Annotated in this window: 51 protein-coding genes and 1 pseudogene (2 of these 52 running past the window's edge); 25 read left to right on the forward strand and 27 right to left on the reverse strand. The window is 61.4% G+C overall.

The genetic code is table 11. The annotated features are described in order from the left end of the window. The 16 genes from CW354_RS00985 to hutH all read right to left on the reverse strand — a co-directional run. Positions 1-417, reverse strand: partial view of a nuclear transport factor 2 family protein gene (locus CW354_RS00985; protein ID WP_104828182.1) — the 5' portion only. It extends 96 nt beyond the left edge of the window; the window shows 417 of its 513 coding nt (coding positions 1-417); the start codon lies at positions 415-417; its stop codon lies off the left edge, out of view. A gap of 115 nt (positions 418-532) precedes the next feature. Next, the gene (gene nuoE, locus CW354_RS00990) at positions 533-1216 is read right to left on the reverse strand and encodes an NADH-quinone oxidoreductase subunit NuoE (protein ID WP_104828183.1); all 684 of its coding nucleotides are present in this window, start codon (positions 1214-1216) and stop codon (positions 533-535) included. Positions 1217-1959: 743 nt separating this feature from the next. Next, positions 1960-2226, reverse strand: a complete 267-nt coding sequence (locus CW354_RS00995; protein ID WP_104828184.1) for a hypothetical protein — start codon at positions 2224-2226, stop codon at positions 1960-1962. Between the two features lie 32 nt (positions 2227-2258). Next, positions 2259-2714 carry a hypothetical protein gene (locus CW354_RS01000; protein WP_104828185.1) on the reverse strand — a complete coding sequence of 152 codons (456 nt, stop codon included), beginning with the start codon at positions 2712-2714 and terminating at the stop codon, positions 2259-2261. 55 nt (positions 2715-2769) lie between these two features. Next, positions 2770-2946 (reverse strand): hypothetical protein, encoded by a 177-nt coding sequence (locus CW354_RS23260; RefSeq protein ID WP_165793460.1) that lies wholly within the window; start codon positions 2944-2946, stop codon positions 2770-2772. Positions 2947-3212: 266 nt separating this feature from the next. Then, positions 3213-4436, reverse strand: coding sequence for an NADH-quinone oxidoreductase subunit D (locus tag CW354_RS01005; RefSeq protein WP_104828186.1), 1224 nt, complete (start codon positions 4434-4436; stop codon positions 3213-3215). Between the two features lie 2 nt (positions 4437-4438). Beyond that, entirely contained in the window at positions 4439-4873 is a 435-nt protein-coding gene (locus tag CW354_RS01010; RefSeq protein WP_104828187.1) for a GFA family protein, read from the reverse strand. A gap of 3 nt (positions 4874-4876) precedes the next feature. Further along, on the reverse strand, positions 4877-5485 hold the full coding sequence (locus CW354_RS01015) for an NADH-quinone oxidoreductase subunit C (RefSeq protein ID WP_104828188.1): 609 nt from the start codon (positions 5483-5485) through the stop codon (positions 4877-4879). Continuing rightward, a complete protein-coding gene (locus CW354_RS01020; protein WP_104828189.1) occupies positions 5482-5706 on the reverse strand; it encodes a hypothetical protein in 225 nt (74 codons plus the stop codon). The genes CW354_RS01015 and CW354_RS01020 overlap by 4 nt, the downstream gene beginning before the upstream one ends. Continuing rightward, positions 5703-5954 (reverse strand): hypothetical protein, encoded by a 252-nt coding sequence (locus CW354_RS01025; RefSeq protein WP_104828190.1) that lies wholly within the window; start codon positions 5952-5954, stop codon positions 5703-5705. The genes CW354_RS01020 and CW354_RS01025 overlap by 4 nt, the downstream gene beginning before the upstream one ends. After that, positions 5951-6577, reverse strand: a complete 627-nt coding sequence (locus CW354_RS01030; protein WP_104828191.1) for a NuoB/complex I 20 kDa subunit family protein — start codon at positions 6575-6577, stop codon at positions 5951-5953. The genes CW354_RS01025 and CW354_RS01030 overlap by 4 nt, the downstream gene beginning before the upstream one ends. Next, a complete protein-coding gene (ndhC, locus tag CW354_RS01035) occupies positions 6568-6963 on the reverse strand; it encodes an NADH-quinone oxidoreductase subunit A (RefSeq protein ID WP_104828192.1) in 396 nt (131 codons plus the stop codon). Before ndhC ends, CW354_RS01030 begins: the two co-directional genes overlap by 10 nt. Positions 6964-7306: 343 nt before the next feature. Next, positions 7307-7867, reverse strand: coding sequence for a c-type cytochrome (locus CW354_RS01040; protein ID WP_104828193.1), 561 nt, complete (start codon positions 7865-7867; stop codon positions 7307-7309). Positions 7868-7954: 87 nt separating this feature from the next. Then, a complete protein-coding gene (hutU, locus tag CW354_RS01045) occupies positions 7955-9622 on the reverse strand; it encodes a urocanate hydratase (RefSeq protein ID WP_104828469.1) in 1668 nt (555 codons plus the stop codon). Next, positions 9615-10424 (reverse strand): N-formylglutamate deformylase, encoded by an 810-nt coding sequence (gene hutG, locus CW354_RS01050; protein WP_104828194.1) that lies wholly within the window; start codon positions 10422-10424, stop codon positions 9615-9617. Before hutG ends, hutU begins: the two co-directional genes overlap by 8 nt. Then, the gene (gene hutH, locus CW354_RS01055; protein WP_104828195.1) at positions 10421-11959 is read right to left on the reverse strand and encodes a histidine ammonia-lyase; all 1539 of its coding nucleotides are present in this window, start codon (positions 11957-11959) and stop codon (positions 10421-10423) included. The genes hutG and hutH overlap by 4 nt, the downstream gene beginning before the upstream one ends. Positions 11960-12038: 79 nt before the next feature. Between hutH and CW354_RS01060 the strand changes: the two genes are divergently transcribed. Beyond that, positions 12039-13412: a formimidoylglutamate deiminase gene (locus CW354_RS01060; protein WP_104828196.1), complete on the forward strand. Its 1374-nt coding sequence runs from the start codon at positions 12039-12041 to the stop codon at positions 13410-13412. Beyond that, positions 13409-14101, forward strand: coding sequence for a histidine utilization transcriptional repressor HutC (hutC, locus tag CW354_RS01065; RefSeq protein ID WP_104828197.1), 693 nt, complete (start codon positions 13409-13411; stop codon positions 14099-14101). The genes CW354_RS01060 and hutC overlap by 4 nt, the downstream gene beginning before the upstream one ends. An 88-nt stretch (positions 14102-14189) precedes the next feature. On the opposite strand, the gene metH is transcribed toward hutC, so the two are convergent. The 3 genes from metH to CW354_RS01075 are packed head-to-tail and all read right to left on the reverse strand — an operon-like array spanning position 14190 to position 18766. Continuing rightward, on the reverse strand, positions 14190-16832 hold the full coding sequence (gene metH, locus CW354_RS01070; protein WP_207764600.1) for a methionine synthase: 2643 nt from the start codon (positions 16830-16832) through the stop codon (positions 14190-14192). Between the two features lie 6 nt (positions 16833-16838). Continuing rightward, positions 16839-17906 carry a homocysteine S-methyltransferase family protein gene (locus tag CW354_RS23615; protein WP_207764601.1) on the reverse strand — a complete coding sequence of 356 codons (1068 nt, stop codon included), beginning with the start codon at positions 17904-17906 and terminating at the stop codon, positions 16839-16841. Continuing rightward, the gene (locus CW354_RS01075; RefSeq protein ID WP_104828198.1) at positions 17903-18766 is read right to left on the reverse strand and encodes a methylenetetrahydrofolate reductase; all 864 of its coding nucleotides are present in this window, start codon (positions 18764-18766) and stop codon (positions 17903-17905) included. Before CW354_RS01075 ends, CW354_RS23615 begins: the two co-directional genes overlap by 4 nt. A gap of 428 nt (positions 18767-19194) precedes the next feature. Between CW354_RS01075 and CW354_RS01080 the strand changes: the two genes are divergently transcribed. The 3 genes from CW354_RS01080 (at position 19195) to CW354_RS01090 (ending at position 23010) form a co-directional block, all read left to right on the forward strand. Continuing rightward, on the forward strand, positions 19195-19704 hold the full coding sequence (locus tag CW354_RS01080; protein WP_104828199.1) for a MarR family winged helix-turn-helix transcriptional regulator: 510 nt from the start codon (positions 19195-19197) through the stop codon (positions 19702-19704). Positions 19705-19905: 201 nt separating this feature from the next. Next, positions 19906-21333 carry an MFS transporter gene (locus tag CW354_RS01085; RefSeq protein ID WP_104828200.1) on the forward strand — a complete coding sequence of 476 codons (1428 nt, stop codon included), beginning with the start codon at positions 19906-19908 and terminating at the stop codon, positions 21331-21333. Between the two features lie 12 nt (positions 21334-21345). Continuing rightward, a complete protein-coding gene (locus CW354_RS01090) occupies positions 21346-23010 on the forward strand; it encodes a dihydroxy-acid dehydratase (RefSeq protein WP_104828201.1) in 1665 nt (554 codons plus the stop codon). 3 nt (positions 23011-23013) lie between these two features. Here the strand turns inward: CW354_RS01090 and CW354_RS01095 are convergent, their stop codons facing one another. Together CW354_RS01095 and CW354_RS01100 are read right to left on the reverse strand one after the other, a co-directional pair. Beyond that, positions 23014-24501, reverse strand: coding sequence for an FAD-dependent oxidoreductase (locus tag CW354_RS01095; RefSeq protein WP_207764602.1), 1488 nt, complete (start codon positions 24499-24501; stop codon positions 23014-23016). Positions 24502-24976: 475 nt separating this feature from the next. Continuing rightward, positions 24977-25537: a MarR family winged helix-turn-helix transcriptional regulator gene (locus CW354_RS01100; protein ID WP_104828202.1), complete on the reverse strand. Its 561-nt coding sequence runs from the start codon at positions 25535-25537 to the stop codon at positions 24977-24979. A 333-nt stretch (positions 25538-25870) separates the two neighbouring features. On the opposite strand from CW354_RS01100, the gene CW354_RS01110 reads away from it, so the two are divergent. The 5 genes and pseudogenes from CW354_RS01110 (at position 25871) to CW354_RS01130 (ending at position 32436) form a co-directional block, all read left to right on the forward strand. Further along, positions 25871-26815, forward strand: a complete 945-nt coding sequence (locus CW354_RS01110; RefSeq protein WP_104828204.1) for a TauD/TfdA dioxygenase family protein — start codon at positions 25871-25873, stop codon at positions 26813-26815. A 236-nt stretch (positions 26816-27051) separates the two neighbouring features. Next, positions 27052-27270: pseudogene (locus CW354_RS23995) on the forward strand (PQQ-dependent dehydrogenase, methanol/ethanol family); the annotation flags it as partial. 311 nt (positions 27271-27581) lie between these two features. After that, complete coding sequence (gene uxaC / locus CW354_RS01120; protein ID WP_104828205.1) at positions 27582-28997, forward strand: glucuronate isomerase; 1416 nt, start codon at positions 27582-27584, stop codon at positions 28995-28997. Next, positions 28994-30499, forward strand: coding sequence for a mannitol dehydrogenase family protein (locus CW354_RS01125; protein WP_207764603.1), 1506 nt, complete (start codon positions 28994-28996; stop codon positions 30497-30499). Before uxaC ends, CW354_RS01125 begins: the two co-directional genes overlap by 4 nt. Continuing rightward, positions 30496-32436, forward strand: coding sequence for a sialate O-acetylesterase (locus tag CW354_RS01130; RefSeq protein WP_104828206.1), 1941 nt, complete (start codon positions 30496-30498; stop codon positions 32434-32436). Before CW354_RS01125 ends, CW354_RS01130 begins: the two co-directional genes overlap by 4 nt. Here CW354_RS01130 and CW354_RS01135 read toward each other — a convergent pair. Then, positions 32433-34979 carry a glycoside hydrolase family 3 protein gene (locus tag CW354_RS01135; RefSeq protein WP_207764604.1) on the reverse strand — a complete coding sequence of 849 codons (2547 nt, stop codon included), beginning with the start codon at positions 34977-34979 and terminating at the stop codon, positions 32433-32435. The genes CW354_RS01130 and CW354_RS01135 overlap by 4 nt on opposite strands. Positions 34980-35000: 21 nt before the next feature. Further along, entirely contained in the window at positions 35001-35924 is a 924-nt protein-coding gene (locus CW354_RS01140; protein ID WP_165793463.1) for an aldose 1-epimerase, read from the reverse strand. A 273-nt stretch (positions 35925-36197) separates the two neighbouring features. Here CW354_RS01140 and CW354_RS01145 point away from each other — a divergent pair, with 273 nt between their 5' ends. The 3 genes from CW354_RS01145 to CW354_RS01155 all read left to right on the forward strand — a co-directional run bounded on the left by CW354_RS01145 (position 36198) and on the right by CW354_RS01155 (position 38456). Further along, on the forward strand, positions 36198-36983 hold the full coding sequence (locus tag CW354_RS01145; protein WP_279303111.1) for a glycosyl hydrolase 115 family protein: 786 nt from the start codon (positions 36198-36200) through the stop codon (positions 36981-36983). A 222-nt stretch (positions 36984-37205) separates the two neighbouring features. Next, entirely contained in the window at positions 37206-37778 is a 573-nt protein-coding gene (locus tag CW354_RS01150; RefSeq protein ID WP_104828210.1) for a hypothetical protein, read from the forward strand. Positions 37779-37787: 9 nt separating this feature from the next. Continuing rightward, positions 37788-38456, forward strand: coding sequence for a DUF6445 family protein (locus CW354_RS01155; RefSeq protein WP_104828211.1), 669 nt, complete (start codon positions 37788-37790; stop codon positions 38454-38456). Positions 38457-38504: 48 nt separating this feature from the next. On the opposite strand, the gene CW354_RS01160 is transcribed toward CW354_RS01155, so the two are convergent. Then, positions 38505-40196 (reverse strand): glycoside hydrolase family 43 protein, encoded by a 1692-nt coding sequence (locus CW354_RS01160; protein ID WP_104828212.1) that lies wholly within the window; start codon positions 40194-40196, stop codon positions 38505-38507. 119 nt (positions 40197-40315) lie between these two features. On the opposite strand from CW354_RS01160, the gene CW354_RS01165 reads away from it, so the two are divergent. Further along, positions 40316-41449: an endo-1,4-beta-xylanase gene (locus tag CW354_RS01165; protein WP_104828472.1), complete on the forward strand. Its 1134-nt coding sequence runs from the start codon at positions 40316-40318 to the stop codon at positions 41447-41449. A 124-nt stretch (positions 41450-41573) separates the two neighbouring features. Next, positions 41574-42638 (forward strand): LacI family DNA-binding transcriptional regulator, encoded by a 1065-nt coding sequence (locus CW354_RS01170; RefSeq protein WP_104828213.1) that lies wholly within the window; start codon positions 41574-41576, stop codon positions 42636-42638. A 67-nt stretch (positions 42639-42705) separates the two neighbouring features. Here CW354_RS01170 and CW354_RS01175 read toward each other — a convergent pair whose 3' ends face one another. Further along, complete coding sequence (locus CW354_RS01175) at positions 42706-44127, reverse strand: sugar porter family MFS transporter (protein WP_104828214.1); 1422 nt, start codon at positions 44125-44127, stop codon at positions 42706-42708. 304 nt (positions 44128-44431) lie between these two features. Between CW354_RS01175 and CW354_RS01180 the strand changes: the two genes are divergently transcribed. After that, on the forward strand, positions 44432-45982 hold the full coding sequence (locus CW354_RS01180; protein WP_165793465.1) for a putative bifunctional diguanylate cyclase/phosphodiesterase: 1551 nt from the start codon (positions 44432-44434) through the stop codon (positions 45980-45982). Positions 45983-46035: 53 nt separating this feature from the next. On the opposite strand, the gene manD is transcribed toward CW354_RS01180, so the two are convergent. Next, a complete protein-coding gene (gene manD, locus CW354_RS01185; protein ID WP_104828216.1) occupies positions 46036-47244 on the reverse strand; it encodes a D-mannonate dehydratase ManD in 1209 nt (402 codons plus the stop codon). 204 nt (positions 47245-47448) lie between these two features. On the opposite strand from manD, the gene CW354_RS01190 reads away from it, so the two are divergent. From CW354_RS01190 to fsa, 6 genes are all read left to right on the forward strand, one after another. After that, positions 47449-48462 (forward strand): TRAP transporter substrate-binding protein, encoded by a 1014-nt coding sequence (locus CW354_RS01190; RefSeq protein WP_104828473.1) that lies wholly within the window; start codon positions 47449-47451, stop codon positions 48460-48462. Then, on the forward strand, positions 48455-48952 hold the full coding sequence (locus tag CW354_RS01195; RefSeq protein WP_104828217.1) for a TRAP transporter small permease: 498 nt from the start codon (positions 48455-48457) through the stop codon (positions 48950-48952). Before CW354_RS01190 ends, CW354_RS01195 begins: the two co-directional genes overlap by 8 nt. After that, the gene (locus CW354_RS01200) at positions 48943-50223 is read left to right on the forward strand and encodes a TRAP transporter large permease (protein ID WP_104828218.1); all 1281 of its coding nucleotides are present in this window, start codon (positions 48943-48945) and stop codon (positions 50221-50223) included. The genes CW354_RS01195 and CW354_RS01200 overlap by 10 nt, the downstream gene beginning before the upstream one ends. 486 nt (positions 50224-50709) lie before the next feature. Beyond that, on the forward strand, positions 50710-52167 hold the full coding sequence (gene xylB, locus CW354_RS01210) for a xylulokinase (RefSeq protein ID WP_104828220.1): 1458 nt from the start codon (positions 50710-50712) through the stop codon (positions 52165-52167). Next, positions 52167-53486 (forward strand): xylose isomerase, encoded by a 1320-nt coding sequence (gene xylA / locus CW354_RS01215; RefSeq protein ID WP_104828221.1) that lies wholly within the window; start codon positions 52167-52169, stop codon positions 53484-53486. Before xylB ends, xylA begins: the two co-directional genes overlap by 1 nt. A gap of 15 nt (positions 53487-53501) precedes the next feature. Then, entirely contained in the window at positions 53502-54155 is a 654-nt protein-coding gene (gene fsa, locus CW354_RS01220) for a fructose-6-phosphate aldolase (RefSeq protein WP_104828222.1), read from the forward strand. 47 nt (positions 54156-54202) lie between these two features. Here the strand turns inward: fsa and CW354_RS01225 are convergent, their stop codons facing one another. Further along, complete coding sequence (locus tag CW354_RS01225; protein ID WP_104828223.1) at positions 54203-54499, reverse strand: ArsR/SmtB family transcription factor; 297 nt, start codon at positions 54497-54499, stop codon at positions 54203-54205. Positions 54500-54615: 116 nt separating this feature from the next. On the opposite strand from CW354_RS01225, the gene CW354_RS01230 reads away from it, so the two are divergent. The 3 genes in view from CW354_RS01230 to CW354_RS01240 are tightly spaced (at most 43 nt apart) and all read left to right on the forward strand, a layout consistent with a single transcriptional unit that may run on beyond the window. Further along, the gene (locus tag CW354_RS01230) at positions 54616-54819 is read left to right on the forward strand and encodes a YgaP family membrane protein (protein WP_104828224.1); all 204 of its coding nucleotides are present in this window, start codon (positions 54616-54618) and stop codon (positions 54817-54819) included. Positions 54820-54862: 43 nt separating this feature from the next. Beyond that, entirely contained in the window at positions 54863-57514 is a 2652-nt protein-coding gene (locus CW354_RS01235; RefSeq protein ID WP_104828225.1) for an efflux RND transporter permease subunit, read from the forward strand. Then, on the forward strand, positions 57504-57671 hold the beginning of the coding sequence (locus tag CW354_RS01240; protein WP_104828226.1) for an outer membrane lipoprotein-sorting protein. 624 nt of this gene lie beyond the right edge of the window; the window shows 168 of its 792 coding nt (coding positions 1-168); the start codon lies at positions 57504-57506; its stop codon lies beyond the right edge, outside the window. Before CW354_RS01235 ends, CW354_RS01240 begins: the two co-directional genes overlap by 11 nt.

The raw sequence follows: 57671 nt of genomic DNA on the forward strand, positions 1-57671 counted from the left end.
GTCAAGTTCAATCGCGGCGCCGCCGGACGCGCTGGTGAAGGCCGCATGCCATTGCGCCAGGCAATTATCGCCGTCGCAGGTCAAAACGTCGTAGGTGAAGGTGACGTCGCGCTGATCGGCGGTGACGCCCGACCAGTATTCCTCGATGGCGGCCCGCCCTTCCATCGCGTCCTCGAACGGGTTTTCCCGATAGGTCGCATCGGCGGTGAAGAGCGCGCCGGCTTTCGCCGCATCGCGCGTCTCCCACGCCTCCTTGTAGCCATCGAGCCAGGCGGCGAAATCCTGCGGCGAGACGGCGCCGGTTTGCGCCGCTTCGGTTTCCGCCACGGCCGGCTGCGCGGCAAAGCACATAACCGCCATTGCGGCGGCGAAGGCCGCAAAGCCAGCGCTGCGCGCCGATTTTTTCATGGTCTTCATTATGTCACCTCAAGAATTTCAAACGCTTCTTAGTATGGAGGCCGCACTTTAGGCCTTTTCACCATGACCGGGCAATTCACGAAGCCCGGCGACTCTCATCGCAGTTGAGAAACCATTACTGCCCCGCCGGCTCTTTAGGCGCGGAGTTCGGGATTTCTTTCAGCGGCTGCGCGCGCGATCCGTCATAAAGCGACGGATCGGTAAGCGTCGTGTTGTCGCCTTCGGGGTCCGACGTATGGCGGCCCGGATGCTGGGTGCCGATTTTCACCTCTTCGCCGCGGGCGAGCTTGCCCAGCAGGTCTTCGAGAATCTCCGGCGTCAGGTCTTCGTAATAATGATCGCCGTCCTTGGTCGAAATCTGGATCATCGGCGCGTTGCAGCAGGCGCCGAGGCATTCGACCTCGAGCCATGAGAACTTGCCGTCTTCGGTGACATGGCCTTCCTCGCCGATCACTTTTTTGCAGACTTCGCGCAACTCGTTCGAACCGCGCAGCATGCACGGCGTCGTGCCGCAGAGCTGGACGAAGAACTCGCCTTCGGGGGCGAGATTGAACATCGTATAGAAGGTCGCGACCTCGTAGACGCGGATGTAAGGCATATCGAGCTGGCGCGCTATTCGCTCCATCATCGGGATCGAGACCCAGCCTTCCTGCTTCTGGCCGCGCCACAGGAACGGGATCACGCAGGAGGCCTGGCGGCCTTGCGGATATTTCTTGATCTGCTCCTCGCACCAGGCCTTGTTCTCAGGCGTCCAGTCAAAGGACGCGGGCTGGTCTTTCGCAGGGCGGCGGCTCGCCATGGGCTGGTCTCCTTAAGGCGCGATCGTCAAATTCTGGAGGGGACACATAACTGATTGTTCGCAAAACGAAAGGGCTCCAAAGGCCGCATGGCGCGGATTCCGGGCGCATTCGGGCGTTTGCGGGCCTCGCAGCCCCGCCGTGAAACAATTTGCGTCATCTTCCTTTCTCTTCTTTTCTTTCTGGCGTCTTTCCTGGCTTTCAGCCCGATTTGGCGCCTTTTACGTAAAAATGTTTCACGGAGGACCGCTGCCTTTCACCTCCCCCTGGAAAGGGGGAGGCCGGAATTTGCATCGGCAAATTCCGGATGGGGATCCAACCGCTCCGCCAAACCTCCAATTTCCAGCCTGACCTTCTCGTTTTTGATCCCCTCCCTAACCCTCCCCTTTTCAAGGGGAGGGAATGGCGGCGGATGCGTTTCAGTGATGAGCACTATAACCCCGCCCCGGGTCCCCGTGGATAACTACGCACCAAAGGCCGGTTTTCCGGCCTTTTTCAACGGAAATGATGAAATCCGGGCGGGCCGGTCGCGTTATTGGGGTTTGGATTTCGGCTCATTTCCCCTCCCCCGTTTACGGGGTGATGGAGAGGGTGAACCCCCATCGGCCCTGCGGGCCAATTCCCCCGTAAACGGGGGAAGAGAAGATCGAACGTACGGCATCTTCCCTCTTCCCCCGTTTGCGGGGGAAGTCCCGGCGAAGCCGGGGATGGGGGCGGCGCCTCCTCCGCAAACGGGGGCGAAAAGTTAGTCCAGCTCGACCTCGTTCAACGCCGCGGCGTCCTCGAAACAGCCGAGGCAGAGGACGCCGATATTGTCGGGGCCCAGCGCATCGAAGTCCTCCTGGGAAAGGGCGTTGCACTCATTGCAGACCGCGTCCCAGATCCCGTCGGGCCCCCGCGACCACCAGAAGCCTTTCGGCTCCCCGTCTTTCAGGGACTGGACGATGTGCTGGCAGACATAGGTCTTGGGCTGGCGCCCATGCGTGCCGCAGGTGACGGAAGGGACTTTCATGACGGGTCTTGTCGGCGCTCGGCCTTAAAATTTCAAGACGGGCCGGGGCCAGTATCAGGTCCGGCGTCAGATCCGGTGTTCGGCGTCAGCTTGTCGAGCTGCTTTTGCGCCGCCTCGATCTGGCGGCGGAGCGACGCGCGGCGATAGGCCTTCACCTGGGGCCCGAGAAACGGCAGGCGCGCAATGAGGCCGCGGCGCAGCGCGATGATGAGGACGAGCGCGCCGAGGCCCGAATAACCCGCCATGCCGGTCGGCATGTCGCCATTCATCAGCGCCATGCGCAAGGGCACGATAATGAAGCCGATAATGGCGCCGAAGAGCGCGCCATAGATCGCCGCGCCGAGATAAACGTGCCAGGCGGACCTGTCGCGATGACGGTCGCGCAAGGTCAGCATCGCCGAGACGACAAAGACGCCCGTGATGAACAGCGCCACGAAGGCTTCGATGTAGAGGTTGAGATCAGACGGATAAGGGGCGGCGCTGTTCACGGCCTGAAGACTCTCGGCGGGCGCTTTAGATCACGGATGCCTTTTTCATATCCTGTCATCTATAAGACTGATCAAAGGTCATCGTTGTTTCAAGATCCGTCCAAACACGGTCGGAGACTTCATACCGCCACATGGCTACAGCGATAGCCGCCTCTTTGTCGAAACAATCATTTCTTGCCTGAATAACGCGGATATTTTCCGGCACGCCATCCGCACCTACATCATAACGCAAGTGTACAATCTCTTTATCTCGCGAATTTCCCATACATTGCCGCGGGTATCCCCGTGGCGGACACCGATACAGCAAAATTGGCTCTGTTCCATTCAGAGCCTCAGGCGTTTGCTCTTTCGGCGGAAATCTTCGATCACACGTATAGACGCCGGATAGTTCAACCAGACGCGAAGTCTGAGCCTCGGTAACTGACTGAGGAGATGAGGCGCAACTCACGGCGGCGAACACGGCCACAACCGTTAAGATGGATTTGCACCCAAAAATCCTCACCGATCAATTTCGCCGAACACGATGTCGAGGCTGCCAAGGATCGCCGAAACGTCCGCCAAGAGGTGCCCGCGATTGATCCAGTCCATGGCTTGCAAGTGCGGATAGCCCGGCGCGCGGATCTTGCAGCGATAGGGTTTGTTGGAGCCGTCGGAGACGAGATAGACGCCGAACTCGCCTTTCGGCGCTTCGACGGCGGCGTAGACCTCGCCCGCCGGGACGTGGAAGCCCTCGGTGTAAAGCTTAAAGTGATGAATGAGGGATTCCATGTTCCCTTTCATCTTGTCGCGGCGCGGCGGCGTCACCTTGCCGTCGGTCGCCATCACCGGGCCCGGCGTTTCGCGCAGTTTCGCAATCGCCTGCTTCATGATGTGGACGGACTGATACATCTCCTCCATGCGGCAGAGATAGCGGTCGTAGCAGTCGCCGTTCTTGCCGATGGGAATCTTGAAGTCGTATTCGTCATAGGATTCGTAAGGCTGCGCCCGGCGCAGATCCCACTGAACGCCGGAGCCGCGCACCATGACGCCGGAAAAGCCCCATTGGAACGCCTCTTCCTGCGTCACGACGCCGATATCCACATTGCGCTGTTTGAAGATGCGGTTGTCGGTGATGAGAGTTTCGATGTCGCGCATCTTTTGCGGAAACTGATCGCACCACGCATCGATGTCGTCGATCAGCGCTTCGGGCAAGTCCTGATGCACCCCGCCGACGCGGAAATAGGCCGCGTGCATGCGGCTGCCCGATGCGCGCTCATAGAACACCATGAGTTTTTCGCGCTCTTCAAAACCCCAAAGCGGCGGCGTCAGGGCGCCCACATCCATGGCCTGCGTCGTGACGTTGAGGATATGCGAGAGGATGCGCCCGATCTCGCAGAAGAGGACGCGGATATGCTGCGCGCGTTTGGGGACTTCGAGCCCGAGGAGCTTTTCCGCCGCGAGGCAGAAGGCGTGCTCCTGATTCATCGGCGCGACGTAATCGAGGCGGTCGAAATAGGGGATCGCCTGAAGGTACGTCTTGTATTCGATCAGCTTTTCGGTGCCGCGATGGAGAAGCCCGATATGCGGATCGACCCGCTCGACGACCTCGCCGTCAAGCTCGAGCACCAGGCGCAACACGCCGTGCGCCGCCGGGTGCTGGGGCCCGAAATTGATCGTGAAATTGCGCTCCGACGAGGAATCGGAAGTGGAATCTTCGGGGGCTACGTGTTGTCCGTCGGCCATAACTACTTTCCTTGCGCCTCAGCGAACATTTTAAAGACCTCTTCGCCGGTCAGTTTCCGTGTCGGCTGGGCGAAATCGTAATAATCCGGCTTTTCGTCGATGAAGATTTCCACCGCGAATTTGGCGTCGGACAGATCGTCCAGCGCCCCGGCGTTGACGGTGTGCAAGGAACCGTCCCGTAACCGGTAAAAAAGATTGGAGCCGCAGGTCTTGCAAAAGACGCGCTCCGCCCAATCGGAAGAGTGATGAACGCCGACATGGCTGTCGTCTTCAATCTCCGGCGCGCCTTCGAGATTGACCGCCATCATCGGACCGCCGACCTGCCGCCGGCACATGCCGCAATGACACGCGTCCACATGCACGCCGTCGCTTTCAATTTTCGGCGTCGCCTTGAATTTCACCGCGCCGCAAAGGCAGCGTCCCGTTCTCGCCGTCATGGACTACTCCTTGGCTTCCGCTTTCTCATCCCCGGGCAGCACATATTGCGCGCCTTCCCAAGGGCTGAGGTAATCGAAATTGCGGAATTCCTGGACAAGCTGCACCGGTTCGTAGACGACGCGCTTTTGCTCGTCGTCATAGCGCACTTCCACATGCCCGGTGAGCGGGAAGTCCTTGCGCAGCGGATAGCCCTCGAAATTGTAGTCGGTGAGGATGCGGCGCAAATCCGGATGGCCGGTAAAGACGACGCCGTACATGTCGAAGGCTTCGCGCTCGAACCAGTCGGCGCAGGGGAAGACGTCGATAATGCTCGGGATCGTCTCTTCCTCGCCCACCTGCGCCTTTACGCGGATGCGCGTGTTGTTGTGCATGGAAAGCAAATGATAGACGACGTCGAAGCGCTGCTTGCGCTGCGGGTAATCGACGGCGGTGAGGTCGATCAGCACCAGAAACTTCGCCAGCGGATCGTCGCGCAGGAACTGCATCACCGGCACGATGCGGTCGGCGCGCACCTCGATGGTCAGCTCGCCATACTCCACCCGCCAGGAGCGGATGTCGGCGTCAATCGTCGCGGCGATATGCTCGCCCAGTTCTTTCAGTTCTTCACTCATGAGTCATAACTTGTTTGCTCTCGGCCCGGATGGTGTTTCCAGTATTGGTCAGCCTGGCGCCTCTTATCTTTTAATCCACGGTGCATTTTTCGAGCAGCTATCGAAATGCCAATACAGAACAAGCTCCAGCCTGCAATCTTCACCGTCCACACATCCGGGAAGAAATACGACCCAACAACAAGGATCATTCCTCCCAGAAGCACGATCCCCCAGCCGATCATCCCAGGATCGCCTTCTCGCTGGATTTTCTATGTTCCTCAAACTGCTTCAACCGTGCTTCATGCTTCTTGCGAAGAGTAAGAAAAACCAAAACAGCGGCCACCCATCCAACGCCCGTTCCAAGGTCGGTCAGCCAGTCCGCCTCGGGCGCGAAACGTCCAGCGAAAGCCGCGCCGACAATGGTGAACAGGCACAATGTCGCCAATGACAGCAAGCTAACGCCAACCACATCGAAATAAGGACGCGTCACCGCACGATGCTCCCTTCGCGGCGGATCTTCTTCTGCAATTGCAGGATGCCGTAGACGAGGGCCTCCGCCGTCGGCGGGCAGCCCGGCACGTAAATGTCCACCGGCACGACGCGGTCGCAGCCGCGCACCACCGCATAAGAGTAATGATAATAGCCGCCGCCATTGGCGCAGGAGCCCATGGAGATGACATAGCGCGGGTTCGGCATCTGGTCGTAGACCTTCCTGAGCGCCGGCGCCATCTTGTTGGTCAGCGTGCCGGCGACGATCATCACGTCCGACTGGCGCGGGGATGCGCGCGGCGCAAAGCCGAAACGCTCCACGTCATAGCGCGGCATCGAGGCCTGCATCATTTCGACGGCGCAGCAGGCGAGCCCGAAGGTCATCCACATCAGCGAGCCGGTGCGCGCCCAGTTGATGAGCGCGTCCGCCGGCGCGGTGATGAAGCCGCGGTCGGCGAGCTGGTCGGAGAGGTCTTTAAAGAACGGGTCCTTCGCCGACGGGTTGTAGCCCGGCGCGCCGGCTCGGGCAGCCGTCCCATAGGGAAGCTGCCCGGATAATGATTTGTCCGCATTCGCGGACGGGGCGGCGGTCCCGTAAGGAAGCTTGGTTTCCTCTAGCGCCATTCGAGCGCTCCTTTCTTCCATTCGTATAGGAAGCCGACGGCGAAGACGGCGATGAAGACAAACATCGACCAGAAGGCGAAAATCTGGAAGCCGCGGTCCGCCCCGAGCTCCGGATTGAACAGGGTCACCGCCCAAGGGAACAGGAACGCCACGTCGAGATCGACGATGATGAAGAGGATCGCGACAATATAGAACTGGACGTCGAACTTCATCCGCGCGTCGTCAAAGGCGTTGAAGCCGCATTCATAGGTCGAGACCTTTTCGGGGTCGGGCTCGTTCGGGGCGATCAGCGCCGGGGCGATGAGAAAGCCCAGCGCCAGCGCCAGCGCGATCCCGAAGAAAACAAGGATGGGAAGCCAGTCGAGCAGAAAATCAGCGGTCGCCACCGGGGGCTCCTTTGAGGTCTTGAGATTCGGGCCGGAAACTAGGCAGTAAGGCCCGAAGACGCAACGCGTTTTCGCGCCGCATATTGGATTTTCCGGGGGCTTAGGGCCTTGAGCAAACGGCGCGAAACGGCCCGGGAAAAGCCTGAAATCATGGCCGAGGCGCCCGCGATGGCGAATGCATCATCCCCGGGCATGACGATAGACCGCATGGCGGGCCCCGATTGGCGAGTGCGGCGGCGCCCGCCCCTAACCCAGCCGGTTTTCGGACCGGGCTTGGCTCGCAGGCAGGATAGCCGCCCTGGGAATCAGGAGTTTCTCTTTAATTACAGTAACTTGGCGCCGCTTATTCAGGATCGGTGGGCGCATCTTCGAGCTGTTCGGGAAATTCGCCTTCCTGACCTTCGCGCAGATAGTCGTCCCAGTCCTCCATCTCCCAGAAGCGCTCATCGAGAAGACCGGAGCGGATTGTCTCCGGCAGGTCGTCGGGCGTCAGGCTTTCCTGCACCGCGCGGTCGGCCGCGAAGGCGGAGAGATTGGCGATGTCGTCGGCGGTGAGATAGATCGTATAGCCGAGCTCGATCGACTGCAGCTCGATCATGGCCGGGGCCCCGCGCCACATGCGCGCGGCGAATTCCAGCGGGTCGATCGGCGGCGCGCCGATCTGCGCGTCGAGCGCCGGCGCCGCCTTGCCGCCGACCCCGTTCACGGAATGGCAGATGACGCAGCCTTTTTCCACAAACAGAGTCTTGCCGATCACCGGATCGACCTCGCGGGCGCCGGCGGTTTTCAGGCTGACCGCGGTTTCCGGCGCGCTCTCGGACGCCGCGCCCGAATTTTCCGCGCTGCAGGCGGCGATCAGGGATGCGCCCGCCAGCGCCGCCAGTGTTTTCGTCAAATGCGTCATATTATTACCACCCCGTTTCCTCATGGCGGGATTGTCGCGCCGATTCCGCCGCCCCGCAATGTGGCGAATATGAAACCCCGGAAATCTTTAAAGAATGCCCGGCAGGTCGAGCCCCTTTTCCCTGGCGCAGTCGATGGCGTCCTCATAGCCCGCGTCGGCATGGCGCATGACGCCCGTCGCCGGGTCGTTCCAGAGAACGCGTTTCAAGCGCCGCGCGGCGTCTTCGGTGCCGTCGGCGACGATCACCATGCCCGCATGCTGGGAAAAGCCCATGCCGACGCCGCCGCCATGATGGAGCGAGACCCAGGTGGCGCCGGATGCGGTGTTGAGGAGCGCATTCAACAGCGGCCAGTCGGAGACGGCGTCGGAGCCGTCTTTCATGGCCTCGGTCTCGCGGTTCGGGCTTGCGACCGAGCCTGAGTCGAGATGATCGCGCCCGATCGCGACCGGCGCTTTCAAGTCGCCTTTCGCCACCATTTCGTTGAAGGCGAGCCCCAAGCGATGACGGTCGCCGAGCCCGACCCAGCAGATGCGCGCCGGCAGCCCCTGGAACGAAATCCGCTCCTTCGCCATGTCGAGCCAGTTATGAAGATGCTTGTTGTCGGGCAGCAGCTCCTTCACCTTTTCATCGGTGCGGTAGATGTCTTGCGGGTCACCGGAAAGCGCCGCCCAGCGGAACGGCCCGACGCCGCGGCAGAATTGCGGGCGGATGTAAGCCGGGACGAAGCCCGGAAAGTCGAAAGCGTGTTCAAGGCCTTCTTCGAGCGCGACCTGGCGGATATTGTTGCCGTAATCGAGGGTCGGGATCCCTGCGTTCCAGAAATCGAGCATCGCGGCGACCTGGATTTTCATGGAGGCGCGGGCGGCCTTTTCCACGGCTTTCTGGTCGCTTTCGCGCTTTGCGCGCCAGTCGCCGAGGCTCCAGCCGATGGGAAGATACCCGTTCACCGGATCGTGCGCCGAAGTCTGGTCTGTGACGATGTCGGGACGCACGCCTCGCTTGACGATTTCCGGAAAAATCTCGCCGGCGTTTCCGAGAAGGCCGACGGATTTCGCCTCGCCCGCCTTCGTCCAGCGTTCGATCATCTCCAGCGCTTCGTCGAGGGTTTTCGCTTTTTCGTCGAGATAACGCGTGCGCAGGCGGAAATCGATGTGGTCTTCGTCGCATTCGACCGCGAGACATGAGGCGCCGGCCATCACCGCGGCGAGCGGCTGCGCCCCGCCCATGCCGCCCAGCCCCCCGGTCAGGATCCATTTGCCTTTCAGCTCGCCGTCGTAATGGCGCCGCCCCGCCTCGACGAAAGTTTCATACGTACCCTGAACGATGCCTTGGGTGCCGATATAAATCCACGAGCCCGCCGTCATCTGGCCGTACATCATCAGGCCCTTTTTATCGAGTTCGGAGAAATGATCCCAATTCGCCCAGTGCGGCACGATGTTCGAATTGGCGATGAGAACCCGCGGCGCGTCCTTATGGGTTTCGAACACGCCCACCGGCTTGCCGGACTGCACGAGCAGGGTCTGGTCTTCGCGCAGGGTTTTCAGCGTTTGCGTAATCTTGTCGAAATCGTTCCATGACCGCGCGGCGCGGCCGATGCCGCCATAGACGACAAGCTCGTCCGGATTTTCCGCGACGTCGCGGTCGAGATTGTTCTGGATCATGCGGAACGGCGCCTCGGTCGCCCAGGAAAGGCAGTTGAGCTCCGGCCCCGTCGGGGCTTTCACCTCGCGCTTGTTCGAAAAGCGATCATTCATCATCGGCTCCGTTCAATTTTCCGTCGCGCGCAAGCGCGTTGATGCGTTGTAAAATCTCTTTCAAAACAGCGCGCAGCTTTTCCGCTTTCGCTTCATCATAAGCGAAAGGCGCGGTCTCGCTTTCGAGGTACGCGCTTTGCGCGATTTCCATCTGGATCGCATGCACGCGCGTTTCCGGCTTGCCGTAATGGCGCGTCGTCCAGCCGCCGCGAAAGCGCCCGTTCACGACATGGGAAAAACCCGACGCCGCACAGATGTCAGCGACGGCCTCTTCGAGAACGTTCGCGCAAGTCGCGCCGTTGTTGGTTCCGATATTGAGGTCGGGCAGCGTTCCCTCGAACAGAAACGACAATTGCGAGCGGATGGAATGGCAATCATAAAGAACCGCAACGCCATGGGCCTCGCGCACGCGGTCGATCTCCGCGGCGAGCGCCAGATGATAGGCGGCGTGAAATTCGATACGGCGGCGGTCGATTTCGTCTTCGTCCGGCTCTTCCGTCCAGATTGGCGCGCCCTCGAAATCCACGAGCGGGACGAGCCCCGTCGTGTTCTGGCCGGGATAAAGACTGGCGCCGGAGGGGTCGCGATTGGCGTCGATCGCATAGCGATGAAAATTCGCGCGCACCACGGTCGCATCCGGCAAAAGCCCGTCATAGAGCCGGTCCACATGCCAGTCCGTATCGGCGAGCGCTTTCCCCCGTTCATTCAAGCGCGATACAATCTCCGGCGGCATGAATGTTCCGCTGTGCGGCTGGGCGAGAATGACCGGCCCCTCGCCCTTGACGATCTCGACCGGCGTCATGCGCGCGCCTCCAGCGCAATCGGCGTCACGCCGTCAAAAGACAGAAGCGATGAACCGGAAACGAGCAACTTCAGCGCATCGATGTCGCCGGAAAGAATGCGGTCTTCTTTCACCGGCGGGCTTGCATCCCGGATCAGCACAATCGCGCCCTGCAGGCGCTTGCTGGTTTTCAACGGCGCGCGAAACTCGACCCCTTGCGCGCCCGCCATGGCTTCGACCGCGAGAATGCCGGCGAGATTGTCGTTCATCTCAAGAAGCCGCCTTGCGCCGTGACAGGCCATGGAGACATGGTCTTCCTGATTGGCGGAAGTGGGCGTTGAATCGACCGAGCGCGGATTGGAAAGCGCCTTGTTCTCGCTCATCAGCGCGGCGGAGGTCACTTCGGCGATCATCAGACCGGAATTCAATCCCGGTTTCGGCGTCAAAAACGCCGGCAGGCCGTAGCTCAGCGCCGGATCGACCAGCAAAGAGATGCGCCTTTGCGCAATCGAGCCCAATTCCGACAAGGCAATGGCGATCTGGTCGGCCGCGAAAGCGACCGGCTCGGCATGGAAATTCCCGCCGGAAACGATCTCGCCGTCCGAGAGGACGAGCGGGTTGTCGGTGACGGCGTTGGCCTCGGTTTCGAGCGTTGCAGCGGCTTGGCGCAGAAGGTCTATGCAGGCGCCCGCGACCTGCGGCTGGCATCTGAGGCAATAGGGATCCTGCACGCGCTCGTCGCCATCGACATGGCTCGTGATGATCTGAGATCCCTCGAGCAGTTCGCGCAGGCGCCGCGCGGTTTCGATCTGGCCGCGATGGCCACGCAAAGAATGAATGTCGGAATGAAACGGCGCCGCCGTGCCCATGGCCGCATCGATGGCAAGCGCGCTCGTCGTCATTGCGGACAGCGCCAGCCGCCACGCATCGAACAATGCTGCGAGCGCCAGCGCCGTCGACACCTGCGTGCCGTTGATCATCGCGAGGCCTTCCTTGGCGGAAAGCACAAGCGGGTCGATCCCCGCCGCCGCCATGGCCTCGCCCGCGGGCTTGCGCGCGCCCGCGTGAAAAACCTCGCCCTCGCCGATCAGCGCCGCCGTCATATGCGCAAGCGGCGCCAGATCGCCTGAGGCGCCGACGGAGCCTTGCGCGGGAATGACCGGCAGGATGTCGGCGGCGATGAATTTTTCGATCTGTTCGATCACCGTCCAGCGCACGCCCGAGGCGCCGCGCCCGAGCGACAGGAGTTTCAGCGCCATGACGAGACGCGTCACGTCCGGCGACAAAGGCGCGCCGGTTCCGGCGCTGTGCGAGAGAATGAGATTGCGCTGAAGCTGCGCCAGCTCGTCATGGCCGACCCGCACGGAGGCGAGTTTTCCGAAACCGGTGTTCACGCCATAGATCGGCGCGTCGCCCGCCGCCGCTTTCGAAATCGCATCGGCCGCCCGATCGACCCCCGGCCGCGCCGCCCGGTCGAGCGTGAAGGCCTCGCCTTCGCGATAAAGCATTTCCAGCGCGGCAAGGCTTTCGGCGCCCGGCGTCAGCACTGCGGTCATAAGGCCCTCGATTGGTCGCGCTTGTTATGTGCAGTTTATATGTTAATATGTATGCACATATTAATTGGAGACGCAAGCCGTGGCCGGACAGCGAATCGCCGCCAAGGAAATTCTGACGCCCGAAGGCTGGCGCCGGGACGTGATCGTGGAGATCGGCCCCGACGGCCGAATCACGGGGCTCCATAAGAAAGACAAGGGCGCCGCCGCCGACATGACGGTGGGCGCGCTCCTGCCCGCGCCGGGCAATGTGCACTCCCACGCTTTTCAGCGCGCCATGGCGGGGCTGACCGAATACCGCGCGAACCCGACCGACGATTTCTGGAGCTGGCGCGCGCTCATGTATCATTTCGTCGAACGCCTGACCCCGGACGACATCGAAGCGATCGCCGCCGGCGTGCAAATGGAAATGCTCGAAGCCGGTTTCGCGGCGGTCGGCGAATTTCACTATCTCCACCACCAGCCGGACGGCGCGCCTTACGCGAACCTCGCCGAACTTTCAGAACGGCTCTTCGCGGCGGCGGCGGAGACCGGCATCGGCTATACGCATCTGCCCGTTCTTTACATGCGCGGCGGCATGGACGGGCGCGCGCTTGAAGGCGGCCAGCGGCGTTTCGGCTGCACGCGCGAGCAATTCGAAAACCTGTTCGCCGACGCGCGCGAGGCGATGAAAGCCCTGCCCGGCGATGCACGGCTCGGCGTCGCGCCGCATTCTTTGCGCGCCGTCGACAAAGACGGACTCGCCTTCGCCGCCGCGCTCGACCCCTCTTCTCCCGTTCACATACACATCGCCGAACAAACGGGCGAAGTCGAAGAAGCCATTACGCATCTCGGCGCGCGGCCGGTGGAATGGCTTTACGCCAACATGAATGTGGATGCGCGCTGGTGCTTGATCCACGCCACGCACATGAACGAAGCGGAGGTCAAAGCCGCCGCCGCATCGGGCGCCGTCGCGGGACTTTGCCCGATCACCGAAGCCAATCTTGGCGACGGGATATTCGAAGCGGCGTCGTTCTTATCGGCGGGCGGGCGCATCGGGATTGGTTCGGATTCCAATATCCGCATCACGCTTGCGGAAGAATTGCGCATGCTGGAACATTCCCAGCGCCTGAAGCACCGCCAGCGCGCCGTCCTCTCGACCCTGGAAAAATCCTGCGGACGGTTTTTGCTGGAAGGAGCGGCGCTGGGCGGCGCACAGGCTTTGGGGCGCGACGGGGGCCGCATCGAACACGGCGCCCTCGCCGATTTCGTCGCGCTCGACGCCGGCAATCCCGCGCTTGCCGGCCTTTCCGGCGACCGCATGCTCGACGCCTGGATTTTCGCGAGCGCCGAATCGCCGGTAACCGATGTCTGGTCGGCAGGCCGTCATCTGGTCAAAGACGGTCGCCACATTCGTCGCGACCGCATCGCCGGACGCTTCAATACGGTTCTCGCGCGCCTCAGGTCGGATTTATGAGCGAACATTCCCACCAGTCGATCCGCGAAGCGATCCGCGAGCGCCTCGCCGCCGGCGAATGGGCGCCGGGCGGCTTGATGCCGGGGGAAACGGCGCTTGCGGAAGACTATCGCTGCGCACGCACCACGGTGAACCGCGCGCTTCAATCCCTCGCCGATGAAGGGCTGATCGAGCGCAAGCGCCGGGCCGGCACGCGGGTGATCGAACTGCCCGTGCGCCGCGCGAAATTCGAAATCCCCATCGTGCGTCATGAAATCGAAGCGAACGGCGCGCGTTATCATCCGCATATCCTGCTCAACGAAACAATGACGGCGCCGGACCATATCGCCGCGCGGTTGCGCCTCGAAGACGGAACGCAAGCGCTGCATCTGCAGACGCTGCATCTCGCAGACGGCCGGCCGCATGCTTTTGAAGACCGCTGGGTAAACATCGAGGCGGCGCCGGGCATGCTCGAGGCGCCGCTTGACGAAATCAGCGCCAATGAATGGCTGGTGCGCCATGCGCCTTATTCAAGCGGCGACGTGGCTTTCTCAGCAAGCGCCGCCGCTCCGCGCGAGGCCGCCGCCCTTGAAGCGCGCGAAGGCGACGCGCTTTTCACCATCGAGCGCACCACCTGGCGCGAAGAGAGCTTCATCACCACGATGAAGCTCTTCTACCGTCCGGGTTATAAGATGGTCACGCAGCTTTAGCATGCCGCATCAAGACTTCCGCACATAATACTTCCCGTTCATTCCGGCCTTCGCCGGAATGAGCGGAGAAGAAAAAGTGCGAATTATTCTAAGGCGTGTAGTTGAGCACCGGGGCGAGCCAGCGTTCCGCCGTGCGCATGTCCCAGCCCTTGCGGTTCGCGTAATCCTCGACCTGATCTTTCTCGATCTTGCCGAGCGCAAAGTAATAAGATTCCGGGTGCGCAAGATAGAGACCGGAAACGCTCGCCGGCGGCGTCATGGCGTAGCTTGAGGTAAGCTCCACGCCGGCGCGCTCCGGCGCTTCGAGAAGATCGAACAGCGTCGCCTTTTCCGTATGGTCGGGCTGGGCCGGATAGCCCGGCGCCGGGCGGATGCCGGCGTATTTCTCCGCGATGAGCTCTTCTTCGGAAAGATTTTCCTCCGGCGCATAGCCCCAGAATTCCCGGCGCACGCGGGCGTGGAGATATTCCGCAAAGCCTTCGGCGAACCGGTCGGCGAGCGCCTTCACCATAATCGCGGAATAATCGTCATTGGCTTTCTTGAACGCATCGGAATGTTCGAGCTCGCCATGCCCGGCGGTGACGCAGAAACCGCCGACCCAGTCCGGGCCTTCCTCTTTCGAGCGCAGGAAGTCCGACAGCGCGACATTGGCGCCGTCTTTCTTTTTGATCTGCTGGCGCAGGGTGAAGAGTTTCGCGCGCTCCACATTGCGCTCTTCGTCCGTCCACAGCGCAATGTCGTCGCCGACGGCGTTGGCCGGCCAGAAACCGACGCAAGCCTTCGGCGTCAGCCATTTCTCCGTCATCATCTGGTCGAGCATTTTCTGGGCGTCGGCCCAGAGGGTCCTCGCCGCCTCGCCGCGCTTGTCGTCTTCGAGGATCTGCGGATAACGCCCCGGCATGTCCCAGCTCATGAAGAAGGGCGTCCAGTCGATGTAAGGATGGATGTCCTCGAGCGAGACGTCGTCGATGGTCTTGGCGCCGGTGAAAGAAGGCTTCGTCGCCTCCCCGGCTTTCCAGTCCGGCATGAAGCGCGCCTTGCGCGCGTCATCCAGCGTCAGCCGCGCTTTCGGCCCGCCGCCTTCGCGCGAGGCGCGCATCTTGGCGTATTTGTCTTTGGTTTCTTCCCAGAGTTGCGGGCGCGCGTCATCGGACAATAGTTTCGATACGACGCCCACCGCGCGGCTGGCGTCGGCGACGTGAATGACGGGCGCGGCCTCATAGCCCGGCTCGATCTTCACCGCCGTATGCGCCGGAGAGGTCGTGGCGCCGCCGATCAAGAGCGGTTTGGTCATGCCGCGCCGGCGCATTTCCGTCGCGACCACCACCATCTCGTCGAGCGAGGGCGTGATGAGGCCGGAAAGACCGACAATGTCGGCGTCTTCTTTTTCGGCGGTGTCGAGTATCTCTTCGCAGGCGACCATGACGCCGAGATCGACGACTTCGTAGCCGTTGCACTGAAGAACGACGCCGACAATGTTCTTGCCGATATCGTGAACGTCGCCTTTCACGGTCGCCATCACGACTTTGCCGTTGGACTTGCCCACCATCCCCATCTCTTCCTTTTCCTTCTCCATATAGGGAAGGAGATGGGCCACCGCCTGTTTCATGACGCGGGCGGACTTCACCACCTGCGGCAGAAACATCTTGCCGTCGCCGAAAAGGTCGCCGACCACATTCATGCCGGCCATCAACGGGCCTTCGATGACATGCAAAGGACGTTCGGCGGCAAGCCGGGCTTCTTCGGTGTCTTCTTCGATGTAATCGGTGATGCCGCGCACAAGCGCGTGCTTCAACCGCTCGTTCACCGGCTCTTCGCGCCAGGCGAGATCCTTTTCCTTGGTCTCGCCTTTCTGGCCGCGATAGCGCTCGGCGATGTCCAAGAGGCGCTCGGTCGCCTCGTCGCTGCGGTTGAGGATCACGTCCTCCACAAGCTCGCGCAGCTCCGGCTCGATCTCATCGTAAATGTCGAGCTGGCCGGCGTTGACGATGGCCATGTCGAGCCCGGCCTTGATCGCGTGATAAAGAAAGACCGAGTGCATCGCCCGGCGCACCGGCTCATTGCCGCGGAACGAGAACGACACGTTCGACAGACCGCCGGAGACGTGAACGCCCGGCATCTCTTCGCGCACGCGCCGCGTCGCATCGATGAAAGCGCGAGCGTAATCATTGTGCTCTTCGATGCCGGTCGCGACCGCGAAGATGTTCAGATCGAAAATGATGTCTTCGGGCGGGAAGCCGACTTTTTCCGTCAGGAGTTCGTAGGCGCGCTTGCAGATGCGCACTTTTTCGTCCGCCGTCTCGGCCTGGCCGTTTTCGTCGAAGGCCATGACGACCGTCGCGGCGCCGTAGGACATGATCTCCCGCGCCTGTTTCAGGAACGGCTCTTCGCCTTCCTTGAGGGAGATCGAATTGACGATGGCCTTGCCTTGCACGCATTTCAGGCCCGCCTCGATCACGTCCCATTTCGAGGAGTCGATCATCACCGGCACGCGGGCGATGTCGGGCTCGGCGGCGATGAGATTGAGGAACCTGGTCATGGCCTCGACGCCGTCGATCATCCCCTCGTCCATATTGACATCGATGACCTGGGCGCCGTTCTCAACCTGCTGGCGCGCGACCTCCACCGCATCATCATAGCGGTCTTCGGTGATCATTTTCCGGAATCGGGCCGAACCGGTAATGTTGGTTCGCTCGCCGATATTGACGAATGTGGCTGTCTGTTCGGTCATAAGGATTTACGCGATTTCAAAAGGTTCGAGCCCGGAAAGGCGCATGGCGTCCGGGCGTTTGGAAAATTCACGGGGGGCGCCGGTAGCCGCCGCCTCGGCGATCGCCGCGATATGCTCCGGCGTGGTGCCGCAGCAGCCGCCGAGAATGTTGACGAGGCCGCTTTCGGCCCACTCTTTAAGCATGGCGGCGGTCGTTTCCGGCGTTTCTTCATATTCGCCGAACGCATTAGGCAAGCCGGCGTTCGGGAATGCGGCGACATTGGTGTCGGCGATGCGCGCCAGCGTCGCGATATGCGGGCGCATGAGATCGGCGCCGAGCGCGCAGTTGAGGCCCACCGCAAACGGCTTGGCGTGACGCACGGAATTCCAGAAGGCCTCGACCGTCTGGCCCGACAGGGTGCGGCCCGACTTGTCGGTGATGGTGCCGGAAATCCAGATCGGCAGTTTTTCCATGCCTTCGGCTTCGAGGTCCTGGATCGCCTTGATCGCCGCCTTGCAGTTCAACGTGTCGGTGATCGTCTCGATGAGATAGAGATCGACGCCGCCTTCATTGAGCGCGCGCACCTGCGTGCGATAGGCGTCATAGACTTCATCGAAGGTCACCGCGCGCGCGCCGGGATCGTTCACGTCCGGGGACATGGACAGCATCTTGTTCAACGGCCCGATGGAGCCGGCGACGAAACGCGGCTTGTCCGGGTTCTTCGCGGTCTGCGCATCGGCGGAGGCGCGCGCCAGACGCGCGCCCTTGCGGTTGATGGCGATGACTTCGTCTTCGCCGAGATTGTAATCGTCCTGGGCGATGACCGTGGACGAGAAGGTGTTGGTCTCGGAAATGTCGGCGCCGGCCTCATAAAACGTGTCGTGCAGTTCGCTGATCACGTCCGGGCGCGTCAGGCACAAAATGTCGTTATTGCCTTTCATCTCGCCTTTATGATCGGCGAAGCGGTCGCCGCGGTAATCGGCTTCCTCAAGGCCCTTGCGCTGGATCATGGCGCCCCAGCCGCCGTCGAGAACGAGAATGCGTTGCTTGGCCGCCTGTTTCAGCGCCGCGATGCGGGTCTGGCGTTCGCTCATGCAGCCCTCCTGTCTTTGCACAGCCCAAGCCCCTGGCAGAGCGCAGAGGCGAGCGCCGAGCGGTTCATGGTGTAAAAGTGAAAAGCCTCGACGCCTTCGCGCTTCAGCCGCTCGCAGATCGATGCGGCGATCTCCACCGTCGCGCGGTCGCGCGCCGAGCGCTCCTCGCCGCAGGTCTCATAAGCGCGCATCACTTTAAACGGCACGAAAGCGCCGCACAGACGGGCTATTTTCGTCAGGCCCTGATAGTTCGACTGCAACATGATGCCGGGCACGATCGGCTTGTCGATGCCGAAATCCGCCGCAGCGTCGCGATAGCGCAGGAAAATCTCCGGTTCGAAAAAGAACTGCGTGATGGCGCGGTCGGCGCCGGCGTCAAGCTTGTGTTTCAGGGTCTCAAGTTCGTCCTGCAGGCCGCGGGCATCCGGATGGGTTTCCGGATAACAGCCGACGGAGATATCGAAATCGGCGATCTTCTTAGCGCCGGCGATAAGGTCCGAGGCGTAAGGATATCCCTCCTCATGCGGACTGTATTGCGCGCCCATGCCGCCCTCCGGGTCGCCGCGCAGGGCGACGATGCGCCGGACGCCGGCCGCCCAATAGTCGCGCAGCACGCCATCCACCTCTGCGCGCGATGCGCCGGCGCAGGTGATGTGTCCCGCAGCGGGCGCCGCGTCTTCCTCGGACAAAGCGCGCACGACGCCCAGCGTCCGGTCTTTGGAAGACCCGCCGGCCCCATAGGTCACGGAAATAAACTGCGGGCCGAGCTCCGCCAGGGTTCTGGCGGCGTCCAGCACCTTCTCCGCGCCGTCGGCGCTCTTCGGCGGAAACATCTCGAATGAAAATGCAGGCTGAGACATGGAGATTCTCCCAGGCTCCTCTAACGGATTGGATTTTTGCCTATTATTGGCGATACCAGTTATGGATATCGGGATATAAACATTTCCTTATATGTATTGGAAGGGGTTTTTGTTTTTTATCCCAGAAAATATTTAAGATGCTGATTTTAAAGGGTTTATTTAATCAAGCCGTCATGGCGGATTGTGCATTGCAGCATGGCCGCAGCGGCGCGCGCATCAGAATCAGACGCCGGACCGGGCGCCAGGCCGGCGGACCAGGCGCCGCGCGCCGCTTCAAGCGGCTCCATTTCCAGCCCCGGCGGCGTCAATGCGCCCGTTAGAACAGCGGCGCTTCCAAAAGACGGCGGCTCCGCATTGCGCGGCCCGATCGATTGTCAGTATGGGCTCTATTGGAAACGCCAATCACTCGCGACACGGGGACCCGCACCATGAGCGAAGATCACAGCCAGAAAGACTTCGACGCCTGGGCGACGGAGTATCGTCAATACTACAAGAAATCGTCGCGCGCGGATTTCGAGTTCCGTTTCAGCAGGATGCTCATTCTGGCGAGCCGGCGCTGGACTGCTTACATCGACGAAGCCGTTCAGCAGGAAACCGGCCATACCCGCGCGCGCTGGCAGACCTTGTTCGCCATCGCTTTCGCAGATGAGCCGGTCGCGACGCTCGATCTCTCCGAACGCATGGGCGTTCAATGGCCGACGCTGATCCGCAGCTTGAACGATCTCGAAACCGAAGGCCTGATCAAGCGGAAAATGAACCCTGACGACAAACGCTCCCGCCTTGTCACAATCACGCCCAAGGGCCGCAAAGCGCTCATGCAGGTGAAAAAGGTTCTCGATCCCTTACGGCAAAACGCGCTCCAGCAATTTACGAAAGAGGAGCTCGCCACGGCCGAAAATCTTCTCGAACGATTGCTCCTGACGGTGCGGCAACTCTAGCGCCCCGCAGCCCCAAACGGCTCCGCAAGAGGCGGCTTTTTCCCTGATGCGCTGTTCTCGCCGCCTTCGCGGCGGGAAATCTATGTAGCATGATACGGGAATTTTTGTTATATCGCATGAAAAAACCGCGCTCCTTCAGAGGTCGTCTGGCGGGCGTCAAAAATCCGTACCTCAAGACGACAGCGCGGAGGAATCGTCCCCATGGATCGAACAAGCGAGGAGACGGCCGGCTCGGAAGAAACCCCGAACGCCCGGCGGGAGCCGCGCCTGATCGACGTCGCCCAAATTATCAATGACCGGAAAATCGGCATGTTTCATGTCCGGCTGGTCACGGTTTCCTGCCTGATCACGGTTTTCGACGGGTTCGACATGATGCTGATCGGCTTCACCGCGCCTTATATGCGCGACGAACTCGCCATCAGCACCATGCAGATGGGCAACATCTTCAGCGCCGGCATGTTCGGCGCCATGATCGGCGCGTTTCTGATTTCCAATCTCGGAGACCGCATCGGCCGCAGGCCGACAGTGGTGCTTTGCGCCTATGTGTTCGGCGCGCTGACATTTCTAACGGGCTTTGCGCGCTCCTATGAAACGCTGATGTTGATGCGTTTCATCGACGGCGTCGCCATCGGCGGCATGTTGCCGCTCGCCTGGGCCTTGAATATCGAATATGTGCCGGACCGGTTCCGCTCCACCGTCGTGACGCTCGTCATGATCGGCTACTCCATCGGCAGCACGGTGTCGGGGCCCGTCACGGTCTGGCTGGCGCCGCATTTCGGCTGGGAGGCCGTCTTCTTCTTCGGCGGAACCGCGACGCTGATTTGCGCCGCGCTGCTGCATTTCGAATTGCCGGAGTCCTTGCGGTTTCTCGTCAGCAAGAACCGCCCGCGCAGCCAGATCGCCGGCGCCCTCAAACGCATCGCGCCTGAAATTTCCGCAGGCCCCAATGACCGGTACATTGTGGGCGACGAAACCGAAGCGCCGAAAAACTTCACCGTCGCGAGCCTGTTCGAAGGCTGGCTGCGCTGGCTGACGCCGCTTTTATGGCTCGGCTATTTCATCAGCTCACTCGCCATCATCTTTCAGTCCTCCTGGGGTCCGATCCTGCTTGAAGACTTGTCCTTCGACCGCAACACGGCGGCCCTCGCCTCCTCTTTAAGCAGCATTCTCGGCGCCGGCGCAGGCCTGTCGCTCATGCGCTTCACCGACCGCATCGGGCCGAAAGCGGTCGCTTTCTATCCGGTCATCACGATCCCGGTGCTGCTCGCCATCGGCTTTGCGCCGATGCCGCAGATCGCGCTTCTGTGGATGATCATCCTCGCCAGCACTTTGATCGCCGGCGCGCATTTCGGCATCCTGAGCATTATCGGCGTTTATTACCCCACCACCATCCGCGCCAACGGCTCGGGCTGGGCGACGACGGTGGCGAAAACCGGCAGCGTCATCGGTCCGATCATCGGCGCGGCGATCTTGAGCTCAGGCATGCCGCTCATTCATACTTTTTCTCTTCTCGCTGTCTGTCCGGCGGTGCTCGCCCTGTGCGCCACCGGCATCGCCGCGATCGTCAAACGAAACAAAAAAGAACAACAGCAAAAACCGCCGGCCATCGGCCTCGCCCAGCAATCCTGACGGAGGACCCTTATGAAACTACGCAGCCTCGCAGCCAACTCCGCCGGCCGCCGCGCCAACTGGAAAGCGCTGGGGCTTTCCAGGGAAGACATGGAAAAGCCGAAGATCGCGATCGTGAACAGCTCCTCGGAGCTCGCCATCTGTTACGCGCATCTCGATAAGATCGCCGGAATCGTCAAAGAGGAAATCCGCAAGGCCGGCGGCGTCCCGTTCGAAGTGCGCACCGCCGCGCCGTCGGACTTCATTACCGGCGCCGCGCGCAACGGCTCCTACATACTCGCAGGCCGCGACATCATCGCCAACGACATCGAAGTGCAGGTGGAAGCCGCGCTTCTCGACGGCATGATCTGCCTCACCTCCTGCGACAAGACCCCGCCGGGGCACCTCATGGCCGCGGCGCGGCTCAACATCCCGACGCTGCTCGTCATCGGCGGCTATCAGGAAGCCGGCGACATTGACGGCGATCCGGTGGATGTCGAAGACGTTTTCTCCGGCCAGATCGGCCAGCTTTTCGACGGCGGCAAGCTGCGCCATCCCCTTGATGAAATGGCGGAGAACGCCATTCGCGGACCGGGCGTGTGCGCCGGCATGGCGACGGCGAACACCATGCACTGCACCGTCGAAGCGCTCGGCATGTCCCTGCCCGGCAGCGCGCCGGTGCGCGCTGACAGTCCGAAGATGCAGGACGCGGCGCGGCGCAGCGGCGCGCGCATCGTCGAGATGGTGAAAGAGGATTTGAAGCCCCGCGACATTCTCACTGAAGACGCATTCCGCAACGCCACGGCGACCGTGCTCGCCATATCGGGCTCGATCAACGCCATCAAACACCTGCAGGCGACGGCGGTCGAAGCCGGCAACGGCGTCGACGTGTTCGCGCTCTGGGAGGAAATGTCGAAAATCCCGGTGATTTCCGCCGTCAGGCCCAACGGTCCCGTGCGTATCGAACAGTTCGAGGATTCCGGCGGCGCCATGGGGGTGCTGAAGCAACTGGAGCCGATGCTGTCGACGAATGCGCTCACCTGCACCGGCAAGACGCTGAAGGAAAACCTCGAAGGCTATGAGGTTCCGGACGCCGACATCATCCGGCCCCTCGACAACCCCATCGCCGAAGGCCCGTCCATCGCCATTCTTAAAGGCTCGCTCGCGGAAACGGCGGTCGTCCGGCTCGGCGTGCGCGACGGCTCGCGCCCGGAAGAATTCGACGGTCCGGCCCGCGTTTTCGAAGACACCGAAAGCTGTCTCAAAGCGCTGCAGGACGGAACCATCAAGAAAGGCGACGTCATTGTCTGCCGCGGACAGGGATTGAAAGCCGGGCCCGCCATGGGCGGCGGCGCCTCGCTCATCCTCTTCGCCATCGACGCGGCGGGGCTTGCGAAAGACACCGCCTTCGTCACCGACGGCCAGCTTTCGGGGTTATGTCTGAAAGGCCTCACCATCGCGGAAGTCGCGCCCGAAGGCGCCTCCGGCGGCGCCATCGGCAAAGTTCAGGACGGCGACCGCATCGTCATCAGCGTCGCGAACCGCAAGCTCGACATCGACATTCCGGCCGAAGAACTCGCCAAGCGCGAAATCCCCGCCGGTTACCGGATGCCGGCGCCGGGCTATCTCGGGGTGTTCCGCCAGGACGTGCAGCCCATGTCCACGGGCGGCGTGCTGATACCGACCGGCGACAAGTAAGCGCTATTCGGCGGGCGCGGCTTCGGCGGTTTTCGCAGCGGCCTCGACTTCCGCATCGTCATGCAGGAAGGCGCCCTGCGCGCGCAGGATTTTGCGCACTTCCGCGACATCGACCTCGCGCGGCGCAATACCGCGATTGGCGGCGACCGCTGCGCCGACGCCCGCCGCATGGCCGGTCAGCCAGCATTGCGGGATCTCGCGCATGAAACCGTGGGAATTGGCGTCGCAGGAGACATGGCGCCCCGCCGCGAGAAGCCCGTCGAGATTGCGCGGCGCCAGCGAACCGTATGGCACCGAGACGATCGGGAATTTCGGCGACACCGAGGGGCTGACGCCAACCTCGTCCGCGACCGGCTTTCCCGAGCCCCAGTTCTTGCGCTCGATGCGCCCGACGCCCACAAGGCGGCGCGTATGGCGCACGCCAAGCTGTGAGGCGCTTTGCAGCATGTAAGCGTTTTCGAAACCCGGCGCGTTTTTACGGAAAAACTCGCAATGGGTTTTCATGAAACGGTGCGAGCGAATTTCCACTTCGGTCATGTCGTCAACATCGAGCGCCGAGAGCCCCGACTGGCGAGGGCCGAGAAAGAGCGCGATGTCGTTGCGCCAGGAAACATACGGCGCCTGAAAGAAGCCCATGCTCTCGCGTCCGCGCGCCATGAAGTCCGAAAACTGGTCGGGCTCGTCGCGCCGGAAAGCGAGCCAGCGATCCATATCGACGCCGCCGATGACGAAGCCCGTGTTCATGGAGTGGTGAACGTCGCCTTCCTCAATGTCGTCATCGAAGCCGGCGCCGGCGCGCGCGAACACATCGCCGTCGCCCGTGGTGTCGACGACGACTTTCGCCATCAACGCCGTGCGCCCCATCTTGCTTTCGAAAACGACGCCGGTCGCTTTGCCGTCTTCGACAACGGGCCGCGCCGCCCAGGCGTGAAAGACAAGCCTGACGCCTGCGCCGATCAGCATCTCCTGCGCATTGAGCTTCATCACTTCCGGGTCGAGCGTCGGCGCCCAGCAAACGACGCCGTGAAAGGCCGAGGTGCGCTGGCCCCAATATTGCGCCTTCGCTTCGTCTTTCGAGCCCCAGTCCGCTTTCGGCGGACCCGCGACGCCTTCCGGCGGCATGCGGTCGATGAACTCACGCGCAAAGCCCTGAATGACATGGCGGCCGTCCCAGTCCGTCATGCGGTCGATCCACATGACGAGGCCGCCCGTCGACAATCCGCCGAGGCAATTATAGCGCTCGAGCAAGGTCACATCCGCGCCGGCCTTCGCAGCGGCGTAAGCGGCGGCGCATCCGGCGGGACCGCCGCCGATCACGGCGACGTCGCATTTGTGATAAATCGCGATGTCGCTCGCTTCCTCGCGAATGGCGCCCTTGCCGTTGGGCGGCGGGAAGGTGTGGCTCTTTTCTTCAAAGACGTCCGAGGCGAGAAAGCGGTCTTCCGTCTGCTTTACTTCTCGCACCACGGGTTTTTTCGAGTCGTTGCTCATCCAGCGCCTCAATCTTTCAAATGCGCGCGCGAACGCATGAAGCTCGCCGCTCTTCACAAGCCGGCCCTCGCGTAAAAGAGCCGAAACTGTCGGGTAATTTCTATCGCACCCGACAAACGACATCAAACATTGAGCGAACGCCCGCCTCTTGAAACTTTTTCAAAAATGCGTACTCTGCTACATATATACGATGTTTTACGCACTCTGACAGCGGCGAAAAGCAGCGGGTCGGAGTCTGCGCGGCGAAAGCCGTCATCCTGGCGCGCCTGCGTCAAAGCAATAGTCGAGAGTTCGAAGACGCATATTCGGGGCGGCCGTCGAAATGAGGCGGTTGCCCCAAGCGCGATCGAGGCCGCCGAACCTTCCTCACGCAAACCCCGCGACAATGGCTGCTGGGGCTGCTGGGGCTGCTGGGACTGCTGGGACTGCGGGGCTTTTTCTCTTCATTTGCAAAAGAGCCCGGGATTGCAGGCTTTTAGGAGTTGATGACGTCCTCGAAAATACGCTCCAGCATGTCCGCGCAAGACTCGAGCTCCTTGTCGGAAAGCCGCGACAGAACCTGCGCCCTTTCACGATCGAGGATCGGCTGGATCTTCGCCATCACCCTCCGGCCCTTCGCCGTCACATAGACCAGCTTGGAGCGCCCGTCCGACGGATTGTCTTCGCGCCGGATGAGGCCGTCTTTCTCCATACCGTCCATGACCCGCACCAAAGTGGGCCATTGCACCCTGAGCCTTTTGGAAAGCGCGCTCATGGTAGCGGGCTGTTCGGCGAAGCCAAGCGCAAACAGCGCCTGCCAGCGCGCGCGCGTCTCCCCGGTTTCCTCGCGCAAGATATTGTCGATCCTGCTCATCCAACTGCGCGCGGCGAGCACCAGCATGCGGGACAGCCGGAACTCCCGGTCAAGGCGGGCGCCTCTGGCGTAGAAATCTTCATAATGAGACGACCACTGATCGAACTGATCCCTGTCGCGCGGCGCGTCCTCTTGCGCCCGCTTTTCATCTGCGCGCGGCCGTTTCGTTTTCGATTTCGCCATTCTTGACCCTCTCCTGGCGCCCCCCCCCCCCGCGGCCTTCGGTCAAAGGGCCGGCGCGCGGGGCCGCGCTTTATCGGCTGACCGCCGGATCATTCCCTTATTCGAGCCCGGCGCCGGCGGATAGTGCGCCCGGCCTGAAACCGCGCCGGCGAACTCCCCAAAGAGCGCCGCTCCGGCGCCGGCGGAACAGAGCGAAGCATTTGTTTGAAAATGCTTATTGCGGTTTTTAAAAAGGCCAAGCCCGGCCTCATCATTGATTTTTTTACCTATCATGGTAGGGTATTTTCGGTCTTTGGCCCATACCCCTGAAACCGCGCCGCGAGGAAACACGCAATGCTGACCGTAAAACCCATTTTGCCGCGTTTCGGCGCCGAAATTTCCGGCGTCGACATCTCCAAACCGCTGAGCGAGGAAGACCGGCGCGCCATTATCGACGCCATGAACAAATGGGGCGTTTGCGTCTTTCGCAACACCGGGCTCGACGACGAAAGCCATATCCGTTTCAGCCGCAATTTCGGCCGTCTCGAGCTGGCTCCCTTAAGGCGCGACGGCAAGGGCCGCCTCGCGCATCGCGAATTATTCGACGCCAGCAATCTCGACATGGAAGGCGAGATCAATCGCGACCCGTCGGCGGTCATGTATCGCAAGGGCGACCGCCTGTGGCACACCGACAGCTCCTTCATGGAAAAACGCACTTCTTATTCGCTGCTCCTGGCGCACCAAACGCCGAAAGAAGCCGGCGAAACCTGGTTCGCGGACACGCGCAGCGCCTACGAAGACCTGCCGCAGGAGATGAAAGACAAGATCGAGAACCTCAAAGGCGAGAATTCGCTGTGGTGGTCGCGCAAGCTCGCCGGCGCGGACATCAGCGACGAAACCATCGAAAACGGCCCCAAGGCCGTGCATCCGATCGTCCACACCCATGCCGGCTCCGGTCGCAAGGCGCTCTTTATTGCAGCCCACACCAAGGACATTGTCGGCATGGAGCCGGAAGAAGGCCGACGCCTCATTCGTGAACTGATCAAGCACTGCGTCCAGCCCCAATATGTCTTCAAGGTGAAATACGAACCCGGCGATCTCGTCATCTGGGACAATCTTTGCACCATGCATCGCGGCGGCGAGTTCGACGCCGAGAACGAAGCGCGCGACATGCGCCGCACCACCGTGCGCGAGGGCACCGAACCGAACTCAAAGGATGACGACGATCCTTTCACGGAGCTGTTCACCGGCATGCCCAAATCGCTTTCGCGCCTGACAGCGCCCGAGGCCGAAGCCTGAGCCGCTGCCTCCCGCTTCGGCGTCGGCGCTCTCCGCGACAAGGCGCCGCCGTCAAGTTCCAAGCCTTTGACCACGACCGGAAAAGGCGCCCCTTCACCGCGGGGCGCCTCTTTCTGTTCTTTCAAACGCGTGAATTCGCTTCGCAAATCGCCGATGACGGCGCTTGGCCCGCGCCCTCTTCCGGCGGAAACTAAACGGCAAGATCGAAGCGTAAAGAGGAAACCGCATCGAACGCCGATAACTGGCTCAGCCATGGGCGCACCTATAAAGAGCAGCGCTTCAGCCCGCTCGATGAGATCAACGCGGAAAATATTTCCGAGCTCGGCCTCGCCTAGGCGGTCGATCTCGACACCAGCCGCGGACAGGAGGCAACGCCGATTGTCGTCGGCGGCGTTATGTACATCACCACCGCCTGGTCGAAGGCGATGGCGCTCGACGCGGCGACCGGCGCCCTCTCGCTTGCGGCCGGGCATCGTCCTGTCGCCGCGCCTTTCGAGCGCATCACGGATTTCGAGCTTTTCGCGGGCTTCCCGCCGCCGCGCGCGCCGGATGAACTGCATCAGCGCAATCTCTTCCTCGGTTTCTTCACCTCGGTCTCTTCGCCGGCGCGCGGCCGTCCTGATGGAAGCGAACTCTTCGGCGCGAAACGAAAAGGGTCCCGCTTTTACAGCAAAAACAATTATGTTAGCCTTAACATAAATCTGCGGTTCGGACCACACGCCTCCTCTTCCATATGGGACGGCTTAGAAAAAATTAGGGTGAAACCATCGTCACGACACTGTCCCTCCATCCGGACCGGCTTTTTCCGACCGATGAAACGGAACGCACTATTGCGCGCCGGCTCTTCAGCCATGTGGAGGATTTGCCGATCGTCAGCCCGCACGGCCACACGGACCCGGCCTGGTTTTCACAAAACGACGCCTTTTCCGACCCGGCCTCGCTCCTGATCGCGCCCGATCATTACCTCTTCCGGATGCTTTATTCTCAGGGCGTGCCGCTCGAAGCGCTCGGGGTTCCGGCGCGCGACGGAACGCCGGTTGAAACCGACCCGCGGAAAATCTGGCGGACCTTCGCGGAGCATTATTATCTTTTCCGCGGCGCGCCGGCGCGCATGTGGATGGACTGGGTTCTCGCCGCCGTGTTCGACGTTACGGAACAGCTGAACGCCGACAGCGCCGACCGGATTTTCGAGCGCATCAGCGCATGTCTTTGCGAAGACGCCTTCCGCCCGCGCGCGCTCTTCGATCGGTTCAACATCGAATTGCTGGCGACCACCGAAGGCCCGCTCGACGAGCTCGAGCATCACAAGGCGATCCGCGAGAGCGGCTGGCAGGGCCGCGTCATCACCGCCTACCGCCCCGACCCGGTGATCGATCCGGACTTCGAGGGCTTTGCGGAGAATATCGCCCGGCTTGGCGAGATCACCGGCGAAGACACGCAGAGCTGGCTCGGCTATCTCGCCGCCCACCGCAAGCGCCGGGCGTTTTTCAAGTCCATGGGCGCGACCTCCACCGATCACGGCCATCCCACCGCGCGCACCGAAAATCTAAGCCAGGCCGAAGCCTCCGCGCTCTATAAGAAAGTCCTTGGCGGCGACGTTGAGGCCGATGACGCGGAGCGCTTTCGCGCGCATATGCTGACGGAAATGGCGCGCATGTCGCTTGATGACGGGCTCGTCATGCAGATCCATCCGGGCTCTTTCCGCAATCACAGCGCGGCGCTGTACGCGCGCTTCGGGCGCGACAAGGGCGCCGACATCCCCATGCGCACCGATTATGTCCATGCGCTGAAACCGCTGCTCGACGAAGTCGGCTGCGAACCGGATTTCACCCTCATTCTCTTCACGCTGGATGAAACGGCCTATTCGCGCGAACTGGCGCCGCTCGCCGGGGTTTATCCGGCGCTGCGGCTCGGCCCGCCCTGGTGGTTCCATGACAGCCCCGAAGGCATGCGGCGTTTCCGCGAACAGGCGATGGAGACCGCAGGCTTTTACAACACGGTCGGTTTCAATGACGACACGCGCGCCTTTCTCTCGATCCCGGCGCGCCATGACGTCGCGCGCCGCATGGACTGCGTCTGTCTCTCCCGGCTCGTCGCCGATCATCGCCTGCCCGAAGACGAAGCAGCGGAGATCGCGGTCGATCTCGCCTATAATCTCGCCAAGAAGGCCTATAAGCTTTGACGGCGCCTTGCGAAAACGCGCCGCGCCTCTCAGAGGCGACGCCGGCGGCGCTGTCCGGCGACGTGACGCGCCCGGCCTTTGATCGCGCCGCCGCCGCCATCGGCCAGGTTCATCTCGGCGCCGGGGCTTTTTTCAAAGCGCATCTTGCGCCTTACACGCAAACTGCAATCGAAGAAGCCGGCGGGGACTGGGCCGTCTGCGGCGCGAGCTTGCGCAGCCCTGACGCGCGCGACGCGCTTGAGCCGCAGGACAATCTCTTCACCGTCACAGAAAAAGACGGCGACAGCGCGCAAACCTCGCTCATGACGATTCTCAAAGACATGCATGTCGCCCCGGAAAACCCGGCGGCGCTTATCGGCGCCATCGCCGATCCCGCCATCAAAATCGTCACGGCGACGATCACGGAGAAAGGCTATTGCCTCAATCCTGCTTCCTCCGGCCTAGATTTCGATCATCCGGACGTGAAGCACGATCTCGAAAATCCCGCTGCGCCGAAAACAGCCATCGGACTGCTCGCAGCGGCGATCCACAAACGCGTTGCCGCACGCGCGCCACTCACGGTTTTGAGCTGTGACAACCTTCCCGGCAATGGCGCGCTTTTCAAAAACGCCGTCCGGGATTTCATCATGGAAGCCGATCCCGGCGCGACGGCGGCGCTGGACGAGTTTGTGCGTTTCCCTTCCTCCATGGTGGACCGGATCACGCCGGCGACGACCGATGAAGACCGCCGCGAGGTTATGACCAGAACCGGCCTCTTCGACGCGGCCGCGGTCGTCACCGAACCCTTCACCCAATGGGTGATCGAGGATGATTTCGTTGCGGAGCGGCCGCAATGGGAAGCCGGCGGCGCGCTCCTTGCCGCCGATGTCGCGCCTTATGAAACGGCGAAGCTGCGCCTGTTGAACGGCGCGCATTCGGCCATCGCTTATCTCGGCTATCTCATGGGTTGCGAGACTGTTTCCGACGCCATGGCGCGGCCGGACGTCGCCGCCTTCGTCCGCGCGTTGCAGGAAGACGAGATCGCGCCGACCGTCCCGGCGCCCGCCAATATGCCGCTCGGCCCTTATATTGAGGATCTCGCTCAGCGCTTTCGCAATCCGGCCCTCAAACACCGGACATGGCAGATCGCCATGGACGGCTCGCAGAAGCTGCCGCAGCGCTGGGTGAAAACCATTCGCGCGCAACTTGAAAACAGCGGGCCGCTTAACCGGCTTTCACTCGCCGTCGCCGCCTGGACGCAATATGTCACTGGCGTCGATGAAAGGGGGACGCCCATCGATGTGCGCGACCCCATGGCGACGCGGCTGAAACGCATCGGCGCCGAAGCGGGCGGCGATCCAGCAGAACAGGCGCGCGCATTTTTGAGCATCCGTGAAATTTTCGGAACGGACCTTATCCAGTCGGCGCGCTTCACGCAGACGCTTGAAAACGCCATCGCGCTCCTGCGCGGTGAAGGCGCGGAAGCCGCGGTAAAAAAAGTCAACAGGGAGAACGCCGGATGACGCATTTCACGAGACTGTTTGCAGGCTTTACGGCGCTCTTCCCGCTCTGCGCCGGCGCCGCCGCCGAACCGCTTCTCAATCCCGTTTTTTCCGATCACATGGTGCTCCAGCGAAACGCGCCTGTCGCCGTCTGGGGAGAAGCGGAACCGGGCGCGCGCATCTCCGTGAAACTGGGCCGGCGCACAAAAACCGCGAAAGCGGATGAAGACGGCGCCTGGCGCGCGGACTTTCCTTCCCTGAAAGCCGGCGGACCTTACGCGCTCGCCGCGACCGCGCCGGATGGAACGAAAGAGACTGTTTCAGACATTCTCATCGGCGATGTCTTCCTGTGCGCCGGCCAGTCGAATATGGAATTCCCCGTCACGCGCGCGCTCAATCCGCATCGCGAAATTCCGGCCGCAGCGAATGAGAATATCCGGCTTTTGCACATCGACCATGCAAGCGCCGCCGGCCCGCAGCAGGCCTTTTCGCCGGCGCCTCAATGGGCGACCGCGTCACCCGAAAGCGTCAAGGATTTCTCGGCGCTCTGCTTTTTCTTCGCCAGGGACATGCTCGCCGATGCAAACGCGCCTATCGGCCTTATCGATTCCTCCTGGGGCGGCTCGCGCATCGAGGCCTGGACAAGCGCCGATGCGCTCGGCGCCCTTCCTGAGTTCCAGACATCTCTGGACTTGCTCGCGACCTATCGCAGCGACCCGAAAAAAGCAGGCGAGCGCTATGCGGCGCATTGGATCGACTGGTGGAAGACACGGGCGAACGCGCCGCGTCTTCCCTGGGCGGACGGCGCGCAGCCGGAAACCTGGAAACAGGCGCCGGCGGACAAAACAGACTGGAAGAGCTGGGACGACCCGGCGCTTTCCGGCCATGACGGCATGGTCTGGTACCGGACGACCTTCACTTTAAGCGAAGCGCAAGCCGCGCAGGATGCGGCGCTGGCGCTGGGCGGCATAGATGAAGTCGACATGACCTGGATCAACGGCGATTTTATCGGCGGCATGTTCGGCTGGGGCAATGCGCGCCGTTACGACATTCCGGCGAGCGCGCTCAAGGCCGGACAAAACGAACTCCTCGTCAATGTCTACAGCTCCTGGGATGCGGGCGGCATGTACGGCCCCGATGACGCGATGGCGCTTTCCTTTCCCGACGGGTCGTCCGTGCCGCTGAGCGGCGGCTGGCGTTATCAAAAAGTTCCGGCGGAAATGGGCGCGCCGCCCATGGCGCCATGGCAGTCGATCAACGGGCTCACCGGCCTTTACAACGCCATGATCGCGCCGCTCGGGCGTTTAAAGCTGAAAGCCGCGATGTGGTATCAGGGCGAGTCCAATGCGAACGACGCCGAAGCCTATGAAGGCTTGCTGCGCGCGATGATCGCGGACTGGCGCGGACGTTTTGGCGAAGAGCTTCCTTTCATGATCGTGCAGCTTCCCGTTTTCGGCGCGCTGCCGGCTCAGCCCATGGAGTCCGGCTGGGCGCGGATCCGCGATGCGCAACGCCGCGTCGCCGCAAGCGATCCGTTGACGGGGCTCATTGTCGCGCTCGACGCCGGCATTGCGGGCGAATTGCACCCGCCCGACAAACAGCTTGTGGCCAGGCGCGCGGCGACGCTCGCCCGCGGTCTTGTCTATGGCGAAAAGCAAGCCGGCGCACCCGCCCCGCTGCGCGCCTATGAAGAGGACAGCACAGTCGTCGTTGAATTTGAAGGACTGACGGGCGAGGAAAAAACCGTCAGCGCCGACCGGCCGATTGCATTTGAGCTATGCGGCGAAGACGCCTGTCATTTCGTCCCCGCGACCATCGACGGCGATCGCGTGCGCTTGGCCGCGCCCACAGACCTTGCGCCGACCCATGTGCGCTATTGCTGGGGCGATGCGCCGGTCTGCAACTGGCACGATGAACGGGACACGCCCATCACGCCGTTCGAACTCGCAATCGACTAGTTCGCCTCCACAAGGCCGCAATCCTTGACGCCGTTGGCGTCCTGCACAAGATGCACGTCTGCAATCGCGATGCGCGCGGCGCCATGCGTTTCAATTGCAAAGGGCGCCGACAAGCGGGACATATCCGCGCCCGCATCGGCGAAACAGGCGAGCGTCACCCGCATGCGCCGCCAGCCGGCGCCCTCGCCTTCGCGCAGGACATCGCCAAGATCGATCATGCCGGCGCAGCCTTCGCCGCATAAGACGCCGATATCCATCGCCCCTTCGCCGAACATCTCAGCTCTGAAAGCGAAGGAGAGCTCAAGCTGGCCGACCGTCTCGCGCGAAAGATCGATCGCCTCGCCGCTCGCCAGCGCCGCGGCGCCGCCGCTTTCGGGAAAGCTCAGTTCAATGGCGTCTTCCTGCGCCTGATGATCGACCCTGCGCACCGAAACCGCGCCGCCGTCTTCGGACAGAGAAGAAACATCAGCGCCGGTCATCAGTTTGATCGACGGCGCAAATTCGCCGCCCGCAAAATAAACGCCCGGCGTTCCCTTATCGCTTTCGTCGAGCCCTGAGTCTTCGGAAAGCGCGGGCAAGCTCCCGTCATCCTCATAAGTGAGGCCGTAGCCCAGCGCAAAAAGCGGATCGTAGCCCTCATCGCCCTTGTTAAGCGGCGTTTGCGCCGCATTTTTCGGCCAGGAATAAGACAGCCTGCCAGTGAAATCATAATTCACCGCGCCGTCGCTATCGCGGAACAAAACATCGGCGACGCCGCCGCCTGCCGTTCCCGGCAGCCAGGCCGCAACAAACGCATCCGACGCATTCAGTTCCGGATTCACCCATAAAGGCCGGCCCGAGAGAAAAACGGAAATAACCGGCACGCCGTCCGCTTTCAACTTGCGCATTATGGCGAGCGCTTCGCCGGACGGGTCGTTAAAAGCGACATTATCGAGATCGCCCTGAAACTCCGCGTAAGAATCCTCGCCGAAAACGACAATGGCGACATCGGGTTTTTCATCATAGGCGCCGTTTTCGCTCAGCGCGATTTGACCGCCGCCGCTTTCGACTGCCGCCTTGAGGCCGTCGAAAACCGACTCGCCATTGGGAAAGAGCGCCTTGTCGAGCCCGCCGCCCTGCCAGGTCAGCGTCCAGCCGCCGCTTTGTTTTGAAATATCGTCGGCGCCGTCGCCCGCCACCAGCACCTTGAGGTCGCGGCGCAAGGGCAGAACGCCCTCATTGTTTTTCAGGAGGACAAGCGACTTGCGCACCGCCTCGCGCGCCAGCGCCTTGTGCTCGGGCGCGCCGAGCACGGTTTCATCGCCGGAAAGCGGACGGCCCGACGGCCGGCCTTGCTCAAAAACGCCGAAGCGCAGTTTCGCCCGCAGGATGCGCCGCACGGCGTCGTCGAGGCGCGCCTCGGAGATTTCGCCGGCGCGCGCCTCGTTCAACGTGTTCTCGTAAAGGCCTTTCCAGCTGTCCGGCGCCATGAACATATCGAGGCCCGCATTCACCGCGGCCGGGCAGTCTTCATTCGTGCAGCCTTCGACTTTCGCATGGCCGTTCCAGTCGCCGACGACAAAACCGTCAAAGCCCATGCGGTCTTTCAAAACATCGGTCAGCAGGTAGCGATGAGCGTGCAGCGCCTCGCCCTTCCAGCTTGAAAAAGACGCCATGACGGAAAGCGCGCCGGCGCGGATCGCGGGGGGATAGCCGGCGCCGTGAATGCGCGCCAGATCGGCCTCGCTCGCCTGGGCGTCGCCCTGATCGCGCCCGCCCTCGGTGCCGCCATCGCCGAGATAATGCTTCGCCGTGGAGACGACCTTGTCCGGACCCATGAACGCTTCACTGTCAAGCTCGCCCTGAAGGCCTTCGACGATCACGCCCGCATAAGAGGCGACGATATCGGGATCTTCGCTGAAACCTTCATAAGTCCGTCCCCAGCGATCATCCTGCGGCACGGCGACAGTGGGCGCGAAGGTCCAGTCATGCCCCGTCACGCGCAGTTCTTTCGCCGTCGCCTCCGCGATGCGCCGGACGAGGTCCGGGTCGCGCGCCGCGCCGAGCCCGATATTGTGCGGAAAAACCGTGCCGCCGATAACATTGTTATGGCCGTGCACCGCATCGATGCCGAGGAGGATCGGGATCGCCGTTTCCACGCCTTCCGGATCGACAGAAGCGTCGTAAAACGCGTCCGCCATGGCGAGCCATTCATCCGCTGTTGCATAGGCTTTGCCTCCCGGCGCCGAATTGCCGCCGCTCAACACCGATCCGAGCCGGTATTGTCTGACCTCCTCCGGCGTGACCGAAGAACTGTCCGCCTGGATGATCTGCCCGACTTTCTGTTCAAGCGTCATGGAGGCGAGCAGCGCGTCGATGCGCGCCTCGGTCTCCGCGTTCGTCAAATCCGGGGTTTCGATTTCGGGCCAGAGCGTGACGTTATATTGGCTTTCGCCCGCTTGGGCGCCGGAGGTTTTCCCGTCCGCCGCTTCATCCCGCCTGTCGGCGCATGCGGATATCAAAAACAGCGCCACAGCAGCCGCGCAAAAGCATGCGCGACGCATTTCACCCCTTCCGATCATGAGCTATTCCTCCCATTTTATCTTTTCCGCCGTCTTGAAGACGCGCATTCTCATTTCCACCGGCCATTCTTCGCCGGGTTCCAGCACGCGAAGCCCCGTGTCTTCACGCCGGTTCGCCCAGTTCAGCGCATCATTCATCTGGCTCACCGGTTCGAAGCAGAAGCAGTCCTCTTCCTCCGAGACATAGACAACCACGAAGCCCATCGCCGGATCGGCGGTGATTTCCACGCCGAAAGGCCGGTCGCGCCATCCAATCTGCGCCTTGCCGCGCCAGCCGGTGAAACAATGATCGATGGAAACATCTTTCAGCGAACGGCCGCCGGAAAAATCGAATTCTCCGCCAAGGGCGCGCCATGTTTCCGGCAGGCCCGCCTCATCGGGCAGCCAGAGGCCTTCAGCAGCAAAGCGCAGACGCGCCGCTTGCGGATTTGAAAAATAAGGATGAAAGCCGAGACCGGCCGGCATCGCCTCGCCGGACGTGTTGCGCAACATCAGCCGGATGGAAAGCGCATCATTTTCAATGACTATTTTCTGCGCCAGCGAGAACGACCACGGCCACGCCTTTCCGGCATGGTGGACATAGTCCAGCATTGCGGCGTTTTCCGATTGCGACGAGAGCGACCACTCTCCTCTCCATGCCGTTCCGTGCAAGGGGTGAGCGTGGCCCGGCGCATTCGGTTCGATACGGACGGTTTTTCCGTCAAATTCAAAACGTCCGTCTCTTATGCGGTTGGAATAAGGCGCAAGCGGAAAACAGCTGAAGCTGAAAGGGTCCTGCCGCCAATTGCTCTGCAATTTCGTACGGCGCAAAATTTCGCTTTGCTCATAGGCGCACCAGACGATGGCGCCCGACGACGGCGCGAGCCCCAGGGACCAGCCGTCGGCCGCAAGCTCAAAAACTTCGAGGATGCCGGTCGCGGAACTCAAACGGAGACGGCTCCATAGCGGGCGCGCGAACGGGGGGCATGAAAGCCGCCGCCGGAGGATTTGAAGTGTCGCGCCATGAAGTCCCCTCTGATTTATGTTTACGGTAACATGATGCGGACGCGGCGCAACGCCTTTGCCGGCGCCCCATAGAAAGAAGCGCTTAAGATATTGATTATTATGACATTTCTATTTACCCGTCCAAGACTGCCAGGCAAACGCGCGGCCTGTTCCTTCCCGCCGGGAAAATGTACCGAATGGATCGCCGGCGCCGCCATGCTTGGCCGCGGCGGCGCTCGTTCTACCGGCCCTCGCGCTAGGGCGATCCGCCCCCGCGGCCGTCGCGCCCGGCGCCTCTCCCGGCGCTTTTCAAATGTCGGCGACTTGAAACCCATGGAGTTCCCAATGGATTTCTTCCTCGACTACGCCTGGAATCCCGGCGACTGGCCGCTGGAGCGTCTTCCCGATTATCCGCGCCAATGGGCGGCTGAGCAATTTGGCGAAAAGCACGCCAGCGAGATTGCGAACCTCCTTTCGACTTACACAAAATACAATGCGCGCCGGAAATCGGAGCTTCTCGACACGAAGACTTACAGCCTCGTCAATTATAATGAAGCCGAACGCATCGCCGCCGACTATAATGCGCTGGCGCAAAAGGCGGACGCGCTGCATCAAAAACTGCCGGATCGATATGACGATGCTTACATGCAGCTCGTCTGGCGCCCGATCCAGGCGGGCGCCAATCTAAACGCTCTCTATCTCGCCGCCGCAAAAATCGTCTTTGTACTGAATAGGGTCGCTTGCGCGCCAATGACTGGGCGGACAAGACCGAAGCGCTTTTCGCGCGCGACGCCGAGCTGGCGCGCATCTTTCATGAAAACATCGCCGACGGGAAGTGGCGCCGCCAGATGGACCAGACCCATATCGGCTATGCCTATTGGCAACAGCCCGATCGGAACGCGATGCCCCGGCGGCGCGGGCGAGCGGGCCCAACGGCCCCCGGTTCGGCGTCGCCCTGGCCCGCCGGCGTCAGGTTTTGACGCCAGACGGCGCCGCGCCTGAGACGTCGATTGTCATTAATCGGACAATCATCATTGACCGGAACAGTGCGCTGGCGCTTCCATCGGCGATGATTTTCAACCGCGCCGATGCGGATTTTGAATTCCCGGTCGAGACGCCGCCCTGGCTCAGCGCGCACCCGAAAAGAGGAATTGTAACGCGAAAGCAGGGGATTAACCTCGCCGTCGACTGGGACAAGGCGCCCCTGAAACCGTTGAAGCGCTGGTGCTCACGCGCAACAGGCGGCCTTTTGCCGAAAATGACGCCTTTATCGAAGCTGACGGATATGTTTCCTTTCTCGCTGAGAATTATACGCGCGCCCATAATAGCGCCGGCGTGGGGTGGAAACGGATTCCAAATCTCGGCCTCATATCTTCCAGCATGAGCGCCTTCTCGCGAGCGGGCGGCGCCATTGCGCTCGGTCCCGAAATCCCCCATCTCGAATATGATTTTTACGCTTTCACCGAAGGTGACGTGACGGTTGAGGTCACGCTCGCCCCCACGCTCGATTTCAAAGATGAAGGCGGGCTCAAATACGCGCTTTCCATTGATGACGAGACGCCGGCGACCGTCTATGTAAACGAAAATCTTTCTGAAGACGCGTGGAGCGCATCCGTCGCTAAGTACGCACAACGCCGCTCGAGCCGTCATGCGATCCCAAAACCTGGCGCCCATACGCTGAAACTCCGGCTTATCGATCCGGCGCTGGTTTTTGAAAAGATCACCATTCATTCCGGGGCAGCGCCCGAAAGCTATCTGGGGCCCCCGCAAAGTCTTCGCGCTTCCAATGTTCATTAGATCGTGAGCATGAAAATTGAAAAAATCGGGCGGGAGGAAGAGCCTGTCGTCATTCTCGACAACGCGACAGCCGGCGCCGATGCGCTGATCGACACCGCCGCCAACAGGGAGTTCAAAAAAAAGGCGCCGAATGATCCCGGCATGCGCGCGCCGGCGCCGGTCGATTACGCCCAATCAATGATCGCCGCGTTTGAACAGTTGATCGGGGACGTGTTCGGCCTGAGGCCCGCTTCCCTCGCCGCAACGGCTTGTGATTTTTCTCTTGTGACGACGCCGCCCGAGAAATGCGGCGCCATGCAAAGGCTTCCTCACTATACCGCCACGGACCCAACCGTTCTGACTATCCTGCATTTTCTTTGCGGCGAAACTTACGGCGCCGTCGGCTTTTACCGCCATCGCGCCACCGGTTTCGAAACAGTCAATGACGCGCGCTTGAGACGATACCAAAAGGTTCTTGAGGCCGAGATCGCCGAACACGGGACGCCGGAGACGAAACAGGCCAGCGGGCCTGCGCCGCTTTTCGAGCAAATAGCGCGCTTTCCGGCCGTCTTTAACCGCATCCTGATTTTCAGGGGCGTTGCGCTGCGCGCCGCAGACATCCCCGAAGACTGCGCCCTGCCCGAGGATCCGCGCGCCGGCCGGCTCACCGTCAACACCTTGATCAAGGGCGCGGGCTGACGCCGGCCGCCGGCGCCTCGGCTCTCGCTCATTTACAGATACGCGCGCCTATTCAGCGTATATGCCGAACACCGCGCCGACAAAACCGCCGGCGACATGTGTCGAAAGGATTTTGCCGTCGGCGCCTTGTTTCAGGCTCATCCACGCGCCGCCCTCTTGTGCATAGTCGAAATCGTAAGCATCGCCGCGCGCGCGGATGCGCAACCGCACCGGCGTCTCCGCAGGAGCGCCAAGGGAAGCGGACGCAACAACCTCGCCTTCGGAAGGCGTTTCGGCGCCGGCGCGCCGGCGAAGCCTTACGGTGCGGCTTCCGTCTTCATCCAATGTCACGCCGAGCGCATAGAAATACGCGTCATTTTGAAAAACGGCGAGCCCGGCTTCTTCGCCCGGGTGTTGCGGATTGAACACCACGCTCGTTTCCGCAAGCGCGTTCAGATGCTGCTGGCGGCGGGCGAGAAACGCCGGATAGCCGAAATCGCCGAGCCCGTCTTTTTGCGCCGTCAAGATGGCGGCGCCGTCTTTGATCGACAGCCATTCATCGGCGGGACCGCGCAAAGACAGCCAGTAAGGCGCAAGATCGTCTTCATCGAAGTTTTCCGTCAGCGAAAAATCGCCATGCGTCGGGACCGGCGGCGTCTCGCCGGGCGGCAGGGCGGGTCGCTTCGCCTTTAACGGCACAGGCGCGCCGCGCGGCAGGATGACCGGCCAGCCGCCGACCCATTCGACCGGCAAAAGAAACGTCTCCCGGCCCGTATTGTAATAATCGCCTTCATAAGGCCGCACGCCGAGAAACACCGCCCGCCATCCGCCTTCGCCCGTGTCGACAAGGTCGGCGTGCCCCACAGAAGTCACTGCATTTTCCCGGTCCGGCGGAAGATCGCGCTGGGTGAGAATGGGATTGCCCTCATAAGGCTCGTAAGGACCGAGCACATGATCCGAACGCAACACGACCTGGGAGTGATTGATCGCCGTGCCGCCTTCCGCCGCGCTCAGATAATAGGTCTCGCCGATCTTGTAGATGTGCGGGCCTTCGATCCAGATCGGCTTTTCCTCCGGCCTGACGCCGCCGTCGATTAAAACGGTCGGCGCTTCCAGCGACTGGAACGTTTCAGGATCGATCTTGCGAATCCAGATGGCGCGATGACCGTCATATTTCGCTTCGCCCGGCGGCGCGTCGTTGTTCATCAGATAAACGGCGCCGTCATCATCGAAAAACAGAGACGGATCGATGCCGCCGATATCGGGCAGCCAGACCGGATCGGACCAGGGACCCGCCGGGTCTTCCGCCGTCACGATGAAATTGCCGCCGCAATCAACGCAGGTGTTGGCGACGTAAAAGACGCCGTCATGATATTCGATCGTCGGCGCGAAGACGCCGCGCGACACGCCGAGATCCGTGAAATCGAGCATGCCGGCGCGATCGATGACATTGCCGATTTGCGTCCAGTTTACGAGATCGCGACTCTTGAAAACCGGAATGCCGGGAAACCATGAGAAAGTGGAGTTGACGAGATAATACTCATCGCCGGCTTTGGCGATGCTGGGATCGGGATAAAAGCCCGAAAGGATCGGGTTGCGATATTCATCCGGCGCAAGCGCATCGGAATAATCGGCCCCTTCATAATAAAACGCTTCAAAGCGTGCGGCGGCGGCTTCAGTCTCTTCTGTGCGAACAGACGGCTGGCAGGCGGCGAGCATGACCGCCGCAAGAGCGGACATCGCTTTCAACGTTTTTTGCATCACTCTTTGCTCCCCCTTTTTGTAAAGCTTGTGCAGGAAGGCGAGGGCTATTATGATAGCGATAACAAAGTACGTTGAAAAGGCGCGAATCAGCGCCCGCGCGGGAGGGCGCGACGACTATGAGCGCCATCACACGCCGCCAAACGCTGAAAGCCGCCGCCGGAACGGCCGCGCTGCCCTTCTTCGCCGGCGCCTGCGCCTCCAACACCGGACATCCGGGCGCCGCTTCAGCAGGCGCAACGCCATTGAAAAATCTCGCGGCGGCGAAGGGCCTGCGCTTCGGCTCGGCTATGGCCGCGCATCAATTGGCTGATCCAAAATATGTAGAACTCGTCTTGCGCGAATGCGGCGTCATCGTCGCCGAAAACGAACACAAGCAATATACGATCCTGGCGCAGCCCGATGACTGGAACTTTGCGCCCGGAGATGCGCTGGTCGAGTTCGCCCAAACGAACGGACTGGGCATGCGCGGCCACACCTTGCTCTGGAATCGCAGACAATGGACCTCCGACTGGCTGAACGCCGTCGAATTCGCTTCCGCAAAAGAAGCCGAAAGCTGGCTCGATGCTTACATCGCGCGCGTCGCCGGGCGTTATGACCCGTTCATTTATTCCTGGGACGTGGTCAACGAGACGGTCGATCCCGAAACCGGCGCCTTGCGCGAAACCGTCTTTTCCAAAGCGATGGGGCCGGAGCTCATCGACTTTTGCTTCCACAAGGCCAGGCAAGCCGCCCCGGACGCGACGCTCGCTTATAACGACTATATGAGCTGGGAAAGCGGCAATGAGAAACATCGCGCGGGCGTTTTGCGCCTCTTGGAACGGCTTCTGAAAAACGGCGCTCCCATCGACGCGCTCGGCATTCAAAGCCATTCCAATTACGACATGCCGAATGAATTCACGCCCGACAAACAGCGCGCCTGGCGCGGTTTTGTCGAGGAGGCGATCGGCATGGGACTCGAGATTTATCTCACCGAGTTCGACGTCAACGACACCGAACTTGGGCCCGACGCAGCAATGCGCGATGCGCTGATCGCCGGCTATACGAAAGACTATCTCGACATGATGCTGAGCTATGAGGCGACCAAAGACCTCCTCGTCTGGGGGCTCGTCGATTCCTACAGCTGGCTGCAGGGTTTCCTGCCCCGTGAAGACGATGTCGAGAAACGTCCGACCCCGTTTGATTCGCACTACCGGCCAAAACCCATGCGCACCGCCATCGCCGGCGCGCTGAAGGCCGCTCCCGCCCGGTAACCCTTTAAAGCCCGCCTCGCCTGTATTGCGGCCTTGCTCCGGGCGCTTGTCACATTGACCCGTTGGCAATCCGTCCGGCTGCGCCTTATAGAGGAGAGGCGAAGAGTTCAGGCAGGGCAGGAAGATGAAGACGAACGGGCGCCGCGGCAAAAAACGCCAGGTTGTGACCATCAAGGAGGTCGCCGAAAAGGCCGGCGTTTCTCAGATGACAGTCTCGCGCGTCCTCAACCAGAAAGAAATCGTCAAATCCGCCACGCGCGAAAAAGTCGAAGCGGCGATGACCGCGCTGAATTACCGCCCGAACATCATGGCCCGCGGCCTCGCCGGCGGCAAATCCATCCTGATCGGCTTCCTCTATCACAATCCCAGCTACGGTTATCTCAACGAATTTCTCATCGGCGCGCTCGATGAATGCCGCGAGCTCGGCCACCATCTCGTGGTCGAAGCGATCGACGCGGACGATATGAAATCGGCCCGGGACCGTTATGCGGAACGGGTCAGACGGATCGGCGTCGACGGCATCATCGTCAATCCGCCCTTGAGCGAAAACCGCGACCTCATCGACGCCCTCCACAATATCGGCCTGCCTTTCGTGCGCATCGCCCATGGCGATCTTTCCTGCGTCGACCTCAGCGTCGTCATCAACGACACCGAGGCGGCGAAGATGATGACGAATTATCTCATAAAAAAGGGCCACCGCCGCATCGCCTTCATTCTCGGCGCGCGCAATCACACCTCGACCGCCATGCGTCTCGCCGGCTTTAAAGCGGCGATGACAAAGCACAAGCTGACTTTCGGCAAGGCTTATCTTGAATCCGGCAACTTTACTTTTCAGTCGGGAGTCGAAGCTGCTGAGCGGCTGCTCTCTCTGCCCGAACCGCCCACCGCCATCTTCGCCAGCAACGACGAAATGGCCGCCGGCGTCATCGCCGCCGCGCATAAGCGCGGGTTCACCCTGCCCGAGGATCTGTCGATAGTCGGTTTCGACGACACGGCGATTGCGCAATCGGTCTGGCCGTCCCTGACGACCGTTCGCCAGCCCATCGCCGACATGGCGCGCAAATCCGTCTCGCTCCTCGCCGAAAGCATCGGTTTTGGCGACATCGAGCTCGCCGAGCGGCTGCAAATTCTCGACGTTTCCCTCGTCGAACGGGAATCCGTCGCACCGCCGCCCAAAACCAAGAAGTAATTCAGCCAGAACGAGAAGAGACCGCGAAGCGAACGCAAATGCGTTTCACTTCGCTTTTTTGCAGACGTCAGTGACGCATTTCTTCAAGCTCGAGACCTTTGGTTTCGCGCACGGCCAGGATCACGAAAGCGATCGAGATGATCGCGCAAATCGTGTAGAATCCGTAAGCGCCCGTAAGACCGATCCACGCTGTCGTGAGCATGATCGGGAAAGTCATGGTGATGGCGAAGTTCGAAAGCCACTGGAAGAAACCGGCGACCGCAAGCCCTGAACCGCGGATCTGATTCGGGAACATTTCGCCAAGCGCCACCCACATGACCGGCCCCCAGGACATGTTGAAGAAAAACACATAAGCGTTTGCGGAAATCAACGCCGTGCGCCCGACGCCCTGCGGCAGGGAAACAGCGCCGTTAACGACGCTCGCCTGCGAAAACGCATGGACCAGAACCCCCAGCGTCACCGCCATGCCGACCGACCCGATCGCGAGCAGCGGCTTGCGCCCGATCTTATCGATCAGGATCAGCGCTACAATCACCGCGAGAATCGAAACGGCGCCGCTGATGACATTGATGAGCAGCGCATCGCCTTCAGAAAAGCCCACCGCCTGCCACAAAACAGCGCCGTAATAGAAAACGACATTGATGCCGACCAGCTGCTGGAAAGTCGCAAGACCGATGCCGATCCACACAATGGGGCGCAGGACCGTTCCTTTTTGGAGAACGTCGCTTAATTGCGGTTTATGATCGCGCGCCAGCGATTCTGCGATTTCATCGACCTTCTTCTTGGCGCGCGCCGCGCCCCCTATGCGTTCGAGAACGCCTTGCGCCTGGTTTTGTTTGCCGCGCACGACGAGAAAACGCGGGCTTTCCGGAATGAACAACAAGGCGAGAAGGAAAATCGTCGCCGGAATAAGCTCGATCCAGAACATCCAGCGCCAGGCCTTGAAGCCCATGAGCCAGTCCGCATTGGCCGACCCCGCAGCGCCCGCAATCAGGAAATTGCTCAAAAAGGCGATGAAAAGACCGGTGATGATCGCCACCTGCTGGATCGACGACAGCCGCCCGCGCAGATGCGCCGGCGCGACTTCTGAAATATAAGCCGGCGCCATGACGCTGGCGCCGCCCACCGCGAGACCGCCGATCACGCGATAGATCACGAATTCAAAAGAAGAATGGGCGACGCCCGAGCCCCAGGCGCTGACGATGAAAAAGGCCGCCGCCACGATCATCATGGTGCGCCGCCCGAACCAGTCCGACAACGTGCCCGCAAGCGCCGCCCCCGCCGCGCAGCCGAGCAGCATGGAGGCGACATTGAACCCCGTGCCGACGCTGTCGGAATTGAACGCGACCCGGAGCCCGTCGACGGTGCCGTTAATGACCCCGCTGTCAAAGCCGAACAGGAAACCGCCGATGGTGGCGACGCAGCTGATGAGCAGAACAAAGGCGAAATCGCCATCCGGCTTCGCCGGCGCGGTGAGAGTTGCTGACAATGGTGCCTCCCAGGTTAGGTATTGTTTCTATTATCTTTTTTATCGCCGTTCTTGTGGCGGCCCGCGCGCATGTTAGGGCTAACAGTAAGCTTCGTCCATACGCAACTTGAACAGATTAACCATCACCGCCCAGCGTTTGCAGGGCTGGCCCGCAATCTCCCTTAAATCCGCCCCCTCGCCATTTGGGGATATCCCGTCCGCCCTCACCTTCTATTCTGGTTCGCCCTCATTTTCAGGCAGCGTGATCCCTGGCGACGAGGCTTGAAGGGAATGGATTAGACCGATGTCGAATTGGCGGACCCCGATGATCAAAAAATTCGAGTTTTGGCTGGTTATCGCGGTTTCCGTGATCCTGGCGGAGGTCTGCATCTATTTCGAAGCCTTCGAAGCCCTGGCGTCCTTCGTGGAAAACCATGAAAGCTGGGAGCTCGACGAGTTTATCATCTTCTTTCTGGCCGGCGGCGTCGCGTCGATGATTTTGCTCGTCTTCCGCGCAATGGAACTGCGCGCGGAAGTGAAGCGTCGCCAGAACGCGGAAGAAAAAGCCACCCGGCTCGCCCGCCACGACACATTGACGGGACTGCCCAACCGGCGCGTGCTGACCGAAGAACTGGAAACGGCGCTTGAGAGCGTGCGCGTCTCAGGCGGCGAATGCGCCGTATTTCTTATCGACCTCGATCATTTCAAACCGGTCAATGACGTCTATGGACACGCTGCAGGCGATGCTTTGCTGATTGAAGTCGCAAAACGCATCAAGGCGGTTGTGGGCAAGCAGGGCGTTGTCGCGCGGTTGGGCGGGGATGAATTCGCCAGCGTCATTCCCTATGAGGCCGGCGGCGATCTGCCCAATCGCCTCGCCGCTCAGATCGTCCGCAACATGAATCAGGCCTTTTATATTGAGGGCGCACGGGTGCAGATCGGATCAACGGTCGGGATCGCCTGCGCGCCCCGGGACGGCGCGACCGCCTCGGCGCTTCTGCACAGCGCCGACCTCGCCATGTACGAGGGAAAGCGCGCGGGACGCGGCGGTCACCGGTTTTTCCATGCGGAGATGGACGACCGTCTGCGCGAACGCACTGCGCTGGAAAACGATCTTCGCAAGGCCATCGCAGACAACGTAATCATCCCTTACTTTCAGCCCGTCACAGAACTTTCCGACGGGAAGATCACAGGTTTCGAGGCTCTGGCGCGCTGGCCGCATCCCACGCGCGGCATGATATCGCCCGAGGTTTTCGTGCCGATCGCCGAAGATCTGGGACTGATCGATCAGATATGTTCGTCGATCCTGCGCGCCTCCTGCACGGTCGCGCGGGACTGGCCGAAACCGATGACGCTCTCGGTCAACATATCGCCCATGCAGCTCAAGGATCCCTGGCTTTCAACGCAGATCCTCGCCATTCTGACCGAAACAGGCTTCCCGCCCAACCGCCTGATCGTGGAAGTGACGGAAAATGCGATCATCGAGGATCTGGATAAGGCGCGTGAGGTCTTCCAGTCTTTGCAGAATGTCGGCGTGCGCATCGCCCTCGATGATTTCGGCAAGGGATATTCCAGCCTCTACCACCTGCGCCAACTCAACTTCGACCATCTGAAGATCGACGGTTCGTTCGTGCACGCCATGAACTCGCCGGAAAGCGCCAAGATTGTGAGCGCAGTGGCGGGGCTCGGAAAATCGCTTGGCATGCCGGTGACGGCGGAAGGCGTTGAAACCACGGGAGAGGCGGATCGGCTTCGCGCTCTCGGCTGCGAGCAGGCGCAAGGATTTCTCTTCGGCAGGCCGCTCGACGCCGTCGAAACGGCGGCTCTGTTGCGCGGCGAGGCGAACAACGTCATCCGCATCGATCGCTCAGCGTGACGGTGACCGTAGCGCTTTAAACCGCCGCAATTGAATGCTTTCGGAACCCGGGCTCACCAGTTCCACATTGAGCCGTCCGTAAGACGCGCCACCGGCAATTGCTTGGGGTCATACGGGTGTTTCGCCGCCCGTTTTTCATCGATGTCGACGCCGTGACCGGGCGCCTCTCCGGGGTGGAGATAACCGTCGTCAAAACTGTAGGCGTGCGGGAAAACGGCGTCGGTTTCTTCTGTGTGCATCATATATTCCTGGATGCCGAAATTCGGAACCCAGAGATCGAAATGCAACGCCGCGCCCATGGTGACGGGCGACAGATCCGTGGCGCCGTGACAGCCGGTGCGCACATGATAGAGCCCCGCGAGATCGGCGATCCGCCGCAACTGCGTGATCCCGCCGGCATGCGCCACGGTCGCGCGGATATAATCGATCAGCTGCTCCTCAAGAAGCGTGCGGCAATCGTGGATGGAGTTGAATACCTCGCCGAGCGCAATCGGCGTCACCGTATGCTGACGGATGAGGCGAAACGCTTCCTGATTCTCCGCGGGCGTCGGATCTTCCATCCAGAAAAGCCGGAAAGGCTCGAAGGCTTTGCCGAGACGCGCCGCTTCGATAGGCGTCAATCTGTGATGAATGTCATGCAAAAGCTCGATAACCGGCCCATGCGCCTCGCGCAGCCGCTCAAAGAGCTTCGGCGCGAAATTGAGATAGGCCGTCGTATCCCAGACGGTTTCCGTCGGCGCGGCGGCGTCCGCCGGTTCGTAATACATCTTGCCGCGCGCGACGCCGTAAGCGCCCTTGACGCCGGGAATGCCAGACTGCGCGCGGATCGCCTTGTATCCAAGGGACATATAGCGCCCGACTTCGTCGACGGTCGCCTCGATATCCGCGCCGTTTGCATGCCCGTAAACCAGCACGCGATCGCGCGAGGCGCCGCCTAAAAGCTGATAGAGCGGCATCCCCGCCGCCTTCGCCTTGATGTCCCAAAGCGCTGTATCCACAGCGGAAATCGCCGTCATGGTGACGGGGCCCCGGCGCCAGTAAGCGCCGCGGTAAAGGAACTGCCAGATGTCTTCGATGCGGCGCGCATCGCGCCCGATGAGGATCGGCGCCACATGATCTTCAAGATAAGACGCAACGGCTTTCTCCCGGCCGTTCAAGGTGGCGTCGCCAATCCCATAGACGCCTTCATCGGTTTCGATCTTCAGCGTGACGAAGTTGCGGCCCGGACAGGTGACGATCACGCGGGCGGTTTTGATCTTCATGGTTTCATCCCCGAGACGCGCCTGTCTTTTTCGCGTCGGTTGACAGAGTTCAGCAGGCTTGCCATCGTTTGCGCTAACATCCTGCCTCGAAACAACAATAATTTTCAATGGCAATGTGGAAACGCCCGGATGCGCCGACAGACGGCTCAACGAAACACGCCTAAGGCGCGCGCGCGCAGCTCTTTTCTTTCCGAAAAGAAGCCTATGCCTTTTTTGGACAGGCGCGCGGCGACGGCCGGTCTTGTCGCCGGTGCAGGACTTGGCTTCATCGGCTGCAGCGCTGCGAATGAAAGGGTTCTGCGCTCCGCCGATGCTCACCCTGCGGACTATCCGACGGTTCTCGCCGTTGACGAGATGGGGCGGCTGCTTGAAGAGCGCAGCGAGGGCAGGCTGTCGATCAAAACCTATGCCGGCGGCCAGCTTGGCGCGGAAAAAGACGCCCTTGAAATCACTATTTTCGGCGGGCTCGATTTAACGCGGGTCAGCATCGCGCCGTTGAGCGCCATCGCCGCTGAGGCGGTCGTGCCGGCCCTGCCCTTTCTATTCCGCAATACGGCGCATATGCGTGCGGCGCTCGACGGCGCGCCGGGGGAGACGATCCTCGCCGCGCTGGAGCCGCACGGCCTCATCGGGCTGTGTTTTTACGACGCCGGCGCGCGTTCTTTTTACACGCGGGACCGGGCGATCATGGCGCCGGAAGACCTCAAGGGCCTCAAAATCCGAGTCATGAATTCGGACATGTTCGTCTCCATGGTGGAGACGCTGGGCGGCGACGCCGCGCCCATGCCTTATGGCGAGGTTTATCAGGGGCTCATGCAAGGCGTTGTCGACGGCGCAGAAAACAACTGGCCTTCCTATGAAAGCTCGCGCCATTTCGAAGCAGCGCCGGTCTACAGCCTGACCCGGCATGTCATGGCGCCGGAAGTCCTTGTCATGTCGGCCAAACGCTGGCGCCGGTTAAGCGAAGAGGACCGGGCGCTGATCCGCCAATGCGCGAAAGACAGCGTGCCGTTTATGCGCGCTGTATGGGACGAGCGCAGCCGCAAGGCGGAAGAACATTTGCGCGCGGCGAATGTGGAGATCGTCACGCCGGACACGCAAGCCTTTGTTGAAAAGGTGAAACCCGTCTGGGACAGATATCTGACGACGCCCGCCCTGCATCGGCTTGCGGACGACATTCGAACGCTTGGCCAGACAAAAGAGGCCGGCGATGTTTAAACTCCTTACCGCCTTTTCCAAACTGACGAGCCGCGCGGCGCTCTATATCTCTTTCGCCGGGCTCATCGGCATGACGGTCATCATTTCATGGCAGGTCTTCGCCCGTTACGTGCTCCACGCCGCGCCCTCATGGACGGAGCAGGCCTCGCTCCTGTTGATGCTGTGGTTCATTTTATTCGCGGCGGCGGCGGGCGTGCGCGAAGGATTTCACATTCGTCTGACCCTGCTCGAAGACGCGTTGCCGGACAACCGAAAACGTATTTTGCGCCTCTTCTGTCACGGCGTCGTCCTTTTCTTCGGCGCCGCGATGGCGTGGTCTGGCGCCGGTCTTGTGTTTGAAACCTGGAGCCATACGATTCCAACGCTGGGCCTGCCGAGAGGGCTCGCCTATCTGCCGATCGCCATCGCCGGCGCGCTGATCGTTGTCTACACTGTCGAACGCATCATCCTTGAAACCCGCGGCGGCGAAGCGGAGCGCATATGGAACTGACGCTCTTGCTTCTTGCGCTGGCGGTTCTCCTCGCCGCCGGCGCGCCGGTGGCGTTTGCGCTCGGCGCCGCAAGCCTCTCCGCGTTCTTCATGCTCGGCATCCCCCCTATTGTCGCCTTTCAACGCCTCGCCGCCGGCATGAACGTATTTTCGCTGATGGCGATTCCGTTTTTCGTTTTTGCGGGCGAGTTAATGGCGCGCACCGGCATTGCAGAACGCCTCATCCATGTCGCCGAGGGCGCGTTCGGACGCGCACGCGGCGGATTGGGCCAAGTGGATGTGGGCGCCAGCATGCTTTTCGGCGCCGTCTCGGGCTCGGCCGCCGCCTCCGTCTCCGCCATGGGCTCGACTCTGATCCCGATGATGAAGCAGCGCGGTTATGACGAGGATTACGCCGTCAATGTCACCATTACGGCGGCGATCCTCGGCATTCTCATTCCCCCGTCGCACAACATGATCATTTACGCCGCCGCCGCGCCCATGGGCGTCGATGTCGGCGCCCTCTTCCTTGCGGGCGTCATGCCGGGGCTGCTCGCCGGCGGCGCTTTGATGATCGCCGCCTGGGCCGTCGCGGCGCGGCGCAATTATCCGCGCGGGGCCTTTCCCGGCTGGCGCGTATTCCTGCGCGCGCTCGCCGCTGCTGTTCCCGGCCTGATGACCGCCTTGATTATCGTCTTCGGCATCCTCCTGGGTGTTTTCACGCCGACGGAAAGCGCCGCTGTCGCCGTCATTTATACGATCGTCATCGGCGCGGTTCTCTATCGCACGCTGGGGCTGGAAGAGTTTTTCGCCGCCGCCTGCGCCGCCGTCAAAACCACGGCCATGGTAATGTTGATCATCGGGTCGGCGGGGATGTTCGGCTGGCTCTTCGCTTTGCTCGAAGGGCCGCAGACGCTGGCGGCGCTGTTGACCGCAGCCTCGAGCGAGCCCTGGGCGGTGATGCTCATGGTGGTCCTGATCCTGCTCGTTCTCGGCGCCTTTATGGACATGGCGCCGCTGCTCATCATCACGACGCCGATCTTTCTGCCTGTGGCCGTCGAGGTGGGAATCGACCCGATCCATTTCGGCGTCGTCATGCTCTTGACCCTCGCCATCGGCCTTGTGACCCCGCCGGTCGGCTCGGTCCTTTTCCTTGGCTGCGCGGTCGGCGGCGCGAAGCCCGAAGCGGTCGTCAAAACCATCTGGCCGTTCTATCTGGCGCTGATCGCGACCCTGCTGCTGGTCGTCGCCATCCCCGCCCTCACCCTCTGGCTGCCGGCGCTCTTCAAGTGAAAATCCCCATTAATTCAGTGTGTTGCCAATAATTTAACGGCATGTCTCGCCTTTCGCTCCAAAAAATGTTAGCGATAACGGAAATAATAATAGAGGGAGGTTAGGATGCCCCGCTTTTCAGGGCTTGCGCCTATGGGCGGCCGAACGGCATTACTGCTTGCGCCCTTTCCGGCCATGGCGGAAGACACGCCCGCGCACGCCGTCCGCCCGACCGGCGCTTCAACATTCGCGCCGCCAGGTGAAGATTGCGCGCTTCGGTCTGACGGTTCCGCCCCCATCATAAAACGCATTCATAGCCAGTGCGCTGAGCAGCCTTGTTATCGGGACGCGATCGAAGCGTACTCTCTCAATGACGTCGCAATAAACTGGAGCGCGCCGCTCTTATCGATGAACCGCGCCTTGTGAAAGATGGCGATGATTGACCCGCCGCCCTTTGAAATGGTAGCGTTACCAACATTAAAGGTCTCGTAACTCGTTATTTCTCTTATGTTTTTAGGAATAGACATCGGCACATCGGGAGTGAAGGCGGTCGCCGTTGACGAGACCGGAACGGTTGTGGATCAGTCCGTTGTGGAACTGCGCGTCTCGCGCCCGGCGCCGCTCCAGTCCGAACAAGAGCCGTCCGACTGGTGGGCGGCGACCAACAAAGCCGTCGCCGATATCTCGAAAGACCACCGTAAAGCCGTCAAGGCGATCGGGCTTTCCGGCCAGATGCACGGCGCTGCGCTGATCGACAAGGCCGGCGCCGCAATCCGCCCCGCCATTCTGTGGAACGACGGGCGCAGCCTGGAAGAATGCGCCGAGCTTGAAGAAAGCCTGCCGGCCCTGGGCGAGATCACCGGCAACCGCGCCATGCCCGGTTTTACCGCCCCGAAGCTTCTATGGCTGCGCAAGCACGAACCGGAGACTTTCGAGAAAACCGAAAAGGTGCTGTTGCCGAAAGATTATGTCCGTCTGCGGATGACTGGCGATTACGCCTCCGACATGTCGGACTCCGCGGGCACGTTATGGCTCGACACTAAGGCGCGGGACTGGTCCGACGCCGTTCTGAACGCCTGCTCCTTGAGCCGCGATCACATGCCGGCGCTTTACGAAGGCAACGAGGTCACCGGCAGGCTGCGCGGCGAGCTCGCTGAGGCCTGGGGCATGGAGCGCGTTCCGGTCGCCGCCGGCGGGGGCGACAACGCCGCCGGCGCCGTCGGCTCCGGCACGGTGCGCACCGGCGACGCCTTTCTTTCCCTCGGCACGTCGGGCGTCACATTCCTGGCGGACAGCGAATATCGTCCGAACCCGGCGGGCGGCGTTCACACTTTCTGTCACGCCCTGCCGAACCGCTGGCATGAGATGTCGGTGATGCTGAGCGCGGCGAGCGCCGTCGACTGGGTGGCGAAGACGGCCGGTTTTTCCGACCCGGCGGCGCTCTTCGCCGCCGTGGAGGAACGCAACACGCCCTGCTCCACGGAGATGTTCCTGCCCTATCTTTCGGGCGAACGCACGCCGCACAACAACCCGCTGGCGCAAGGCGTTTTCTTCGGGCTGACGCAATCCTCCGACGCCGTTTCGCTTGGCCAGGCCACGCTTGAAGGCGTCGCCTTCGGCCTGGCGGACGGCATCGACGCGCTACACGCCACCGGTGCACAGATCGAGACGCTGAGCGTCATCGGCGGCGGCGCGCGTTCGCACTATTGGGGCAGGATTTTAAGCTCGGTCTTCAACCAGCCGCTCATCTATCGCAAGGGCGGCGAGGTTGGTCCGGCCTACGGCGCGGCGCGCCTGGCGCGGCTGGCGCTGACCGGCGAGGACATTGAAGACGTTTGCACCCCGCCGCCGATCGAAACGGTCATCGAGCCGTCCGAAAAACTCACCGAACAGCTGGCTGCGCGCCGGCCCCTGTTCCAGGCGCTCTACACATCGCTGGAACCGCATTTCAAGGAGAACGCATGATGTCACGCGGATATTTTTCCGACATTCCCAAAATCGAATTCAAGGGTCCGGAAAGCAGCGATCCGTTTTCTTATCAATATTACGATAAGGACCGCGTCGTTCTCGGCAAGACGATGGAAGAGCACCTACGCTTCGCCGTTTGCTACTGGCACAGCTTCTGCTGGGACGGGTTCGATATTTTCGGCGCGGGCACGTTCGAGCGCCCGTGGCAGGCGGGCGAGCTCGATCAGGAAGCCGCCGAACACAAGCTCGACGAAGCGTTCGATTTCATCTCCAAACTCGGCGTGCCGTTTTTCTGTTTTCACGACGTCGATGTAATGGCGGCGGCGGCGACGCCCCAGGAGCATGTCAAAAATCTCTCCGTCATGGTCGACAAGATCGAAGACAAGATGGGCGAGACCGGTATCAAGCTGCTCTGGGGCACCGCCAATCTCTTCAGCCATCCCCGTTACATGGCGGGCGGCGCGACGAACCCGGATCCGGAGGTCGCCGCCTACGCCGCCATGCAGGTGCGGAACGCCCTTGAAGCCACGCACCGTCTGAAAGGCGAAAATTACGTCCTGTGGGGCGGGCGCGAAGGCTATGATTGCGCTCTCAACACGGCGATCGGCCACGAACTCGACCAGCTTGGCCGGTTCCTCAACATGGTCGTCGAGCACAAGCACAAGATCGGCTTCAAAGGCACAGTGCTGATCGAACCCAAACCGCACGAGCCGACAAAGCATCAATATGACGTCGATGTCGCGACCGTATATGGCTTCCTCAAGCGCTACGGCCTTGAAGACGAGGTCAAGGTCAATGTCGAAGCCAACCACGCGACGCTCGCCGGGCATTCTTTCGAGCATGAAATCCAGCTCGCCAACGATCTCGGCGTTTTCGGCTCCGTCGACCTCAATCGCGGCGACCCGCAAAATGGATGGGATACGGACCAGTTCCCCAATGACCTTCGCGAGATCACGCTGGCGGTCTATTACATCCTTCAGGGCGGCGGCTTTGAAACCGGCGGGTTTAATTTCGACGCAAAAGTGCGCCGCCAAAGCGTAGACGCCGAAGATTTATGCCATGGCCATGTGGGCGCCATCGATTTGACCGCGCGCGCGCTGTTGAACGCCGCCGCCATGATCGAAGACGGAGCGCTCGAGCGTTTTGTCGAAGACCGTTACGCCGGCTGGAAATCGGGCGTCGGCGCAAAAATGCTGTCCGGCGATCTCGATCTCGCAGGGCTCGCCGACTACGCCGTCGACAACAATATCGCGCCCGTGCGCAAATCAGGCCGTCAGGAATATCTGGAAAATTACGTCACCAGATTCACCAAATAACGAAAGGCGAATGTCATGAAATTCTTCGCCGACACGGCGGATGTCGACGAGATCAGGTCTCTGGGCGAGGCCGGCATGATCGACGGCGTCACGACCAATCCGTCGCTGATCAAGAAGGCGGGCCGCGATTTCCGCGACATCATCGCTGATATCTGTGAAGCAACCCCAGGCCCTGTCAGCGCGGAAGTCACCGCGCTCGAAGCGGACGCCATGATAAAGGAAGGCCGCTCGCTCGCGGAGCTCGCAGGCAATGTCACGGTGAAACTGCCGCTCACCATGGACGGGCTCAAAGCCTGCCGCCGGCTTGCCGATGACGGGATCAAGGTCAACGTCACCTTATGCTTTTCCGCCAACCAGGCGCTCCTGGCGGCGAAGGCGGGCGCGCGCTTCATCTCGCCCTTTATCGGGCGGCTCGACGACATTCACATCGACGGCGTCGCGCTCATTCAGGAAATCCGGACCATCTACGACAATTACGGGTTTGAAACCGAAATCCTCGCCGCCTCGATCCGCTCCGCCAATCACATCAAAGACTGCGCGCTTATCGGGGCGGACGTCGCCACGGCGCCGCCGGCCGTCCTGTGGTCGCTCGCCAAACATCCTCTCACCGACAAGGGGCTCGACGCCTTTTTAAAAGACTGGGCCGCGACGGGACAGTCGATCCTCTAGCGGCGCACAGCCGAGCCGCGCAGGCCCGCCCTCCCGGGCCGCGCGGCTCAGGCGCAATATGCTTTATATAAAATCCGGATGATCGACGCCGCCGCCTTGTTGGCGATGGAATAATAGATCGTCTGGGCTTCCCGCCTTGTGGAGACAAGACCCTCCTGACGCAGCCGCGCAAGGTGCTGAGAGACCGTCGCCTGGCGCAGGCCCAGCTCCGCCGTCAAATCGCTGACCGACTTTTCCTCATCCGCAATCAGGCAAAGCAGCATAAGGCGGTGCGGCGAGGCCATCGCTTTCAGGAGCTCGGACGCCTCCCCGGCGTTTTCCTCCAACTGTGCAAATTGGCTCATTTGACCTCTTTACATTCGTATATTCGAATGTTTATATTCATACCGGAATTCAGGGGCCGCGTCCAGCCGCAATTGACAGCGTGTCGCAGCCCGAAAAATATATGGGAGCCTTCAGGATGAATATCGACAGATTTGTGCTCGCTTTCGCCGGTTTTTTGATCCTCGTCAGTTTGGGGCTGGGCCTTCTCGTCCATCCTTACTGGCACGCTCTGACGGCCTTTGTCGGCCTCAATATGTTCCAGGCGGCGTTCACGCGGTTCTGTCCGCTCGCCATCATTCTGAAAAAACTGGGCGTTAAGCCAGGTTCCGCGTTCGCATAAAAGTCAAAAAAGCAGCCCATAAAGGCTGCGGGAGAGCTTCTCGATGAACGTCTTGCCCTCAAGCGCCGCCCAAAAGCCCGGACTTTATCTCTGGGGCGCCGCGCTGTTCAGCCTCATTCTGATCGCGCTCGTCGCCGCGCCGACTTTCGCGCCGCGCGCCTTTTCTTTCCTTGAACCCCTCAAGGTCGACACCGACCCGGAGAACATGCTCTCCGCGGACGAACCGGTTCGCGTTTTCCATAATGACATGAAAAAGGAGTTCAATCTCCACGATCTCATTGTGGTCGGCGTCGTGAACGAAAAGAACGAAGACGGCGTCTTCAACACCGAGACGCTTGGCGATGTTTATGAGCTCACGAAGTTTGCGGAAACCATCCGCTGGACCGACGGCGCAAGCGAAGACGCCGCAAAGAAGGGCGTCATCGCCGTCGACATCATCGCGCCCTCCACCGTCGATTCGATCGAACAGGCGGGCCTCGGCTCCGTCAGTTTCGACTGGCTGATGCCCGCCCCGCCCGAGACCCGGGAAGAAGCGCTCGCCGTGCGGGAAAAGGCCGAGCGCATTCCGACCTTGAACGACACGCTGGTTTCCGGCGACGGCAAGGCGCTGGCGATTTACGTTCCCATCACCGCAAAAGACGTCAGTTTCCGCGTCGCCAACCAGCTGCGCGAGAAAATCGCCACCTTTGACGGCGATGCGGAGTACCACATCACCGGCCTGCCCATCGCCCAGGACCAGTTCGGCGTTGAAATGTTCAAGCAGATGGCGATTTCGGCGCCGCTCGCCATGGCGCTGATCTTCGCGCTGATGTGGTGGTTCTTCCGCCGTTTGAACCTCATCATTTCGCCCATGATCGTCGCCATGGTTTCGGTGATCGGGGCCATGGGGCTCCTCGTCGTCACCGGCAACACCGTTCACATCATGAGCTCGATGATCCCGATCTTCGTGATGCCGATCGCCGTGCTCGACGCTGTTCACATTCTTTCCGACTTTTACGACCGTTATCCCTCGATCAGGGACCGCCGGAAAACCCTCGACCACGTCATGAAAGAATTGTGGCAGCCCATGCTGTTCACGACGCTGACGACCTGTACGGGATTCCTCTCTCTCGCCTTCACGCCCATCCCGCCCGTTCAGGTCTTCGGCGTCTTTGTCGCCATTGGCGTTTTCTTCGCCTGGTTTTTCACGATCACGCTGATCCCGGCCTATATCATGGTCATGCCCGAAAAAGCCTTCGCCGGTTTCGGCATGGGCGCGGGCGATAAAGAGACCGATCATGAAGCAACGCCGCTGGCGCGTTTCCTTCATGGCGTCGGCGACTTCGCCGTCGGCCGGTCGAAATTGATCGTCGCGGGCTTTCTTCTGGCGCTCGTCGTCGCCGGCTACGGCGTCACGCAAATCCGCATCAACGACAACCCGGTCAAATGGTTTCATGCGGACCATGAAATCCGCGTCGCCGACCGTGCGCTGAACGACCGTTTCGGCGGCACCTATATGGCGTATCTGGCGCTGACCGCCGATGAGGGCGATGCGCTGTCCAGCATCGCCGACGATGTCGAAAAGCGGTTGACCGCGCTCGGCACGCCGCAGGCCGAAGCGCTGGCCGCAAGCGCCCGCGCCGCACGCGGGACAGCCGAAAGCCCCGACGCGTTTTTAAGCGCTCTGCGCGAAAAGGCGGAGACGGAACTCGATGCGGCTGAAGCCGACGAAGACTGGTATGCTTGGGACGACGCCGTGCTTGCGCTCGACGCCGCCTCGCAATCCCAGGAAATCTTCAAGCAACCGGAAACCCTGCGCTATATCGAAAAACTGCAGGCGCATCTTGAAACCACGGGGCTTGTCGGAAAATCGAACGCCCTCCCCGACATCGTGAAAACCGTCCACCGCGACTTGTTTTTAGGCGATGAGGAAGCCTACCGTATTCCCGATACGCCGGAAGCCGTGGCCCAGACTCTGATCACCTACCAAAACAGCCATCGCCCGCAGGACTTGTTCAAGCTGGTGACGCCGGATTTCAAAAAATCGGTCCTCTGGCTGCAGCTTAAAAGCGGCGACAATGTCGACATGAGCGCCGTGATCGCCGATGTCGACAAATACATCGCCGACAATCCGCCGCCCGCCGCCATCAGCCATGACTGGTTCGGCCTCACCTATATCAATGTCGCCTGGCAGCAGAAGATGGTGTCCGGCATGGCGCGCGCCTTCGCCGGCAGCTTCATCATGGTGCTCGTCCTGATGACGATCCTGTTCCGCTCGCCGTCCTGGGGCCTGCTCTCCATGGCCCCGCTGACGGTGACGATCGGCGTCATCTACGGCGTCATCGGCCTTATCGGCAAGGATTACGACATGCCGGTGGCGGTGTTGTCCTCGCTCAGCCTGGGCCTCGCGATCGACTACGCCATTCACTTCAACGCCCGCACCCGCCATCTCTACGAGCAGATCGGCGACTGGCCCCAGACGGCGAAAAAAGCCTTCGGCGAGCCGGCGCGCGCGATCTTCCGCAATGTCATCGTCATCGGCGTCGGCTTCCTGCCGCTCCTGCTGGCGCCGCTGGTGCCCTATCAGACCGTCGGCATTTTCATCTCGGCGATCCTGTTCCTCGCCGGCGTCGCCACCCTCTTGGGACTGCCCGCGCTGATCACTATATTTAAACCAATATTATTCCGTAAAAGGAGGACGCAACATGCTGTCTAAAACGCTCAAGCTTGCCGCAGCCGTCACTGCGCTTTCGATCTCGACGGCCTTTGCGCAAGACGTACAGGAGATCGTCGACAAGGCGAGCGCCGCCGCCTATTACCAGGGCGAAGACGGACGCGCCAAGGTGCACATGTCCATCAAGGACTCGCAAGAG

The sequence above is a fragment of the Hyphococcus luteus genome, assembly GCF_002943565.1.
Taxonomy (GTDB): Bacteria; Pseudomonadota; Alphaproteobacteria; order Caulobacterales; family Parvularculaceae; genus Hyphococcus; species Hyphococcus luteus.

Excerpts from the sequence above, each read along its gene's own strand:
- nuoE (WP_104828183.1), bottom strand. The coding sequence starts at position 1,216 with ATGGCGAGCCGCCGCCCTGCGAAAGACCAGCCCGCGTCCTTTGACTGG.
- CW354_RS00995 (WP_104828184.1), bottom strand. The coding sequence starts at position 2,226 with ATGAAAGTCCCTTCCGTCACCTGCGGCACGCATGGGCGCCAGCCCAAG.
- CW354_RS01005 (WP_104828186.1), bottom strand. The coding sequence starts at position 4,436 with ATGGCCGACGGACAACACGTAGCCCCCGAAGATTCCACTTCCGATTCC.
- CW354_RS01010 (WP_104828187.1), bottom strand. The coding sequence starts at position 4,873 with ATGACGGCGAGAACGGGACGCTGCCTTTGCGGCGCGGTGAAATTCAAG.
- CW354_RS01015 (WP_104828188.1), bottom strand. The coding sequence starts at position 5,485 with ATGAGTGAAGAACTGAAAGAACTGGGCGAGCATATCGCCGCGACGATT.
- CW354_RS01020 (WP_104828189.1), bottom strand. The coding sequence starts at position 5,706 with ATGATCGGCTGGGGGATCGTGCTTCTGGGAGGAATGATCCTTGTTGTT.
- CW354_RS01030 (WP_104828191.1), bottom strand. The coding sequence starts at position 6,577 with ATGGCGCTAGAGGAAACCAAGCTTCCTTACGGGACCGCCGCCCCGTCC.
- CW354_RS01040 (WP_104828193.1), bottom strand. The coding sequence starts at position 7,867 with ATGACGCATTTGACGAAAACACTGGCGGCGCTGGCGGGCGCATCCCTG.
- hutU (WP_104828469.1), bottom strand. The coding sequence starts at position 9,622 with ATGAATGATCGCTTTTCGAACAAGCGCGAGGTGAAAGCCCCGACGGGG.
- hutG (WP_104828194.1), bottom strand. The coding sequence starts at position 10,424 with ATGACGCCGGTCGAGATCGTCAAGGGCGAGGGGCCGGTCATTCTCGCC.
- hutH (WP_104828195.1), bottom strand. The coding sequence starts at position 11,959 with ATGACCGCAGTGCTGACGCCGGGCGCCGAAAGCCTTGCCGCGCTGGAA.
- hutC (WP_104828197.1), top strand. The coding sequence starts at position 13,409 with ATGAGCGAACATTCCCACCAGTCGATCCGCGAAGCGATCCGCGAGCGC.
- metH (WP_207764600.1), bottom strand. The coding sequence starts at position 16,832 with ATGACCGAACAGACAGCCACATTCGTCAATATCGGCGAGCGAACCAAC.
- CW354_RS23615 (WP_207764601.1), bottom strand. The coding sequence starts at position 17,906 with ATGAGCGAACGCCAGACCCGCATCGCGGCGCTGAAACAGGCGGCCAAG.
- CW354_RS01075 (WP_104828198.1), bottom strand. The coding sequence starts at position 18,766 with ATGTCTCAGCCTGCATTTTCATTCGAGATGTTTCCGCCGAAGAGCGCC.
- CW354_RS01080 (WP_104828199.1), top strand. The coding sequence starts at position 19,195 with ATGAGCGAAGATCACAGCCAGAAAGACTTCGACGCCTGGGCGACGGAG.
- CW354_RS01085 (WP_104828200.1), top strand. The coding sequence starts at position 19,906 with ATGGATCGAACAAGCGAGGAGACGGCCGGCTCGGAAGAAACCCCGAAC.
- CW354_RS01090 (WP_104828201.1), top strand. The coding sequence starts at position 21,346 with ATGAAACTACGCAGCCTCGCAGCCAACTCCGCCGGCCGCCGCGCCAAC.
- CW354_RS01095 (WP_207764602.1), bottom strand. The coding sequence starts at position 24,501 with ATGAGCAACGACTCGAAAAAACCCGTGGTGCGAGAAGTAAAGCAGACG.
- CW354_RS01100 (WP_104828202.1), bottom strand. The coding sequence starts at position 25,537 with ATGGCGAAATCGAAAACGAAACGGCCGCGCGCAGATGAAAAGCGGGCG.
- CW354_RS01110 (WP_104828204.1), top strand. The coding sequence starts at position 25,871 with ATGCTGACCGTAAAACCCATTTTGCCGCGTTTCGGCGCCGAAATTTCC.
- CW354_RS01130 (WP_104828206.1), top strand. The coding sequence starts at position 30,496 with ATGACGCATTTCACGAGACTGTTTGCAGGCTTTACGGCGCTCTTCCCG.
- CW354_RS01135 (WP_207764604.1), bottom strand. The coding sequence starts at position 34,979 with ATGCGTCGCGCATGCTTTTGCGCGGCTGCTGTGGCGCTGTTTTTGATA.
- CW354_RS01145 (WP_279303111.1), top strand. The coding sequence starts at position 36,198 with ATGCTTGGCCGCGGCGGCGCTCGTTCTACCGGCCCTCGCGCTAGGGCG.
- CW354_RS01155 (WP_104828211.1), top strand. The coding sequence starts at position 37,788 with ATGAAAATTGAAAAAATCGGGCGGGAGGAAGAGCCTGTCGTCATTCTC.
- CW354_RS01160 (WP_104828212.1), bottom strand. The coding sequence starts at position 40,196 with ATGCAAAAAACGTTGAAAGCGATGTCCGCTCTTGCGGCGGTCATGCTC.
- CW354_RS01165 (WP_104828472.1), top strand. The coding sequence starts at position 40,316 with ATGAGCGCCATCACACGCCGCCAAACGCTGAAAGCCGCCGCCGGAACG.
- CW354_RS01170 (WP_104828213.1), top strand. The coding sequence starts at position 41,574 with ATGAAGACGAACGGGCGCCGCGGCAAAAAACGCCAGGTTGTGACCATC.
- CW354_RS01180 (WP_165793465.1), top strand. The coding sequence starts at position 44,432 with ATGATCAAAAAATTCGAGTTTTGGCTGGTTATCGCGGTTTCCGTGATC.
- manD (WP_104828216.1), bottom strand. The coding sequence starts at position 47,244 with ATGAAGATCAAAACCGCCCGCGTGATCGTCACCTGTCCGGGCCGCAAC.
- CW354_RS01190 (WP_104828473.1), top strand. The coding sequence starts at position 47,449 with ATGCCTTTTTTGGACAGGCGCGCGGCGACGGCCGGTCTTGTCGCCGGT.
- CW354_RS01195 (WP_104828217.1), top strand. The coding sequence starts at position 48,455 with ATGTTTAAACTCCTTACCGCCTTTTCCAAACTGACGAGCCGCGCGGCG.
- CW354_RS01200 (WP_104828218.1), top strand. The coding sequence starts at position 48,943 with ATGGAACTGACGCTCTTGCTTCTTGCGCTGGCGGTTCTCCTCGCCGCC.
- xylB (WP_104828220.1), top strand. The coding sequence starts at position 50,710 with ATGTTTTTAGGAATAGACATCGGCACATCGGGAGTGAAGGCGGTCGCC.
- xylA (WP_104828221.1), top strand. The coding sequence starts at position 52,167 with ATGTCACGCGGATATTTTTCCGACATTCCCAAAATCGAATTCAAGGGT.
- fsa (WP_104828222.1), top strand. The coding sequence starts at position 53,502 with ATGAAATTCTTCGCCGACACGGCGGATGTCGACGAGATCAGGTCTCTG.
- CW354_RS01225 (WP_104828223.1), bottom strand. The coding sequence starts at position 54,499 with ATGAGCCAATTTGCACAGTTGGAGGAAAACGCCGGGGAGGCGTCCGAG.
- CW354_RS01230 (WP_104828224.1), top strand. The coding sequence starts at position 54,616 with ATGAATATCGACAGATTTGTGCTCGCTTTCGCCGGTTTTTTGATCCTC.
- CW354_RS01235 (WP_104828225.1), top strand. The coding sequence starts at position 54,863 with ATGAACGTCTTGCCCTCAAGCGCCGCCCAAAAGCCCGGACTTTATCTC.